We start from the raw sequence: 57,671 nt of genomic DNA on the forward strand, positions 1-57,671 counted from the left end.
CCGTGAGGAAGATCGTAAGCATCAGCCCGCGCAGGATCGACTCGGCGAAGAAGTACTTCCCGACGATATGCCACTTGAAGTTCGGGTTGGTCAGGACGGAGGAAAGGATCCCGATGCCGACCAGGATGCTGAAAATCCAGCCGGCGTACTCGGAACGGGTCCGAAGCCGCAGCCGTGGTTTCAAGGCCGGATCAATGCTGCCCATTCTTGATCTGCTTCCTTTGTTGAGAGTGGTGGCCATGAAAGGTCCCCGGCTAGTTCAGCTTGGCGTCGGTGATGGCCCCGGACTCCAGGCCCCAGGTCTCCAGCGACTCCTTGTACTCCGGAGTCTGCAGCACCGACTGGATCGCTGCCTGCATGGCCGGGGTCAGCTCGGAGCCCTTCTTCAGGCCGATCGCGGACAGGTCGCTGGAGCCGACGTTGACCCGGCCCAGGAGGGTGAAGGAATCCGGCTGCTGCTTCTGGGCCCAGCCCAGGGACGTGGTGTCATACAGGACGCCGTCGATCCGCTTGGAGTGCAGCTGGGTCAGGGCTTCCTGGACGTTGGGCAGCGTCACGGCGTTGATTTCCGGCTGTCCCTTGGAGGTGCAGGTCTGCTCGCTCAGGGCCGGGAGGCGCTTGAGCTGGCCGGTGGAGCCCTGGGTGACGGCGATGTTCTTCCCGCACAGGGTCTCCATCGTGAGGTTCAGTGGGTTCCCTGCCGGCACGGCCACCGAGTTGCCGGCCTTGAAGTAGTCGATCATGTCCAGGACCTGAAGCCGTTCTTCGGTCTTGGACATCGTGGTGGCGGTGAAGTCGTACCGGCCGCCGTCCAGGCCCGGGATGATCGTGTCGAACTTGGTGTCCACGAACTTCAGCTTCAGGTCAAGCTTCTTGGCAATCAGCCGGGCGACGTCCGGGTTCAACCCGATCGGCGTCTGATTGTCCTCCGCCAGGAACGTCGTGGGCGGGTAGTGCAGGTCCATCGCGACCGTGAGCTCACCCTTGTCCTTGAACGACTGCGGCACCAAAGCCACTGCCGCCGGGTCAGGCTGGACACCCTCAGAGATGTCCCGGGTGTTGTTGGTCAATGACGTTGCTTCCTCAGAAGCCCCGGTACCGGTGGCCGCGCCGCCACAAGCACTCAGGGCAAACAGGACAGCGAGCCCTGCCGCTGCAGTCTGTACTTTGTTGATGGTCTTCATTGTTGCTTCCCTTCGGGGGGTTTCAGCTGTGGGACTGTGGCGTCGCCACGGGGGATGAAAGTTGAATCGGCGCCTTGTTCCGTCGGCTCCGGGAGGACGGGCGGGGAGCGGCGCTTTCGGTGTCGGTTCAGGCTAAGTTGTGATCCGTATCTCTTCGGCCTCTACAGCAATGCAACCCCCTCGAGGGCCAATTGTCAACAATTCACAAAAGATTTTTTCCAAGATGCGCGGGGCCGGGCATGACGCCAAGCAGGCTGCAAAAACTGTTGACAATTTACAATTGCGCCGCCTACAGTCGAGTTATCGGGCAGGAGATCCTCCGGCTTGCGGCAGCACTTTCCCGGCCGCGCGGACCTCTTGGAACCTACCCTTCGCGGGGCGCCCGCCTCCACCTCCTGATCAAGAACGGAACAGAACATGGCAGAGACAAACTTCCGGCCGAAGTACATCTCCTTTGATGTCTACGGCACTCTCATCAACTTCGACATTGATCCCACCACGCGTCGTCTGCTTGATGGCCGCATCTCTGAAGAGCAGTGGCCCACCTTTAAGAAGCAGTTCCGTGGGTACCGGTTCGACGAGGTCCTTGGCGACTACAAGCCTTACGAGGCGATCCTTCAGGATTCCTTTGACCGGGTATGCAAGCGATGGGGCATTGGGCCGACCCCCGGTGCCGGTGCAGAGTTTGCTGAGGCTGTACGCGGCTGGGTCGCCCACGAGGACGTGCCGGCTCCGCTGAAGACCATGGGCGACAACTACCAGCTGGTGGCTCTGTCCAACGCGGACACCAGCTTCCTGGACATCAGCATTCCCAAACTCGGCGCTGATTTCCACGCCGTGTACACCGCTGAGCAGGCCCAGGCCTACAAGCCGCGCTACCAGGCCTTCGAGTACATGCTGGACACCCTGAACGCCAAGCCGGAGGACTTCCTGCACGTCTCCTCCCACACCCGGTACGACATGCATCCGATGCACGACATGGGCTTCCGGAACCTCGTGATGCTGGACCGTGGCTATGACCCCATTGGCCCGGGCTACGACCTCTTCACTGTTAAGTCCCTGGACGAGCTCAACAAGCACCTCGGTCTCTAAACCGAACTCTGAGACGAAAGGTCACCCCCGTGAAACTCATTCCTTACTGGCTGGACACCGCAGAGCCGTCCGGAGACTACCGGCGCACGCCGGTACCGGAGAACGTTGATGTCGCCATTATTGGTGCCGGATTCACCGGGCTGTCCGCGGCCCTGGAATTCGCAAAACAGGGCGCCAGTGTTGCTGTCTTTGAACGCCACACCGTCGGGTGGGGCGCCTCCGGCCGTAATGGGGGAATGGCTACCACCGGTTTGGCCATCGGTTTCAGCACCGCGGTCAAACGCTACGGGGGAGCCCGCGCCGTTGAGATGTTCAACGAGTACAACGACGCCATCGACAGCATCGAGAAGCTGGTGCAGGACAACGCCATCGACTGCGACTACAAGCGGTTCGGCAAGCTCTCGCTCGCATTCCACAAGTCGCACTACGACGGGTTCCTGAAATCCCAGGAGCTGCTGGCGAACCTTGCCGACCATCACGTCACGGTCATCCCCAAGTCCGAGATCCACAGCGAAATTGGCACCGACTTCTACCAGGGGGCCATGCTTGACCCGATGGGAGCAGGCCTGCATGTGGGCAAGTTTGTCCACGGCCTGGCCAAGGTCGCCGTTGCCGCCGGCGCGGACATCTGCGAGAACGCGGCCGTCACGGAACTGAAGAAGGTCTCCGGCACCGTGCACGACGTGCACACCACCCGGGGGATCACCCGGGCCAAACAGGTACTGGTGGCCACCAGCGGCTACACCGGGGGCATCACCCCGTGGATGCAGCGCCGGGTGATCCCCGTGGGCAGTTTCATCATCTGCACCGAACCGCTGCCCGAAGACGTGGTCAACCGCATCCTGCCGAACCGGCGCCAGGCCTCGGACAGCAAGATGCTCACCTACTACTTCAGGATCACCCCGGACAACCGGCTCCTCTTCGGCGGCCGCGCCCGCTTTGCCCTGTCCAGCCCGGACTCGGACGTCAAGAGCGCGGAAATCCTGCGCAAGGCCATGCTCGAACTCTTCCCGTACCTCTCCAACGCCAAGGTGGACTACATCTGGGGCGGCCTGGTGGACCTGTCCATGGACCAGATGGTCCACGCCGGCGTCCACGACGGACTCTACTACTCGCTGTGCTACAGCGGCCACGGGGTCCAGATGGCGGCGCACATGGGCAAGCGGATGGCCCACTACATGGCGGGCGACAAGAGCGCCAACGTCTGGGAGGACCTGAAGAACCCGCCTGTGCCCGGCCACTTCGGCCCGCCGTGGTTCCTGCCGTTTATCGGCGCCGCAGCCAAGGTCATCGACCGGGTCAAATAGACAACCTTCACAAGCTAGCCAACCTAAGGGTCCCAATGTCATCAACACCGGTCGCTGAAGCGCGTCCAAAAAACACCGAGGAAACTGCCTTCAAACGCGCACAGTTCGCCAGCCTCCCGGGTGGTGCCTTCTTCGAGGGAAAGTGGCAAAGCGCCGAAATGACGCTGGAGGTGCGGGATCCCGAGGACGGTGTCTTGCTGGGGCGGGTGTGCAGCTCCACGTCGCAGGACGTGGGGCGCGCCATCGCCCACATTGACCGCCATCTCCAGGTGGAGGACTGGCCGTTACGGGCCCGGCGGGAGGCGCTGGAGAAGGCGGTGCTGCTCCTTGGGGAGCAGGCGGAGCGGTTCGCGAACATCATCGCGGCGGAGAGCAGCAAGACCATCATCGAGGCGGAGCGCGAGGTGCGCCGTTGCGCCGAAACCTTGCGGCTTTCCGCCGCCGCCTCCGGGGAACTGGCGGGGGAGACGCTCGGTTTTGAGGACAGCATGGCCGGTGCGGGCAAAATCGGCTGGTACAGCCGCAAGCCCGTGGGCATCGTTGCGGCAATCACGCCCTTCAACGACCCGCTGAACCTGGTGGCACACAAGCTGGGCCCTGCCCTGATCGGAGGCAACGGCGTCGTACTCAAACCCTCGCAGCGGACACCGCTGACGGGCCTTGCCCTCGTGAAGCTGCTGCTGGAGGCCGGAGTCCCGTCGGGACGGATCGCCGCGATCGTGTCCGGTCCTGGCGTCTCCGAGGCCCTGGTGACTGATCCCCGGGTGGACCTGATTTCCTTCACGGGCGGTCCGGCGACGGCGGAGCGGATCGCTGCGGCGGCAGGAGGAAAGAAGATCCTCTCCGAGCTGGGCGGAAACAACGCCACGATTGTGTGCGCCGACGCGGATGCCGAGGCTGCGGCTGAGGCGATCGTGGCTGGGGCCTTCGGGGTGGCAGGCCAGAACTGCCTGTCGGTGCAGCGGGTGTACGTGCACACGTCGCTGTTCGACGCTGTGCTGGAGCTGGTCACGGCCCGCACCCTGGCCCTGAGGACCGGTCCGAAGCTGGACCGTGCCACTGACGTGGGACCCCTGATCTCCGAGGCGGAGGCCCGCCGCATCGAGGAATGGGTCGCAGAGGCTAAAGCTGCGGGCGCCACTGTCCACGCCGGCGGGCAGCGCCGCGGGGCCTACTACGAACCCACGGTGCTGGCTGACGTGCCTTCCGGGTGCCGGGTGATCCGCGATGAAGTCTTCGGCCCCGTGGTGTCCATCCTGCCGTTCATCGAAGTGCAGGACGCTGTTTTCGCTGCAAACAACACCGAGTACGGGCTGCAGGCAGGCGTCTTCACCGGCTCGATCGATCTTGCGCTGGCCATCGCCGAAAAACTGCACGTCGGCTCGGTGGTCATCAACGAAACCAGTGACGTGCGGATCGATTCAATGCCATTTGGCGGCTTCAAGAAATCAGGCGTGGGCCGGGAGGGCGTCCGGCATGCCGTGCGTGAGATGACCGAGCCGAAGAACACCATCATCAAACTCACCGGACCGGTCAAGCAGTGGCAGCAACTGACGGCCACCCCAGCACGGAGCGCATCATGACAGCACACAGGATCGCAGTGATTGCCGGCGACGGCATCGGCAAGGAAGTTGTTCCGGCGGCCATTGAATGCCTGCAGCGGATCGCGGAACTGCATTCCCTGGACCTGCAGTTCACGTACTTCGATTGGGGATCCGACTACTACGCCCGGCACGGCCGGATGATGCCCGTGGACGGGCTGGACCAGCTGGCGCAGCACGATGCGATCTTCCTGGGGGCAGTGGGTTCCCCGGACGTGCCGGACACGGAGACGCTGTGGGGGTTGCTGATCCCCATCCGCAGGGAGTTCCAGCAGTACATCAACCTCCGCCCCGTCAAAACGCTCGACGGCGTGAAGTCGCCGCTTGCATCAAAGAAACCGATCGACATCCTCATCGTGCGTGAAAACAACGAGGGTGAGTATTCCGAGGTCGGCGGCCGCGCCTACCGCGGGCAGCCGAACGAGACGGCCGTGCAGGAAACCATCTTCACCCGCCAGGGTGTATCGCGGGCCGCGAACTACGCGGCGTCGCTCGCCTCGGCCCGCGGGGGCCTGCTGACCTCGGCAACCAAGAGCAACGGCATCATCCACACCATGCCGTTCTGGGATGAAGTGGTGGAAGAAACGGCCCGGCTCTACCCGGACGTGACCCTGGTCAGCGAGCTGGTGGACGCGCTGGCCGCCCACCTGGTCCTGAAGCCCTGGACGCTGGACGTCATTGTTGCTTCGAACCTGCTGGGCGACATCCTCTCCGATCTGGGAAGTTCGGTCACGGGTTCCATCGGCCTGGCCCCGAGCGCCAACCTGAATCCCGAAGGCGACTTCCCGTCCCTCTTCGAACCGGTCCACGGTTCGGCGCCGGACATTGCGGGCAAAGGGCTGGCCAACCCGGTGGGCCAGATGTGGTCGGGCGCGATGATGCTCCAGCACCTCGGCCACCCGGAGGCTGCCGAGCACCTCCAGCTGGCATTCGAATCGGCGCTTCGGGAGGGACTCGGCACCCGGGACGTGGGGGGCCAATCCACCACCTCGGAATTCACCGCCGCGGTTCTCGCCGCCATTGACGTCCATCACGCGCTCCGCGGGATTGATGCGGTGGTTCCGGGACGGCCGGCGGCAACACCGGCGTCGGCCTCGTGACAGCGCTCAGCGGCCGCACACGGCCCGTCGTCGCAGTTCTGTACCGGGAGGCCCTGCCGCCCCGGCTGGAGGAAATCCAGGCCCTGGCCGAGGTCCGCCTGGCCAAGGCCGAGGGCCTGGCCGCGGCGATGGACGGCGCCGATGTGCTGTACCAGTGGCACTCATTCTCCCCGGCGCTGCGGGAGAACTGGGCTGCAGCATCGTCACTCCGGTGGGTCCACGTTTCCGCGGCGGGGGTGAGCCAGCTGATGTTCGACGAACTCGTCGAAAGCGACGTCACCTACACCAACTCGCGAGGTGTCCTCAGCCGCGCGATCGCGGAGTTCGCGCTCGGCTTTGTGCTGGATATGGCCAAGGACGCGCAGGGATCGTTCCGGCTGCAGCAGCAGCAGCGCTGGAAGCACCGGACCACCCGGAAAATCCAGGGCCAGCGTGCGCTGGTGGTGGGTACGGGTTCAATCGGCCGCGAAACCGCCTCACTGTTCCGTGCGGTAGGAATGCACGTGAGTGGGGCGGGCCGGAACAGCCGGCCGGGCGACGGAGATTTCGATGAGATCTACTCGTCCCAGGACCTGGCCCGGGTTGTCTCCGGTTTCGACTACGTTGTCCTCGCCGCACCGCTTACCGACCAGACGAGGGGGCTGGTGGACGCGGAGGTCCTGGCGGCCATGAAGCCCACTGCCTGCCTGATCAATGTGGGGCGGGGCGAACTCGTCCAGACCGGCGCGCTGGTCGATGCCCTGGCGGCCGGATCAATTGCCGGAGCCGCACTGGATGTTGTCCATCCCGAACCCCTCCCCGAGGGGCACCCGCTCTGGGACATGGAGAACGTGATCATCACGCCCCACATGAGCGGGGACACCGAGGACTACCTCGATGACCTCGGCGCCCTTTTCGTGGAGAACCTCAAACGGTACTGCGACGGCGACCCACTCGAAAACGTCGTGGACAAGACCCTCGGATTCGTCGCAATCTCCTGACCGCATGTCACATCTCCCTAAGGAAAACTCCGCCATGTCAACGACCACTCTCGCCAGGATCCCGCACTTCATCGCAGGTACGGAGACAACCGGCTCCGGTGACAAAATCCGCCAGGTGTTCAACCCGGCTACCGGGGAGGTGACCGGGGAGTTGCGGCTGGCCAACCGGGCGGACCTGGAGGCCACGGTTGCGGCCGCCCGGAAGGCTGCGGACAGCTGGGGTGACATTTCGCTGGCGAAGCGCACCGCGGTGCTGTTCAAGTTCCGCGAGCTCGTCGCGTCCCACGTGGATGACCTCGCTGCGTTGATCACGGCCGAGCACGGCAAGGTCCTTTCCGATGCCAAGGGTGAGATCGGCCGCGGCCTGGAGGTCATCGAGTACGCCTGCGGGATCCCGACGCTGCTCAAGGGCGACTATTCGGACCAGGTCTCCACCGGCATCGATGTGTTTTCCTTCCGTGAGCCGCTCGGCGTGGTGGCCGGCATCACGCCGTTCAACTTCCCGGTGATGGTGCCGTTGTGGATGGCGCCGATGGCGATCGCCACCGGGAACGCGTTCATCCTCAAGCCCTCCGAGCGTGACCCGTCAGCGTCGCTGTTGCTGGCCAAGCTCTGGAAGCAGGCCGGCCTGCCGGACGGGGTGTTCCAGGTCCTGCACGGCGACAAGGAAACCGTGGACGGGCTGCTGACCCACCCGGACGTGGACGGGATCTCCTTCGTCGGGTCCACCCCGATCGCCCGGTACGTGCACGAGACCGCCACCAGGCACGGCAAGCGGGTCCAGGCCTTGGGCGGGGCGAAGAACCACGCGATCGTGATGCCCGACGCGGACCTGGACAACGCCGCGGACCACCTCGCCGCCGCCGCCTTTGGTTCCGCCGGGGAACGCTGCATGGCCATCTCCGTCGCCGTCGCCGTCGGGGACGCCGCGGACCTTTTGGTCAAGAAGGTCGAAGAACGCGCCTTGGCCGTCAAGGTCAACAACGGCACCGCCCCCGACGCCGAAATGGGACCGGTCATCACCCCGGCCTCCAAGGAACGCATCGTCCGGATCGTCAGCGAAGCCGAGCAAGCGGGCGCGGCCATGGTGGTGGACGGCCGCGACCTCGTGGTCCCCGGCCACGAGGACGGGTTCTGGGTCGGCCCGACCGTGATCGACCACGTCACGACCGGAATGAGCGCCTACACCGAGGAGATCTTCGGACCCGTCCTGGTCGTGGTCCGCGTCGACACCCTCGAAGACGGCATCAACCTCATCAACGCCAACCCCTACGGCAACGGCACCGCCATCTTCACCTCCTCCGGCGCCCACGCCCGGAAGTTCCAGCGCTCCGTGACCGTGGGCATGATCGGGATCAACGTGCCCCTGCCCGTCCCGGTGGCCTACCACTCCTTCGGCGGCTGGAAAGCCTCCCTCTTCGGGGACAAGCACATCTACGGCCCCGAAGGCGTCTCCTTCTACACCCGCGGCAAAGTCATCACCTCCCGCTGGCCCGAACCCACCCAAGCCTCCGGCGCCTCCTACAACTTCCCCTCCAACTAGTCCCAGGAGAACGACACAACCACAATGACCACCATCGCCAGGGCCTATGTGGCAACGTCGCCAACGTCGGAGCTCCAACCCGGAACCGTGGAACGCCGGGCTCCGGGGGATCATGACGTCCGGATCGCCATCAGGTTCGTCGGCATCTGCCACTCTGACATCCACACGGCGCGGGGAGACTGGTCCGGCGTCAACTACCCGGTGGTGGTAGGCCACGAAATCGCCGGAGTGGTCGAAGCAGTGGGACCCAAGGTCACCCGGCATGCAGTGGGGGACCGCGTGGGCGTTGGCTGTTTCGTCGATTCCTGCCGCGAATGCACCAACTGCCGCAGCGGGGAGGAACAGTACTGCCTGCAGGGCTCCACCAGCACGTATAACTCCATTGGCCGGGACGGCCACCCCACCGCTGGCGGGTACAGCACCAGCATTGTGGTGGACGAGAACTACGTCCTGGGCATTCCTGCAGGGATCCGTCTCGAAGAGGCCGCCCCGCTGCTTTGCGCCGGCATCACCATGTACTCGCCGTTGCGCAACTGGGGTGCAGGACCCGGGAAACGGGTTGCCATTATCGGCATGGGGGGACTTGGCCACATGGGCGTCAAGATCGCAGCGGCGATGGGCGCTGAGGTCACCGTACTGAGCCGGTCACTCAGCAAGCAGGAAGACGCCCTCCGGCTCGGCGCGCACCAGCTCTGTGCCACATCAGATCCGGCTACCTTCGACAATCTCAAGGGCACTTTCGACCTGATCATCAACACCGCCGCCATGGATATCGACTTGGACGCGTACCTCTCCCTGCTCGCCTTGGACGGCACCATGGTCCTGGTGGGACTGCCGTCGAAACCACTGAGCCAGCGGGCCTGGTCCCTCGTTTCCTTCCGTCGCAACCTGACCGGTTCCAAAATGGGCGGGATCCGGAAAACCCAGGAAATGCTGGACTACTGTGCCGCCAATGGTCTGGGCGCAGAGGTGGAAGTCATCCCGGCCAGCCAGATCAACGAGGCCTACGATCGCGTCCTCGCCAGCGATGTGCGGTACCGCTTCGTGGTTGACGCAGAGACATTCTGACCTTGAGGCACTCGATGCCTTCCACCCAGTGGACTCAACCAGCTATGTTCGCGCCCTTCGCCGCGGTCTCCGCTGACTGCCCGCGCTCCTGAGCCTGCGGGCCGTTTGCTGGTTCCGCATGGGCCTTGCCGGCCTCGAGGTCCTCAAGCGACTTGCCCCTTGTATCGGGTGACAGGAGGGTAGCCAGCGCCGCCACGAGGCAGATGCCGAACGTGGTCAGCCCGATGACCACGGGAACGTTGGTGGAGCCCGGGGGAGCGACGGCCGTGAAGATGCTTGGGAAGAACGAAGCGATCATCAGGCCCAGGTTCTGTGCCACCGCGAACCCGGTGACGCGGATCCGCATGGGGAACTGCTCCTGGAAGAACGTGGCGAAAGTGGCATTCCACATCTGGAAGAAGATGCCTTGCACGACCACGACGCATACGAAGACAAGCACAAGGCTTCCCTGGTCAATGGCCCACAGGTATCCGCCCGCCAGCAGGCCGCCGCCGATGCCGCCGCCAACCATCAGCATCCGACGGCCGATCCTGTCGGACAGGGCGCCGAACAGCGGAATGGTCACGACGGCGGCGACGTTGGCCACGAGGGTTACCCACAGGAATTCGCTGCTGGAGAAGCCGTTGCCGTAGCCCTCCTGGGTGGCGTACGACACGCCGAAGATGAGCGTAGCCATGCCAATCACGTTGGTGAAGGTCATCAGGACGCACCGGACCAGGACCCATGGGTAGCTGCGCAGGAGGTCAATGAGGGGGAACCGCGGCTTGGCCTTGCCCTTTTCGGACTGCGCCATGTAGGCGGGCGGCTCCTGCACGCGGCGGCGGATAACGTAGCCGGCCAGGATCACGAAGGCGCTGAGCAGGAACGGGATGCGCCAGCCCCAGGCCTGGAACTGGTCGGCGGGGAGAATGGCGGCGAGCGGGAGCAGGACGGCGGTGGCCAGGATCGACCCGACCTGCGTGCCCTGGAGGCTGAAGCTGGCGAAGAAGCCGCGCCTGGCGTCGGGGGAGTGTTCCACGATCATCGCGCTGGCACCGCCGAGTTCACCTGCGACGGCGAAGCCTTGGACCAGGCGGAGGATCACCAGGAGGATCGGCGCCAGGATGCCTACCTGACCGTAGGTGGGCAGGAGCCCGACGGCGAAGGTGGCGAAGCCCATCAGGAGCATCGCGAAGACGAGCACCTGCTTGCGGCCGTGCCTGTCACCGTAGGCACCCAGGACAACCGCGCCGAGGGGACGGGAGACATAGCCCACCGCGTAGGTGGCGAGCGAGGCGATGATTGCCACGGTCGGGTTCTCGGTGGGGAAGAAGATGGCGGGGAAGATGAGCGTCGCGGCCAGTGAGTACAGCGCGAAGTCGTAGTACTCGAGTGCACTGCCGATCCAGCCGCTCATTGCGGCTTTCTTGGGGTCCCGCCGGCCGATGGCGGCCTCAGGGGCTGGACGTAATTCCCCGGGGGTGGTGCTCATGTGGCAAATCCTTCGTCGTCATTGGCAAGGAACGGGAAATGGTCTGTTTCCCGCGGTCTACTGACCGTGATGATCCTGCAGGGCTCGAAAAGCCCGTTTCTTTTGAATCGTTTCATCAATGCTAGTAGGTGACGCGGGTTACGTCAAAAGCGGGGGCGCGGCGGCCTGGACCGCAGCATTTCGAGGCGGTCCGGCCGCAGCGGCCCTTCAACCCTGCCCGCCGCCCAACCGGGAGCCCTATGAATCGGATTCACAGATGCGATTGCTCTGTTTTATGAGCTATGCAGATGCAGTGGGCCCGAGCGAGAATGAATTATTCGTCTACAGGAATGGGCCACAGCGCCAGCATTTCATCCCGGATTCACGGGGACTGAGCGGTGCACGCGACGTCATCATGTCGTGCCCGTCAATGAATGCTGTGGCAATTCGCCTAAATAGGAGATCACATGTCAAACCAAGAGGTCGAGGTCCTCGTCGTAGGCGCGGGTCAGGCCGGCATAGCAATGAGTGAGCATCTGAGCGAACGCGGGATATCGCACCTGGTCCTGGAACGGGACCGAATAGCCGAGCGATGGCGCTCAATGCGGTGGGACTCCCTGGTAGCGAATGGCCCGGCCTGGCATGACCGTTTCCCAGGCTTGGAATTCCCGGACGTGGAACCGGCAGAGTTTCCCTCGAAGGAACAGGTAGCGGATTACTTCGTCGCCTACGCCGAAAAGATTGCTGCTCCAATCCGCTGCGGCGTTGAGGTGACATCCGTTCGCAGGAACGTCGGCGCGCCTGGCTTCCACGTGCAGACAAGCGATGGGGAGTTCGACGCCCGCTACGTGGTTGCCGCAACCGGCCCGTTTCAAAAACCCGTCATCCCGGCCGTTGTTCCCGAAATAGCGGACCTCGTCCAAATCCACTCAAGCTCGTACCGAAACCCTGCCCAGCTTCCGGAGGGTGCCGTGCTCGTCGTAGGGGCCGGCTCCTCGGGCGTGCAGATCGCAGCCGAAATCCAGCGTTCGGGAAGGCAAGTCTTTCTCTCCGTCGGGCCGCATGACCGGCCGCCGCGCAGCTACCGCGGACGGGACTTTTGCTGGTGGCTCGGTGTGCTCGGCAAGTGGGACGCGTCCACGCCCGCGCTGGGCGCCGAGCATGTAACCATCGCCGTGAGCGGCGCGGACGGCGGCCACACGGTCGACTTCCGTGCGCTTGCCGAGAACGGCATCAAGCTCGTGGGAAGGACCACGGCATTCGACGACGGCACCATGCGCTTTGCCCCGGATCTTCGCGAAAACATCGCGCGCGGCGACGCCCACTACCTGGGGTTGCTCGACGAAGCCGACGCCTACGTCGAACGCAATGGCCTGAATCTCCCCGAAGAGCCAGAGGCCAGAATCCTGCGGCCCGACCCGGAGACCGTCACCAGCCCCATTCTCGAGCTTGACCTCGCCGGGGCCGGAGTTACCTCGATCGTTTGGGCCACCGGCTTCGCCGTCGATTACAGCTGGCTGCAGGTGGACTGCTTCGACGAGAAGGGCAAGCCCCGGCAGCAGCGGGGCGTTTCGACCGAACCGGGTATCTACTTCCTGGGATTGCCGTGGCAGTCGCGCCGGGGCTCCAGCTTCATCTGGGGCGTGTGGCATGACGCCAGGTACATTGCTGACCAGATTGCTATCCAGCGCGGCTACCTCGCCCACAACGAGCAGGACACCTTGGTGGCGAGCGGAGCGATCTGAGGCGCAGGCCACGAAAACTAATAAGTGAAGGGGACCATGCAAGGCATGGTCCCCTTTGCTGTATTGCCCCCAAGATAAGGCCCGACGGCGGCACTTCCGTGAGCGTCGCCGTCGGGCCTTATCGCGGGAAGCCTTAGCCGAGCCCCGCCAGGGAACGCGCTGAAAGGGCTGCCTCCATTTCCTGCTGGCCCAGCAGCCCCCGTGCCATGACGAGCTCAGCGATGCCCCGGTTTGTGGCCAGGGCCTCTTTGGCGAGTTCGGCCGCGGCGGAGTAGCCGATCAAGGGAGCCAGGCCGGTGACAACACTGATGGAATCAGCCATGCGTTGCCGCAGCATCCGGGTGTTCGCGGTGATGCCACCCACACAGTGGGTCCTAAGCTGGCGGCAAGCAACGGTGAGCCAGGCAATCGACTCCAGGAGGGAGTCAGCAATGACCGGCTCAAAGGCGTTGAGCTGGAGCTGGCCGGCCTCCACGGCCATGGTGACCGTCGCATCAGCGCCGACCACCCGGAAGGCCACTTGGTTGACCATTTCGGGAATGACCGGGTTGACCTTGCCGGGCATAATCGACGACCCCGCCTGCACTGCCGGCAGGAAGATCTCTCCAAAGCCTGTCTGCGGGCCGGAGGAGAGCAGCCGCAGGTCGTTGCAGATCTTGGAGAGCTTCACGGCCGCCCTCTTCAGCACCCCTGATACGAGCATGAACACGCCTGTATCGCTGGTGGCTTCCACGAGGTTACCAGCCGAGGTGAGCTCCAACCCCGTGACTACATTCAGTTCGCGGATGACGGCTTCCCGGTATCCCGAAGGTGCAGTTATTCCGGTGCCGATGGCCGTGGCCCCCAGGTTTGATTCCCGAAGGTGCGGCAGGAGCTCGAGGAGCCTGTCGCCGTCCTCACGCAGGGTCTCCGCGAAGGCTCCGAACTCCTGGCCCAGCGTCATGGGCACTGCGTCCTGGAGCTGGGTGCGACCCACCTTTATGATGCCGGCAAACTCCGCGGCCTTGGCATCGAATGCTTCCAAAAGCCTGCCGTGCTCTGCGCACAGCCCCGCAATTTCCCGCTGAAGTGCGATCTTGATGGCCGTCGGATACACGTCGTTGGTGGACTGGCTGCGGTTGACGTCGTCAATGGGGTGCAGGGTGGCGTAGTCGCCCTTCGCAGACCCCAGCAGTTCAAGGGCGCGGTTTGCGATGACCTCGTTGGCGTTCATGTTGGTGCTGGTTCCCGCGCCGCCCTGGATGGTGTCCACCACGAACTGTCCGTCCAGGAGACCATCCATAACCTCTTGCGAGGCCTTCTGGATGGCTGTGGATTTGCCGGGTTCAAGGAGGCCGAGGCTTTCATTGGCGCGGGCGGCCGAGTACTTCACAGCACCCAGCCCCCAGACCAGGGAACGCAGGGTGCCGATGGACCGTCCGCTGACGGGGAAGTTGTCTACCGCCCGCAGGGTGCTTATGCCCCAATAGGCTTCGGCGGGGACATCGCTGTCCCCGAGACTGTCATGCTCCCGCCGCAAAGGTGCGACGGGAGCCGAAGGTTGATCTGTCATGGTCCTGTTTCTGGTTGGGGACCTGCCCGGCTACTCTGCCAGGTAGTCCAATGCGGTGAGGGCCAGAGCGGCCGCGCCGTCGTGAATGGCACGATTCGCTGCTTCTCCGATGCAATGGGCGGCGAACTCGGGCTGGTGGTTTGCTGCGGGGAAGCAGCCGAGCCCAATGTAGGGGTGGATGGCCGGAACAACCTGTGACACGTTGCCCATGTCCGTTGATGCCCGGTTCATGGTGGCCTGCTCCGGCGGCGCGGTGAAGTCGCGGCCCAGGAACTCGGCATTCCGGACATACAGTTCCAGCGCCCGCCAGTCGGTGCGGAACTCCGAGTAGGGCTCCGACTCCGGCGTTATGGACAATTCGGAGCCCGATGCCAGCGCCCCCGCTTCGAAGCAGCGATGCACACGCTCTTCCAGCTTTTCCAGTTCTGCAAGTGATTCGGCGCGGACGTACCAGCGGCCCTCCGTCTTTTCGGGTATCGCATTGGGCGCTTCACCACCCCGGGTTTGGATGCCGTGGATGCGCGTACCTGCGGGCAACTGCTGCCGGAGCAAACCGAGGGCCACCTGAGCCACGATGAAGGCGTCGCTCGCGTTGACGCCTTGATGGGGGTAGGCGGCAGCATGTGCTGATTTACCCCTGTACTCCACATGGCTGTGTGCCACGGCATAGGGACGGGCTTCGGCCGAGTCGACCGGGCTGGGGTGCGCCATCATCGCCAGGTCCAAACCCAGGAAGGCACCCTTCTTGAGGAGCTCGATTTTTCCGCCGCCGCCCTCTTCCGCCGGGGTTCCGTACACCTCCACGGTCAGGTCACGCTCCGTTGCGAACTCTGCCAGCGCAAGGGCCGCCCCGCAGGCGATAGCGGTGATGATGTTGTGGCCGCACGCGTGGCCCAGGCCCGGCAGGGCGTCGTACTCGGCCATGAGCCCAATGCGGCGGGTGCCCGCCCCGAAGACTGCCCGGATGGCAGTAGGAAATCCCAGGTACCCCCGTTCAACCGCAAAGCCGTGCCGCTCAAGATAACCAGCAGTCCAGGCGGCTGCGCGATGTTCCTGCCAGCCCAGTTCCGGGTTGGCGTGGAGTGTCTCGGACAGCTGGACCAGATCGTGATGCTGCCCGGCTACGGACTCGAGCACCCTCGCGCGCTGAGCCGTCGGACTTACCAGGCGTGGCCGCTCAACGCGCATCGCCCGGCACCCCGTATCCCACGGAAGACGCGGGGTCCAGCCCGCGAACCACATAGTCCTGGCGTTGCGGAAGCCAGACCTCCAGCAGATGCCCAAGCTCGGCTATGGGGTCCTCGTGCCAGTCCACCCGCAGGTCAGTGTCCCGCCACCCATGGCCGGAAACCACCGAGATTCCCGCCGAGCGCACAGGGCCGGCCTCGCCGCCGGCCGCCTCCGCTGCGCGAAGGGCAGCCATGAGCCGCACTTCGAGTTCTCCTGCCGTTGCTGCGAATCCGTCGCACAGGGCCTGGGCTACGCCGGGATCTGCGAGCATGTTGCCCGCAGCTACACTGCATGCGCTGCGGCCCTCCCCAAAAACGCCCAGGGTGTGCGCACCGCTGAAAACGGCGGAACCTCCGTGTGCGTCCAGCACCACCAGTTGCCGGTAGTCCACCGCCGGTGATTCATGGACGACGGCGTCAATCGCCTCTTGCGCCGAATAGCCCGCTTGCAGACGGTCAAGGAGCGTGGCGCCCAGCCGAGGGTCGGTGATGTTTTGGGAACTGACGGCGCCGACGCCATCGCGCAAATGCGCGCACCGTGCCGCAACGGCCGCGGAGGACGAGGACACAGCGATGCCAAACCGGCCTTGCCCGTCCGTGGCAGCGATGCTGAACGTCACTGCTGTCCCTCCGTCGAGATCACTGCGGTGGCGTCGATTTCCACGAGCCACTCCGGGCGTGCCAGCGCCTGGACGACGATCCCGGTGGACACGGGGAAAACGCCCTTCAACCACCGGCCCATGGTGCGGTAGACAGTTTCGCGGTACCGCGGGTCGATGAGGTATACCGTCACCTTGACGATGTCTTCGAGGCTGCTGCCGGCTTCCTTGAGCAGCATGTCGATGTTGGCCATGGCCTTCTCCGTCTGGGCTTCAACGTCGCCGATGCCCACGGATTCCCGCGTTTCCAGGTCCTGCCCGATCTGGCCCCGCAGGTAGACCACGCCGTTGGCAACCACGGCCTGGCAGAGATCGTTGTCCAGATTCTGCTCGGGATACGTGTCCTTTGTATTGAACGTGCGGATGCGCTGGTGCTTCACTTGGCTGCTGCCTTTCGGTCGTGGTTCAAGCGGTTGCTCGTATCCTTCAGCTTCCGAGGCATCGGTGAATCTGTCCAACAGTTCTTTTAGAACGATTGCATCGGCGATTCTGATGAAGAGGTATTCTTTTCGCATGGATGTGACACTGACGCAGTTGCGCTATTTTGTGGAAGCGGCAGCCCAGCTGTCCATGACGGGCGCAGCCGCCCGCCTGAATGTGGCACAGTCCGCCGTCTCGGCAGCCATTGCGCAACTCGAGCGCCACGTCGGCACCCAGTTCTTCATCCGTCAGCGTTCCAAGGGGCTGGTGCTGACGCCGGCCGGCGAACTGTTCGTCCGCGATGCACAAGCCATCCTCGCGCAAGTAGAAGAGAGTATCGATCACGCACGTGGGGAGCACCAGAGTGTTGCAGGGCGGATTCGGATAGCGTGCTTCAGTACACTCGCCCCCTTCCTGTTGCCCGGAGTCCTAACCAGGTTGCGCGAGGACCACCCTGCCCTTGAGACGGAAGTTCTGGAAACTGACACCGCAGGCTGCATCGCTGCCTTGCTCAGCGGCCAGGCGGACCTCGCCCTTTGTTACGACCTGGACCTGCCGGACGTGATCGCGCGTTCCGTCGTTGATACCGTTCGGCCCTATGTGGCACTTCCGCCAGGGCATAAGTTCGCCGGGTCGAAGAAGGTGTCCCTCTCGGCGCTCAGCGGAGAGTCCTTCGTGCTGCTGGACCTGCCGCATACGAGGGACCTGATGCTCTCCATTGCCCGGCTGGGCGGCCAGGAACCTGACGTGAGGTTCCGCTCGGGAAGCTATGAGACCGTGCGGACTTTCGTGGCGCGGGGACTGGGCTATTCGATCCTTCACCAGCGCCCGCAGCACCAGTTGACCTACGACGGCGGCAAGCTCGCCAGCGTGGAGATCCGTGACGACGTGCCGGAACTAAAGACCGTCCTGGCCCACCTCAAGTCGCACCGTCCCACGGCCAGGGTGCGGGCCGTGGCCCAGGCGGTGAGGCACCAGATCGTCGCGGCCCATGCTGAGCGCGGCTAGGAAGGGCTGATCCGCATTCATCTGTTCCATAGATGCACTACGCGTTAAAAATCTATTAGACAGATTACTTTGCCCCGTTCGAAAATGGATACACCAGCAAATGGGCGTGATCCAAGTCACGTGTTCTGGTAGCGCGTCCCGGTCGGTCAACGTCGACCGCCACAGGCCCGCTCTCCCCATCCCCCATCGGATCTTTTCCTCCAGGAGGAACTGTGAACACCAGCAACATCGAGGGCAACATCAGCCGGAAAGGCTTGCGCACGAGCGTTGCCGCCGGTTCGATAGGCGTTTTTGTCCACTGGTTCGAGTGGGCCATCTACGCCTACCTTGCCTCCACCATCGCCGTCGTCTTCTTCCCCCAGCAGGACAGCACTGCAGCGCTCCTGTCGGTCTTCGCTGTCTTTGCGATCAGCTTCGGCGTCCGCCCCCTGGGCGCGCTGGTGTTTGGCACCCTGGGTGACAGGATCGGCCGCAAGAAAACACTCTCGCTCGTGATTCTCTCCATGAGCGGCGCCACACTGGTGGTTGGCCTCCTGCCAACCTACGATGCCATCGGGCTGTGGGCACCCATCCTGCTGATCGCTGCCCGGGTGGTGCAGGGGCTTGCGGCCGGCGGCGAATTCGGAAGCGCGGCGGCATTCCTCGCAGAATACTCGCCCAGGAAGCACCGCGGTTTCGGAGTCAGCTGGCTTGAGTTTGGAAGTCTCCTCGGATTCCTTGCAGCCTCGCTGGTGGTGTTCATCCTAAGCAGCGTCATGGATGCTCAGACCATCGCCGACGGCGGCTGGCGCATTCCGTTCCTGATTGCCGTTCCGATGGGCGTCATCGGCTTCTACATTCGTTCCAAGATCGAGGACACCCCCGAGTTCCGGTCCCTGGAGCAGCTCGACAACGTCCCGCAGAGCCCGGTGAAGGAGGTCTTCACCCGGCATTGGAAGCAGCTCCTTCAGATGGGCGGCCTGGAAATCATGATGCACGTGACGTTCTACGTGGTACTGGTCTACCTGCTGACATACCAGGAAAAGGTGCTGGGCTTCGACGCCGGAACCGCGGCACTGCTGTCCACCGCGGCGTCGGTCGCAGGCCTCATTCTGGTCCCGCTGGCGGGCGCCGCCTCGGACCGGATAGGTCGGCGCCCCGTCCTGATCACTGCCGCCCTGGCGCTGGTAGTCCTTGCCTATCCACTGTTCCTGATCATGCAGTCCGGAACGGCCTGGGCCGGTGCCGTCAGCACCGTCGGGCTGGGCGTCATCCTGGCCCTCATCCTTGGCGTCCATGCTGCCGCCGCTGCGGAACTCTTCCCCACCCGTACACGGCAGACGGGGCTCTCGGTCGCCTACAGCGTCACCGCGGCCATCTTCGCCGGCACGGTCCCGTACGTCCTCACGTGGCTCATTGCCCAAACAGGGAACCAGATGATGCCGGCGTTCTACCTGATCCTGGTGGGACTGATAGGCCTGGCCGCTGTCCTGAGTATGAAAGAAAGCAAGGGCACGGACCTCATGACTGTGGAAGACGTCAAGGATTCCCCGCAGACGTCCCCGGCAAGCTCTGAGGCGCCGAGCGTCCGCAACTGACTGTCCTCTAGACCGTAGCCTGGGCTCAGCAACTGAGCCCGGGCTACGGGCGTTTTTCTGCCGCCAGCCTCGCCAGTGCCCGCTCCACCAGGTGTCGCTGCCGGGAACCCGTGACAGCGTCCGGATCCAGCATCGACGTGACGTGCAGCCCCATCATGATGTTCAGCAGCTCATCGGCCGCCGCATCAGGGTCCGCTAACGGTTCGCACTCGCCGTCGTGCTCCGCCTGGGCGAGGAAGCCCATCATCAGTCCGCGCCAGTGCAGCAGGGCGTCGCGGCCAACGGCGCGCAGCGCATCCTCCGTCTGGGCGCGCTGCCAGAAGGAGACAGCCACCCGCGCTTCAACCACGGTGAGGGGATCGGCAGGGATGATTTCCAGGCAGAGGCTGCGCAGCGCAGCAAGGCCCCTGCGGCCAGCCGTGCCCGCCGCGATGCGTTCGTTGGTGCGTTCGCAGATCAGCTCGTAGGCGGCCAGCAGCAAGGCGTCCTTGTTGGGGAAGTAGTGGGCCAGCACGCCGGGGGCCGCGTAACCGCATTCCCTTGCAATGTCGCGCATGCTCGCGTTCTCGATGCCCTCCCCGGCGATCAGCCGCCACGTGGTCTCGATAATCGAACGGCGCCGTTCCTGGTGGTCTACCAAACGGGGCATGCGGCTCCTTCGGATGCGGACGGTTGATGGCTCGGACCGCACCCTATCACCGCGGGAACGCGGCTGCGCGCCCCCGCGGTGTGGAGTTGTCAGTGTCCGCAGTGACCCGTTGCAGAATGCCCGACGGCGGAGCCTCCGGCGTTTGGGCCTTCCGTCGGGCAGTGGCCGGCGGCGGAGGGCGGCACGTTCAACGTGGGGTTCTCATCAAAGAAACCGTGCGGTTTGAGGGTGAATCCGGTTGTGTCTACAGGCATGATGGGCCAATCTTCCGGCCGGGGGAAGTGCGTCAGGCCGAACGAGTGCCAGACCACCAGGTCCTGGCCGTTGATGTCGCGGTCCTGTGCGACATAAGCGGGAAGCCCTGCACCGCCCGGATGCTGGTTCACGAAATCTCCGGCCGCATAAAGCTCTTCGTCATGGTGCCGCGTGACCCAGAGGTGGTGCCGTGCGAAGGCAGCCCGGGAGGCGATCGAGGAGTCATCCGCCATGGCCAGGGTGGGGTTGCCCTCCGGATAGAGCGTGTAACCGACCGGGTGGCCGAGCTGGTTCAGGGAATCCGGGTTGCTGATATGCCAGACGCGGCCCTTGGAGCCATCGGCGTCCCGGACTGCCTCGGACTCCCGGGCCAATACGGTGCGCTGCTGCGTGAAGGCGTTGCCGTGCGGGTTTCCGGGACCCTTTGGGAGACGCACGAGGTCCAGTTCCTCCACACGGTTCGTGTCGCCGTCGACCATCATGTCCAGCCTGGCGCTGAAGAGGTGCTGGTGGAACGGAGCGCCGAGGCCGGGCGCGATTTCCGAGGCATAGGAGTATGCCTTGTCCGGGAGTGCGGCCGTGAACACGATGCCCGTGGCCTTCGCTTCGAATTCGATGGTGCCGTCCAGGTAAAGGTACCAGTAGAAGCCGTAGTCGTAGTTGCCCACGGTGGTGAAGAAGGAGACCACCAGGCGGCGGTTGCGGCGGACCTCGTTGGAGCCGGCCCACTCATCCGTGTGCTTCCACAGGATTCCTGCGTCTTCCTCGTGGATGCAGATGCCGTTCTCGATGGTGCGCGGGTTTCCGAAGTCATCGGCAACCACGGGGGACATGTACGTGATGTCGCCCAGGCAGTCGCAGCCGAGCTTGAGGGAATTCGCGTCCCGGCCCACAAGGTACTCGCCGGAATCGAAGTAGTTCTGCCAGCTCCGGTACGGGGAGGGGTCGCCGTAGGGGACCACCATTTCGGAGATCGACGCGCGGTGGACAACCGGGCGCCGGCGATCCTTGTGCGTGTAGTGGAGTTGGTGGAGGACGAGTCCTTCCCGGGCATCGAAGCCGACGCGCAAGTCCCAGCCCGCCCAGGAAAGGTGGTTGCCCTCGAGGGTGAAGCTGGGCCCTTCTGGCTGGGTGATCTCGATCGGCTTCAGGTCCGTGCGTAGCTCGCCATGGATCGCCGGGTCGGTGTAGTTGCCGTTGACCTCCGGAACGGGGACAGGGCCGTCGTCGATCAGGTGGTCCACCCGCCGGTTTTCCACGTCAACGAAGGCAACCAACCCGTCTATCGGGTGTGCCCACGGGTGGTCGGCGGGGTGGTCCTGGCGGAAACCGAGGCCACGCAGCAGCCTTTTGCCCTCCTCGTTTTCGTACTCGAAGACGCCTGCCGACAGCGGAGCAACCCGCACCTGCTGCGGGGCCAGGCCGCGGCGTGCCAGGGATTCCTTCCACTGCGGGTCTCCGCCGAGGATTTCCTCAATGATCCCGAACTCCTCCAGGAGGACGGGCAGCTGGCCGTCGATGGCGGGATCCAGTTCACGCTGCTCCGTCACCAGCCCCGCGGCCAGGGAGAGGCGGACGTCAAGGGACCGGGACAGGGCGGCGTCCCACAGCATGGCCCGGACCTGGCGGTCGGCTCTGGTGGGATTCCCCTGTAACGCGGATTTTGGCGGTTCGATCAGTCCGAGGTAGGCGAAGCGGGTGGTGTCAGACACGAGTCCCGCCTCGGCGAGGATCCGGCGGGCTTCATGGATTTCGTCGGCGGTGAGCTGTGCGAGGGGATGCTGCACGTGCGGGGCCTGCGTCTTTGCGGCCTGCGCCTGTTTCTCTGGGGCCAAATGGGCGGTCTGAAGGGTCATGGCACTTCCTGATGTCAGATTTTGATGGTACAACTGTTCAACCAACGCTTTGATGTTACCCACCTCACAAGCCCGGCGTAAAGTCCTCGACTCCCAACACGCCGGGGTAGCCAGGAGAACCATGGACCAGCGAACAGCCCTCCGGCCGGAGCGCCTCCCGCACGCCCGCATCCCCGCCGCCCTCGTGGGATTGGCGGCAGCAGGCAGCGCGGCGGCACATCTGATCGCGGCGGCCAGCGGGCCGTCGGGTTCGATGGCCTGGTGGATGGCGGCGATGGCAGTTGTTTGCCTGGCCTGCGCCTCGCCGATGCTGGCCGGGCGAATCTGCGCCGGACGGGCCGCCGGACACCTCCTGGCAATGAGCGCCGCGATGGTCCTCATCCATCTGGTCTTGCTGGTAACGCCTGGAGCCGGGAGCCATCACGAGGCGATCGCGGCCGCAGGGGCTGCCGGACACGGGCGGTTCGCCAACGAATCCACCAGCCATGACGGCGCGATGCTCGCACTCATCGGAGTCGAACTGCTGTGCCTTTTGGGCTCCGCGACCGCCCTCCGCCTGACGCGTTACGGGCAGGGCCGGGGCCAGCTGGCCCCGGCCCAAAAGCCCGCATCCATCGGCGCCGCGGTCCGCGCCGCCGTCGAGCAGTAACCACTACGCACTGAACCACCGAAAACCGAAACCAGGAGCCACGATGAACACCACCTCCACCTTGACTTCCGTCGACTGGAACGGCCGGGCGGACGCCCTGGCGATCGACGGCCGGGCATTCATAGGCGGCCGCCGCACCAGCGCGGGCGGGCGGAAGGTCCGGCCAACCAGCAGCCCCGTTGATGGACGCGTCCTGGCCGACCTGGCCGCATGCGATGCCGGGGATGTTGACGCCGCCGTGGCCGTCGCGCGGCGGGCCTTCCCGGCGTGGTCCCGCCTGGGAGCGGAAAAGCGCAAGGGCTTGCTGCTGGCACTTGCAGCGCTGATGGAGCAGAATGCCGACGAGCTGGCGCTGCTCGAAACCCTGGACAGCGGCAAACCAATCCTGCAGACCACCACCGTGGACGTACCCGGAGCCATCTCTACCCTGCGCTGGTATGCCGAAGCGGCGGACAAGCAGGGCGGTGAGCTTCCCGCCGTTCCAGCGGGGGCGACAGCGTTGGTGACCCGTGAGCCCTTGGGAGTGGTGGCCGCTATCGTGCCGTGGAACTTTCCGCTCGAGATCGCAGTGTGGAAGCTGGCCCCGGCGCTCGCCGCCGGAAATACGGTATGCCTCAAGCCGGCCGAGCAGACGTCGCTGAGCGTCTTGCGGCTCGCCGAGCTGGCTTCCGAGGCCGGGCTTCCCGACGGCGTACTGAACATTGTCACGGGGACTGGCCGCGAAGTGGGTGCCGCGTTGGCGCACCATATGGACGTCGATGCCTTGGCGTTTACAGGGTCCACCGCGGTGTCCCGCACCTTGCTCGAGGCCTCCGGCCGGAGCAATCTCAAGCGGCTGAGCCTGGAGGCCGGCGGAAAGAGCTCCAACATTGTCTTCGCAGATACGGGTGATCTCGCCGCGGCGGCTGCCAAGGCAGCTTTCGGGGCCTTCTACAACCAGGGGCAAGTTTGTTCAGCCAACTCCCGCATCCTGGTCCAACGGGAGATCCACGACGAGTTTGGCGCCCTGCTTGTCGATGCTGCGGCCGGGTATCGGCCTGCGGACCCGCTCGCGGGGTTGGGGGGCAACGGCGCCCTGATAAGCAGCGCCCACACGGACGACGTCGAAGGCTGGGTGAAGCGCGGGCGGGCGGAAGGCGAAGTACTTTTCGGCGGTGAGCGGCGTGAAATCCGCGGCTCGGACGCGTATCTGGAACCGACGCTGCTGGGCGGGCTGGGGGCGGAACATGATGTTCACCGGGAGGAGATCTTTGGGCCTGTGGCCGTGCTGCATGCCTTCGCCACGGAGGACGAAGCGGTGCGGCTGGCAAACGCTACGGACTATGGACTGGCGGCGTCTGTGTGGACCTCGGACCTGGCCCGGGCGCATCGTGTGGCGGGGGAGTTGCTCGCCGGAACCGTATCCGTGAACACGGTGGACGCGCTGGGCAACACCACTCCGTTTGGCGGCTTCAAGCAGTCCGGGTTTGGCCGCGACCTGTCACTGCATGCCTTCGATAACTACACGGCGCCAAAGACCACCTGGATCCAGTTCGGCTGACCGGCTTCATCGGAAATCTTGATGTTCTTCATCTCCATCCCTTGTTTTACGTGATGCACTTCACAAGCCTACTCTGATCTCCACAGCGGACCGGACCCGGACATTTAGCACTGCACGAAGCCGGCCCCGTCCCTCTTTTCGCCGCCGTATGGCACACCCTCCCTACCCACCCTTCTTGCGCAGTAGCAAACTTAAGCAGTAGCAAAGGACCGATCATGGATCAGCCAATAGCCTCAACACACCTTGCCCAGGAGCAAAGCAAGCATCTGCAGAAATCACTCGGCCGCTTCGACATCCTGTTGCTGGTGGTCGCGGCCGTCATCTCGGTGGAAGTCCTGGGTCAGGTCTCCGGATTCGGCGGGGAGACCTTTACCTGGACCCTCATCCTGGCGGTCACGTTCATGGTGCCCTACGGCCTCATCTTCGCCGAGACTGGTGGGGCCTTCACCGAAGAGGGCGGCGTCTACGTCTGGACGAAGATGGCCTTCGGCCGGGTGGTCGCCGCCATCACGTCCCTCTTCACATGGGTGACGCAGCCAGTCTGGGTAGGCGGCGCTATGGCGTTCGTCGCCGTGGAAACCTGGTCCGAGTACGTGGGCCACGTGGAAGCCGGGAGCGCTGGCGACTACATCTTCAAACTGGTCTTCATCTGGATCACCGTGACCTCGGCCATTGTCAGCCTGAAACACGGCAAATGGCTGCCTTCGCTCGGCGCCATCCTCAAGGTCCTGTTCCTGACCTTCTTCATCGTCGTCACCTTGATCTATGGGCTGCAGCACGGCTTCAACGGACTGGACCTCGGCTTCTTCTCACCCACCCTGGCCGGCTTCCTTGGCGTCACGCCTCTGCTGCTCTTTTCCTTCCTCGGCTTCGAGTCCGGCAACAGCGCGGCAGGGGAGATGAAGAATCCGGCCAAGGACGTCCCTATCTCTATTGCCCGCTCCTCAATGATCGCGGCCGCAAGTTACCTGCTTCCGATCCTGGCCATCCTGCTGGTGGTACCTCTGGACCAGATCACGGGCATTGGTGGGCTTTTCGGCGCAGTGGCAACGGTCTACTCAGTCTTCGGCCCGGCCGCGGAGGCCATGCTTGCCGTTTCAGCGGTGGTCTTCTGCTTCATCCTGGTTTCCCAAGGGGCCGCATGGATGATCATCAGCGACCGCATGCAGGCCATGGCTGCCGCCGACGGATCGTTCTTCGGCGGGTTCTTCGGCCGCTTCCACCCCAAACTGGGGACACCGATCCGCGTGAACACGCTCTCGGGAGTGGTAGCTACACTGTTCATGCTCGCGGCAATGCAGCTCAGCGGCACCAGCAGCGCACTGTTCGGTGTGGTCCTGTCCATCGCCATCTCGACGTTCCTGCTCAGCTACCTCCTGGCAATCCCGGCAGCGGTGCGGCTCCGGAGCAAGTACCCGCTCACTGACCGGCCCTTCAAGGTTCCCGTCTCCGACGCAGGTTTCCGCGTCCTCGGGTACATCTGCTTCGCCTGGATCCTGATCGGCTCCTGGGTGGCCATCTTCCCGGGAACCCTGGACATGCTCTTCGGCCTGGAATACGACTTCGAGGAGATTTGGGGAGTCTCGCAATTCACCTTCGAAGCCTTCGCGCTTGGCACCCTGGGCTGCATCCTTGCCCTGGGAATTGTCGGATATGTGCGGGGCAGGAAAGTACGTGAAGCTGCCTCACCCATTGAGACGTCCAAGGACGCCGCAGTCCTCCTGCCTGAAGGCTGACGAGCCGGAGCAGGGATCCTCCCCGCACGGATGCAGGCGAGCTGCCCATGCCAACTCCGCAGCCAATAACGAAAGAACACCTATGAGTAACCCCTTCCTCCTTGAGGTAGCAGTCACAGAACCAGCTGAGAGGGACCAGAAGCTTGACGACGCTGTGCGGCTCGCAATGAAACATGCAATAGAAAGAGGTCAAGGGATCCTTGTGACACAGCACAGCTACCGTCAGTACGCGGTGTCGGTCAGCCCTGACGTTCCGTTCGGGCAAACACGTGAGCGGCGGGAACCACGTCGGCCTTAATTGCGAGAGAGGGAATGGTTCCACGTTGCCATGGCGTCCTAGCTGGTGTCAGGAAGCTAACGCCATTGCCGATTCGCTCTCGTTTTTCTCACCCAAACGGGCACTTGATACCTACCGGAAAGGCTGGGGGCCGATGAGGGCCCCCAGCCTTTTGTTTAGTAGAACCAGGGGAGTTCTTCGTGTCCGAAGTCCTTAAAGGAACCAAACTTTCCAGCGCTGAACGCAAGCCCCTGTCCCTCGCGTTCACGGCAACCGGTTACCTGGCCGAAAAAGACCTGGTGATCACCTACGTCGTACTGGTGGACCACGGTGCAGTCCGCCTGCGCCAGTGCATCCTTCACCACTGGGAGCCCGGACTCGGTGAAATCAAACTCGCCACCGTCGAAGTGTTCAGCACCGCGCGCGGCGAACCGGCGCGCTATCGATTCCTGTTTTGCCCCAAGAATCGAAATGGCAAACTTTCCGCTCTGCAGCAACGTATCCCCTGTGCGGGTGTTGAAGTTCAGCGAGATCATCAGAATGGGCGGAGTCAGGCTGATGGACGTCAGGGAATTAATGGTCATGCCGTGCAGCTCATCACCTGCTTTGGTGGTAATCACTGCAACACCGGTAAGAAACCTTCCCATGGTGCGGCGCATATGGAGCGCATCGGGTTCGGCGAAGCTGAGTGTGCGGTTCATTTCAATTGTCACTGTCCTGGTAATAGCGGACTTCAAACATTTTGGCTCCGGTTTCGGAGACCCACGGCCCGTGTTCCATGCCCGGGGGACGGGTCGCCCAGTCGCCGGCCTTGAACGTGCGGTTCAGGCGCTGGTCGACGAAGGATCCTTCGAAGATGAACACTTCTTCCCAGAAGTCGTGGGTGAGAACGCCGTTCGGCGACGTGTCGGTTCCCGGCTCGAATTTGAGGATGCGTGTGACGCTGTCGTTCTTGTCATCGCGGGCCAGGATCGCTTCAGAGAGCCCGTCGATGTGGGGGGTGCAGGGAGTGAAGTCAACGGAAGCCGTTGGAGTGAACTCGAATTCAGGTTTGGCCATGATTACTTCGCCTCGGCACTTTCGTTGATTCCGTATCCGCCCAGGAATTCGTCGAGTTCAGTAACGAGGGCGTCGTATCCGTAGTTACGGTACGTATAAGCGCCTTTGACGACGAAGGGTGCACCGGCGTAGAACATCTCGTATTGCTGGTGCCGGCCTGCGAATTCCGAGCCGATGATGTCCCAGGCAAGCTTGAACAACTTCACACGCTCTTCACTGGGGACTCCCGGGGACTGGACGTAACGGTCCATGTCGGGGCGGCTCACTTCGCTGGTCATGTCAGCGATGCTTGATGGCAACTGAAGAACGCCGCCACCCACGAGGTCCCGAAGAATCCCGATGACCCGAGGGTAGGTTTCGGACTGAAGGCCCATGGCCCCGTACAGCGCACGCTTTCCTGGAACCATCATTCCGTTCGCGTCGGCGGTCGCCGTGTATTCGGCGGCAAGAACTGCTGATTCAACCGAGGATACGATGGCAGCGAGTTCCCCGAGCTTCTCCTGGACGCCGGGGATCTTGTCGGTGCCGTTGACCTGGGTGACCTTCCGGGCAACGGAGGCGATGAATTTCAGCTTGGTGGCGAACCGGATCTGTGCCTGCCAGTTGCCCAGGGCGTGGGCGCCGGTGTCGAAGAACTGCTTGCGCAGCATGTCGACGTTGCGGTCGATGAACACCCGGTCCCACGGGACGAGGACATCATCGAACACGACAAGGGCGTCAGGTTCGTCGTACCTGGTGGTCAGAGGGTAGTCGAATTCACTTGTAGCTGCGGGAGCGAACGGGCGCCGGCAGTACAGCTTGAGGCCCTTGGTTGCTGCGGGCAGGGCGAAGCTGATGGCAAAGTCGACATCGTCCGGGCCGAGTGGCTTGATGCAGGTCACAAAGACTTCGTCTGCGATGGCGCCGCCCGTAGCCAGCATCTGGGAACCGCGGACAATCATGCCTTCTTCGGTTTCCCTGACGACGCCAACCTGGAGGAAGTCGCCTTCCCAGCCTGACGCGTTGGTGGCCCGGGATATCTGGGGCGGGATGATGGCGTAGGACACGTAGAGGTTCTCGGCAAGGATGCGCTTGTAGTAGTTGCTGATATTCGCTGAAAAGTCGTGCTGTTCGTCCTTGAAGACGTCCGGGTGCGAGCCGAATGCGGCAAAGAAGGTTCCCACGTGGTCCGGGCTGCGGCCTACCCAGCCATGGGTGTGCTTTGCCCACTTCTCGATGGCGTGGCGGCGGAGGACCAGTTCCTCCTGCGACCGGGGTGCGGCAAAGACCCTGTTGGCCGGACCGTTGATCTCATCAGAGTGGAACTGCATGCCGTTTTCAGGATCTGCGGCGATGTCGTACAGCTCAGCCATGGTTTGGGCAATGTGGCTGAATGCCGGGTGCTCCAGGACGTTTTCCACAACCTGGCCGTCGACAATGACGGTACGCCCGTCATTGAGGCTCTTCAGGTATTCTTCTCCGGTTCGCATCAGTTCAAACCTTTCGTCATTTTGTAGGTGTGTTCGAGTTTCGTGCCGTCTGGAAACAGCAATTCCAGCCTCCAGACGGTGCCTTTGGTGAATTTTCCGCCGAGCAGGGGAAGGGTGCCGCCGAGGCAGAGGAAATCGTCGTCCCCGACATCAGTACGGTCCAGGAGCAGCCGGACGACCTCGGCAGGCTTGCGGATTCCGTCAAGCGTTCCTTCCTGGTAGAGCGCACCGTCCACCCAGGAACGGGCGGTGCACTCATCCAGGGACAGTGACTCCAGGTCATCGATTCGGATGACCTGTGACGAAACCGGCTTAGGGCATGCCCGCTTGGAGTCGCCGATGTCCTGGATTTCCAAGTCCCTGTCCGTGTGGTCGGAGCCGATTCCCAGGTAAAAAGTGCCTTTGTGGCGGATGTAGAGAGGCTCCACTTCTCCTGATGTCAGGCTGTCCGAGCCCTCATGCTCAGCCGAAGTGGCGAAGAGTTCTTCGGGAACCTGGTAGAACATTGGCACTTCGGGGGGCGGGGCAACACCGATTGCTGCCAGTTCGTCGATGTGGTGCTGGACAGCGGTCATGTCCCTGCCGGTATAGCCGGCGACGATGCCGCGAAAACCGTCCAGGGTGATGGTTCCGCCTCCAACAACCTCGAAGGTCAGGGGTGCGTTTTCAGCGTTTTGCATTGTCATCTCCTTATTTCGCCAGGTTGCTGTATTGGGCGAGCCGGTCACCGATGACCGGGAATTCCTTCCTCACCCTCGAGACCTGCTCAGGGTCAATTTCCACCAGCAGGACTTCTTCGGCGGAACCGCATTCAGCCAGGACGACGCCGGATGGGTCCACCACCCTGCTATGCCCACCGACCTCGACTCCTTCCTGTTCGCCTGTCGCGTTGGTTGCGATGATGAACATCTGATGCTCAACCGCACGGGCGGAGGTGAGCAGGCGCCAGTGTTCCCGTCGGGCTGCCGGCCAGGCAGCAGGGACAATTACAATCTCCGCTCCCCTTTGGCTGAGCTCGGACCACAGGCCGGGAAAGCGCAGGTCGTAGCAGGTGACGCCTGCGGTGTGCCCGAATGCTGCATCTGCAACGGGCAATGAGTTACCCGGAGTCAGCAGGCTGGACTCCAGTGACTTGTAGCCGAATACATGGATCTTGCTGTACTTGTGAACGATGCGCCCGGCGGGGTCCAGCAGGATGGAAGTGTTCTTAAGGTGTCCTTCTTCGTCCCTCTCGACGATGCTTCCGGCGTGAACGTAGGCGCCCAAATCGGCAGCGACGCGGGAGCACATCGACAGCGTGGGCCCTTCAACCGTCTCGGCCAGGGCGTCGTACTGATCGAAGTGAAAGTAGCCGGCGCTCCAAAGCTCGGGCAGGACGACCAGGTCCGCGCCTTCGATGTTTCGGAGGAGTCCTTCCACCCGTACGATCCGCTCGTCACGGCTTTCGTGGTCCGGGCTGGCCACCTGGACGAGTGCTACTTTCATGAGAATTCCTTGCTTTATGTCGAACTGGAGGTGTTGTTCACAAAACGCCGTGCTCGCGGTGCTTTGAGGGCCATCAGGGTTGATGCCAGATGCTCACGGACTGCCTCAACTGCCGTATCGGCGTTCCCGCTTTGGATTGCCTTTACGATGGCGCGGTGTTCGTCGAGGACATGGTCGCTCCTGCCCTCGCTGTCCTGCACGGCTTTGACTCCGATACGAAGTTGCTTGAAACGCAGGGAGTCGTACACGTCCTCCAGGACAGGGTTATCCGCTGCGGCCACGATGTACTTGTGGAACCGAATGTCGCAGGCGATAAAGGCGACGGGATCTGCGAGTTTTTGTGACTGTTCTTCCAGGAGCTGATCGAGGTCTCCTGTGGACTTCAGGGAGGCCACAGTCTTGCGCACAGCCCATTCTTCGATGATCTGCCGGGCCTCCATCATTCCTTCAATGTCCTTCGACGTCATGGCCGGCACATAAGCCCCCTTGTTGGGTACCCGTCGGATCAGGCCGTCGGTTTCCAGCCGGAGCAAAGCCTCCCGAACGGGTGTGCGTGAGGTTCCCGTGGCTTCCGCTACCGCGTTTTCGCTGAGAAAGGCCTCTTCGTCCCACGGCAACTCGCTGATCGCGTCCCGAAGCCACCTGTAGGCGATCTCGGGGGCGGAGATGTGGCTGGGCTTGTGAAGGCGGTTCATCGAAAGCTCCTCGAGCGGTTGTATACGGGATGTACTCACAGTATCGCGCAGGAGGCTTTGCTGTCGGCTAGGTGTTACTTCGCTGCAGGGGCGCCCGTTTGCACCTGTACATCGAGGTCACTAAGGCGGATGTTTTTGGTTTCCTTGGCGAACAGGACCGAGACCAAGGAGACGAGACCCATGAATGCCAGGTACACCCCGATGGCGTAGCCGGTACCGAACTGGCGGTACAGGAGCAGGGCAATGATCGGTGATAGTGAACCAGCGACCAACGATGCAAGGTTGTAGGCAACGGATGTTCCGCTGTACCGCACGTCCGTGGGGAAGAGTTCAGAGAAGAAGGCGCCGATGACCGAGCTGTAAGCGGCAAAGATCAGCAGGCCGCCGACAGCTGCGACGATGGTTCCCCACAGTTGCCCTGTGTTCAGGAAGAAGAAGAACGCGAAGGCCCAAATCATCGTGGCAATTGAGGCGCCGATCATCATGGGCTTGCGGCCAGTCTTGTCCGCGTAGACAGCCAGCAGTGGGATGGCCACGCATGCGGCGCCCTGGCCGATCATCACAGCCGTGAGGCCGTCCTGACGGTCCTGGCCCAGGATTTCGGTGACATAGGTAATGATGAACAGCGAGTAGATATAGAAACCCGCATTTTCGCCCATGCGGCTTCCGGCGGCAATGAGGATTTGACGCCAGTTCCGACGGAACAGGACGCCCAAAGGCATGCGAACCTTCTTTGTCTCTTCTGCTTCACGCTTCCGCTGTGCCTCCTTGAACAGCGGAGTTTCCTGCACGTAGAGGCGCAAAACGAGCCCGATGACCACGAGCAGAGCCGACAGCCCGAAGGCGATGCGCCAGCCCCAGGCGAGAAATTCGCTCGCCGGCATTACAGCGGCGAGAAGTGCCAGGACGCCGGCGGCCATGAGGTTTCCCAGTGGCGGGCCCACGTTGGGCCAGGAGGCCCAGAAGGCCCGCCGGGTGCTTTCATTGCTGTGTTCAGAAACCAGCAGGACGGCGCCACCCCACTCGCCACCCAAGGCGAATCCCTGGACGAGACGCAGGAAGAGGAGGATCAGCGGCGCTGCTACACCAATTGCTGCGTACGGGGGAATGAAGGCGATCAAGGCAGTTGCTACGCCCATCAGGAGGAGACTGGCGACCAGGGTGGTGCGGCGCCCGTGTTTGTCTCCAATGTGGCCCAGGACAACGGCGCCAAGAGGTCGTGCTATAAAGCCGGCCGCAAATGTTCCCAGTGCCAGCATGGTACCGACGAGCGGATCATCCGTCGGGAAAAACAGCTTGTTGAACACCAAGGCGGCCGCGGTGCCGTAGAGGAAGAAGTCGTACCACTCCACGGCAGTGCCGGCCAGGCTTGAGGCAGCAACGGTCGGCAGGTTTGTATGCTTCTGCCGCCGGAGCTCTGCCTTCGTCATTTGTGTCATTCGATCATCCTTTGGGGAGGGGGCCTTGGATACGGCCTCGGCTGGCTCAGCCGCAACACTGCGGCGGGCCGGGTTACTCGGAGGTGATGAACAGGGCGTGAAGTGAATCACTGAAACCACTGTAGGCCACATGTATACAACTTGTCTACCACTCATAAACAAGCGAAAAGTTTGTGTAGACAAGATGTATACAACGACCCTATATTTTTAGGCGTGCGCACCAAAGGAGCTGCGCAGACTCTTCCGGTCTTCTTGGAGGTTAAATCCATGGCCCTGATTCAAAAGTCCGAGATCCTGCTTGAGGTGGACGGTGATGACGCCGAGACAATTCAGGCGGACCTAGGAACAGCGGTAGCCATTGCTGAGTCAGCATCGCTGAGTTGCGGCGGTGGCGTGCTGGTAACGCAGCATGACTACTGGTCCTTCACGGTTGCCGTGAGTAGAGAGGTGCCCCTCGGCCACACAGTTCAACAGCGGGCCTGGCGCTTGGCATGCTGGTGACGGAGACCGCTCCAGCAGGTTCCAAGCCTTCAGGCGCAAGCCAGCCTGCTGTCCATGTATCTGATCCATGGGGCATGCACCGGGGGGTGGAAACCCCGCCTGGTGATTGGGCTCTGAACTGGTGGCTACTGCCGGACGCGTCCGTCAGATAGTCGTACAATCCCCGTCAAACTGATACTGCCCTTTGGGCAGCCTTTAAAGTTCCCCCGCAACGGGTCCCGTTGTTCTGGGCCGCCGGGGTTCCGGGCAGTCTGGCTATCGGAGCTACCTTGTGGCTGAGGATGCCTTCATTCACCGGCGGCTGCCACCGCAGTCATCGGTACCATGGCGACCACTGGGCAGGTCGCTTTTGTGGTGTGCTCCGGTATTGCGGCATGCATCCTCGTCGGGTTTGGAATTCTAGGGTCCCGGCTCCGCAGAGCCACATACCCAACCTATTGGACCTAACAGGATTGGTAGCTGTCAGAGCCTCACCGCGGACAGCGTAGCCGGCAGACCGAGTGGCCCGGGCGGCTACGCTGTCCCAGAAACAGCTCAATCGTCCGCGCGGTTATCGAGGTGTCCTTCGCGTAAAGGCTGACGGGGTGTCACCCGAACACCACCACGCACGCACTCAGGCCACCGAGCTTGAATCCATGAACTTCCACCTTGCTTGTTGTTGGGGAGGCGACCGCGCTCTTGACGCGGAGTGTGACTCAGGTCAACAATAAGCGAATGGCATTCACTAAACAAGCGGCGGCAAAGAAGCCTTCCGCAGACTCCGTCCCCGTGGCCGGACTGAAAAAGAACGCAATCGGAACCCGCGACATCGTGTTCATGTTGGTGTCGGCGGCAGCACCGTTGACCATCGTGGTTGGAATCGCCCCGCTCGCCCTTGCGGTGGGCGGCGTCGGCGCCCCGGTCATCTATATCGTTGCCGGTTTGGGCCTGGCACTCTTCGCCATCGGCTTCATGGCGCTTACGCGCCACGTCCAGTCCTACAGCGGCTTTTACGGCTATATCGCCAAATCCCTGGGGCGGGTGGTCGGACTCGGCTCGGGACTCACAGCCTGGATGAGCTACAACGGCATCCAAATTGGTCTCTACGGACTACTGGGAATCCAGGCCGATCTGGCGGTGAAATCCCTCACGGGGGTTGAACTGCCGTGGTGGGCCTACGCCGTTGTGGCGATTGGCGCCGTCTGGTACCTGGGCTGGCGGGGGATCGACGTCGGCGCCAAGGTCCTCGCCGTCCTGCTCACTTTGGAAACCGCCATCGTCGCCATCGTCGCCGCCTATGTCCTGGTCCAGGGAGGCGCGCAAGGCATCAGCTTCGAATCCTTCAGCCCTGAGGCCATCTTCTCTCCACAGTTCGCCGCTGTCATAGCCCTTGGCTTCTCAGCTTTCATGGGTTTCGAATCCGGCGCGCTCTACCGCGAAGAAGCCCGCGACCCGGACCGGAGTGTCCCACGGGCAACCTACATTTCCATAGCCTTCATCGGTGCCTTCTACGCGTTTGCCGTCTGGGTCATCGTCCAGGCCTTCGGGCCAAAAGCCATCCAGGAGTTCGCGGCCGGACACCTTGACTCTGGCGACACCGCCTACATCATGGCCGGCACGTTTGCCGGGGAATGGTGCGTCAACCTCATGAGCGTGCTGATCGTGACCAGCATCTTCGCGTCCCAATTGTCCTTCCACAACACCATCAACCGGTACACACTTTCATTGAGCCGCGAAGGCATCTTCCCCAGGCGGTCCGGCAGGATCAGCCCCCGGCACGGCACGCCGTCCGTTGCCGGCTTTGAACAGACGCTGCTTTCCCTGGCCCTCGTGGCGGGCGCAGCCCTGCTCCAACTTGACCCGTTCACGCAGTTCCTCATTTGGGCGAATACCCCGGGCGTTGTGGGGATCCTGCTCCTGCAGGCGCTCACCGGCGTCGGCGTGGTGGTCTTCTTTGCACGGCGCAGGGACCACGGGTTGCGCTGGTACGTGATCCCCTCCGCTGTGGTTGCCAGCCTGATCATGTGTGTGGTGGCTTACCTGATGCTGGACAACGCGGAGTTGATCACCGGCCTGCCTGACGGTGACCCCATCAACACCATCCTTCTTGTCACCACCCCGCTGGTCTGCGTTGCCGGAATGACCCTGGCGTTGGTGTTGCGGCGCGTCAATCCGGCCGCCTATCACCGGATCGGCCACGCAGATTGTTGAGCATAGTCTTGAGGGATGCAGACTCCGGAGAAAACCAGCCGAATGGGGCGGCCGCTCAGCCCCAGGCTTTCGCGCAAGGCAATTGGACGTGCAGCGCTGGAGATGTTCGAGAAGGAGGAAGGACTCTCAATTCCGCGCCTCGCAGAGCGGCTCGGCGTCCGGCAGTCCTCGTTCTACAAACACGTCACCGGCCGCCAGGAAATCATCGAACTTGCCCGGGGATCTTTGGTGGAGAAAGTCCGGATTCCCGATCCGCCGGCCGGCGACCTGGACGCCGCTGTCCGCCAGATTTTCGAGGCGCTCAGGATTGCCTACAGCCAGGTACCTGCGCTTCTCCCACAACTGCTCGCCCAGCCGGTCTCGCATCCGGCGGCACTCGCCCTCTACAACCGGTTTGCAGAGACATTCATCCGTGCAGGCGTGCCGGACCACCTTGTTGTCCCCACCATCGAGACCCTGGACAGCGCAGCCATCGGCGCGAGCCTCGACGCCCTCGCCATGGAGTCCGCCTGGAGCATCGCGGAGGAAGACCGCTCGACGTACCCCCATCTTTCCGCGGCGCAGCAAGCCGTGGCAACAAACCAAGTGGACCGCTTCGCGTTCCTCGCCGACGTCCTGTCGGCCGGACTGCGGGCGGCCATCGACCGCGACTCCTGAGTTTTCCAGGGGTCGCAGAATCCAGCCAACCCCACAGGAGCCAGTCTTGAACCCCCCTCATCCCATCGACGCCGTCATCCTTTCGTCCAGCATCCTGTATGGCAAAAAGCTCCAGGAAGTGAGCGGATTCGTGGCCATCGCGGAAGGGCGGATCGCCGCCGTCGGACCTACCTGGGACGCCCCGGACTGGATCGCGCGCGCCGGGCGCGTGATCGATGTCGGGGAGGCCACCGTCACCCCGGGGCTGGTCGACGCGCACATTCACCCTGTCCTGGGTGCCAGCGTGGCCCGGGGCCTTGACCTAAGCGGCGTCACGGATCTGGAAGCCGTCCGTGGTGCGCTGGCGGACTACGCCGCAGCAACACCGCACATCGCCGGAAAGGACTGGCTGTTTGCCTGGGGGCTCGATCCTGTTGTCTTCCGCGACGGCGACTCCAGCAACAGCCTTTTCCGGGGCATCCTGGATCAGGAGCTGGTGTTCATCACCCTGTTCGACGCGCACGCCGCGTTGGTTTCCGACGCGGGGATCCAGCTCGCCGGTGTGACGGGGCAGGAGCGGCTGGACAGTTCCGGGTACGTCGGGGTGGACTCAGACGGCAAACCTAACGGCATGCTGTACGAAATGGCTGCCATGGACCTGGTTCGTGCCATCCTCCCGGAGCTGTCCTTCGAACAGCGCGTGGAGGAGTTGGACCGGCTCCTGCGCTCCATGGCCGAATCCGGCCTGGTGGCAGGGCAGATGCTTGATTTCGCCCATGCCGATTCCCTAGACCTGCTCGAGGCGCTGGAAGAACGGGGTGAGCTCGCCATCCGGCTGCGGGTCTCGCCGTGGATCATGCCCGGAGCCACCCAACAGGACCTTGACGCCATGCTGGCACTGCAGGGCCGGAGGGGGCGGCGGTGGCATGTTCACGGCATCAAGCTCATGATGGACGGCACCATCGACAATGGCACGGCGTGGCTGTTCGACGCCGACACCCACGGCGAGTCCCTGGATCCGCTGTGGCGGCGGCCCGGTGACCTTGCTGCAGTCATGCGGTTCTTCCATGAAAACGGCATCCCCACGGCGACACATGCCATCGGGGACAAGGCTGTTGCCTTCGTTGCCCAGGCCATCGGAGCACTGGTTCCGAACGGCACGGTGCACCGGATCGAGCACGTCGAATCCATTCCCGACTCCGTCCTTAAAGAGATTGTCGACGCCGGAGCCACCACAAGCCTGCAACCCACCCACTGCACGTTGTACAGCCGCGCGGACCACAGCGACAACTGGTCGCGCAGGCTGGGTACGGAACGCGCCAACCTTGCCTGGCGGACCCGCGACCTCCGCGACGCCGGAGCCGTGGTTGCCCTCGGTTCGGACTGGCCCATCGCGCCGTTTGATCCCCGCGGGATCATTGCCGCCGCGCAGACCCGGCGGCCGGCAGGCCGGCCCGACGTCGAACCCGTCCAGCCGCAGCAGGCACTCTCCGCCCGGGCTGCCCTGGAAGGCTACACAAGCCAGTACTGGCAGTCGGTGGGCGAGGATGGAGGCGAGCTGGCCGTGGGCGCCCGGGCCGATCTGACTGTTTTTGGCAGCAACCCGCTGACAACCGCGCCGGACGAGTTTGCACACGCCCCCGTCGTCCTCACCATGGTGGACGGTGAAGTGGTGGTGGACATGCAGGTGGCTGCGGCCGGAGCAGGTTCCGCAGCCTGACTGGGCTCTGCACCCGGCGGGCGGCCTCGTGCTGCCTCCCGGGTGTCAGGTGAGAGCTGTGCTGATAGCCTCGAACATCGCTGCTGCCGCGGGACCCGCGAACGGATCAACAGGCAGCGGCGTCGAGGAGAACTTAACCCCCACCACTCCCGATCTCCGGCTGATATAGACCATTTGCCCATGGATCCCCAGACAGTAGGCCGTGTCCCAGTCATTGGAGAGGAACCAGAACTGGCTGCGGTACTTCCCGCCCGGCATAGCTCCTGATTCCTTGGCAGCCGCGAATGCCTCTGCGGAGTCCGGCCCGCCGGCGAATATGTCGTCAACCCACGCGGCTTCCAGGATTCGTTGGCCACCCAGCGAGACTCCGCCATCACGAATCATCGCTCCGAAACGAGCCATGTCTTCCAGCGTGGCGCAGATACCGCCGTCGAACATTCCGGTGCCCGTGGCGTCGACAGTGATGTAGGCCCCATAGCGGGCGCCGAGCCGTGACCAGAGGAGATCCGAGGCAAGATCGGCAAAAGTCCGGCCGCTGGCTGCCTCGCACAGCCAACCCAGGACATCGGTTTCGCAACTACGGTAGGCAAAAGCACCGCCGTGTTCACGTTCCTGCTGCAAGCCCACAAGGAACTGCTTCAGCGTGGCCGCATCGCCGGGTGCGCGGGGTGCCCAGCCCACAGCCCTATCCAGCTGCCGCACTTCGGACGCCTGGTCCAGATACTCCTCGGAGAACCTGATGCCGCTGCGCATATCCAGTACGTCCCGGATAGTCGCACCCCGGTAACCGCTGGCCGCCAGTTCGGGGATGTAATGATCCAGCCGCTCGGAAGTATCCACCTTTCCCTGTCCCGCCAGGACACCGACCACCGTGGATATCACCGACTTGCTCACCGACATCAGCAGGTGTCTCGTGCCGGGGCTCATCCCACCGAAATACTCCTGGGCGAGAACCTCGTTGCCACGCAGGACCATCCACGCATCGGTACTGGTGGTGGCCAGGACCTCTGCAACGGTGCTGACCGAGCCATCCGGGAGGTCCACCTTCAAACCACGGAAATCTCTAGGGTTTTCCAGCAGCTCAGAAGCGGGGGAGCCCGTGGCCTCGATGGGGGCAATCGGAAACAGATCGTCCATGTGCTGGAACGACCACCGCAGACTGTCCGGCTCCTGCCAGTTCCGGGCAGTGACACCACTCTGCTTGGAGATTCTCTTTCCCATGCTTGTCCTTCAATAGTTCGGGCGATGTAGTTCAGGCCGCAACGACGTCGGCGCGGTGCGAACCAGGGGACTATCTAGAAAGCGAATGCCATTCACTTAAAGAATATGCGCACGAGCTTCCTTGTGTCATTAGTTAGACGCCCAGATCCAAACTCCCAGTCACCGGACGTAAACTGACCTTCGCATCACGTCCTATGAGCCTTCGGGCCAGTGTCCTGGACCAGGAGCCGCGCATGCTCTGGAAACTGCTAGTTGAATACCTTCGGCCGCACCGGAAGCTGCTGGCCGCCGTCGTGGTTTTCCAGCTGGCGCAGTCCATCGCGTCCCTGTACCTGCCCACCCTGAACGCGGACATCATCGACGAGGGCGTGGCCAAGGCGAACATCGGCTACATCCTGAGCCTGGGCGGGGTGATGCTGGCGATCACCCTGCTGCAGATCGTGTGCGCGGTGATCGCGGTCTACTTCGCGGCGAAGGCGGCCATGGGCGTGGGCCGGGACCTCAGGGCAGCCGTGTTCAAAAGGGTGGGGGAGTTCTCAGAGCAGGAGGTCACCAGGTTCGGTGCGCCCAGCCTCATCACCAGGTCCACCAACGACGTCCAGCAGGTCCAACAGCTGGTCCTCATGTCCGCCACCATGCTGGTCACCGCGCCCATGCTCAGCATCGGCGGGGTGGTCATGGCCGTGCGGCAGGACGTGCAGCTGTCCTGGCTGATCGCCGTCGCCGTCCCGGTGCTGCTGATCGCCGTCGGCCTGATCACCGTCCGGATGGTGCCGCTGTTCCGGAAGATGCAGAAGCGGATCGACACCGTGAACCGCGTCCTCCGCGAACAGCTCACCGGCATCCGCGTGGTCCGCGCCTTCGTCCGCGAGGACATCGAAACGGAACGCTTCGCCCGTGCCAACGAGGACGTCACGGACACAGCCCTCCGCGCCGGCCGGCTGATGGCGCTCGCCTTCCCGATGGTGATGCTCGTGCTGAACGTCTCCAGCGTGGCCGTCATCTGGTTCGGCTCGTTCCGGATCCAGGACGGCTCCATGCAGGTAGGCACGCTCATCGCGTTCCTGAGCTACCTGCTGCAGATCCTGATGTCCGTCATGATGGCCACGTTCATGGCGGTGATGATCCCGCGCGCCGCCGTGTCCGGGGACCGGATCGGGGAGGTGCTGCGGACGGAGTCAAGCGTCCGGCCGCCAAGGAGGCCCGTGAGCAGTGCTATGTCTCCCAACGGGCGGCGCCGCGGCGAGCTGGAAATGCGCGACGTCGGATTCGCCTACCCGGGTGCAGACCAGCCCGTCCTCTCCGAGATCAGCTTCACCGCCAGGGCAGGGCAGACGACGGCGATCATCGGCAGCACCGGCGCCGGCAAAACCACCCTGGTGAACCTCATGCCCCGGCTGTTCGACGCGACCACCGGCTCGGTGCGGATGGACGGCGTGGACGTCCGCGAGCTGCACCCGGACCTGCTCTGGGGGCACATCGGCCTGGTCCCGCAGCGCCCCTACCTGTTCAGCGGCACCGTGCGCAGCAACCTGCTCTACGGCAAGCCGGACGCCACGGAGGACGAGCTCTGGGAAGCGCTCCGCATCGCCCAGGCCCGGGACTTCGTGGAGCGGATGGAGGAAGGCCTGGACGCGCCCATCAGCCAGGGCGGCACCAACGTCTCCGGCGGGCAGCGGCAACGGCTGGCCATCGCCCGGGCCCTGGTGAAACGGCCCGAGCTGTACATCTTCGACGACTCGTTCTCCTCGCTGGACACCGGCACCGACGCCCGGCTCCGCCAGGCGCTCAAGCGCAGCACCGCCGGCGCCACGCTGGTGATCATCGCCCAGCGCGTCTCCAGCATCGTAGACGCGGACCAGATTTTAGTGCTCGACGACGGCAGGATCGTGGGGCGCGGAACGCACAGTGAGCTGCTGGAGACGTCCGAGACGTACCGCGAAATCGTCTCCTCCCAGCTGGCGGCGGAGGAGACGGTATGAGCCCGCGCCCCTCATCTGGAACCAGCGCCGGAACCGCACCGGCCGCCAAAACCGGAAGCGCCGACGTCGTACGCATTCCCCGTCCGGCAGGCGGACCGGGGAGGGGCGGACCCTTCGCGGGGATGAACGTCCCGGCGGAGAAGGCGATGAACTTCTGGCCGTCCGCCAAACGGCTGCTGGGGAAGCTGCGGCCGGAGCGGGCGTGGCTGCTGCTGGTGTTCGTGACGGCGGTGGCCGGGGTGGCGCTCTCGGTGATCGGGCCGCGGCTGCTGGGGGAGGGCACCAACCTGATTTTCGCCGGGGTGGTGTCCCGGGACCTGCCGGCCGGGACCACCAAGGAGCAGGTGATTGCGCAGCTGCGGGCGGCGGGGGAGAACCAGCAGGCGGACATGCTGACGCCCATGGCGCTGACGCCGGGGCAGGGGATCGACTTCGCCGCGCTGGGGAACGTGCTGACGTGGGCGCTGGTGCTGTATGTGCTGTCGTCGGCGTTTATGTGGGTGCAGGCGTATGTGCTGAACGGCGTGGTGCAGCGGACCGTGTTCGGGCTGCGCGCGGAGATCGAGGCGAAGATCCACCGGCTGCCGCTGCGGTATTTCGACTCCATCCAGCGCGGTGAACTGCTGAGCCGGGTAACCAACGACGTGGACAACATCTCCCAAAGCCTGCAGCAGACCATCAGCCAGGCGGTCACGTCGGTGCTGACGGTGCTGGGCGTGCTGGTGATGATGTTCATCCTCTCGCCCACGCTGGCGCTGATCGCGCTGGTGACCATTCCGCTGACGCTGGGGATCACGGCGCTGATTGCCAAGCGCTCGCAGAAGCTGTTTGTGGCGCAGTGGAAGAACACGGGAGAGCTGAACGGGCAGATCGAGGAGACCTACACCGGGCATGCGCTGGTGAAGGTGTTCGGCCGGCAGCGCGAGGTGGAGGAGCGGTTCCGGCAGAAGAACGCGGAGCTGTATGAGGCGAGCTTCGGGGCGCAGTTCATTTCCGGGCTCATCATGCCGGCCATGACGTTCATCGGGAACCTGGTGTACGTGGGGATCGCCGTGGTGGGCGGGGTGCAGGTGGCGTCCGGAACCATGCAGCTGGGCGACGTGCAGGCGTTCATCCAGTACTCGCGGCAGTTCACCATGCCGCTGGCGCAGCTGGGGTCCATGGCCAACGTGCTGCAGTCCGGGGTGGCGTCCGCCGAGCGGGTGTTCTCGTTGCTGGATGAGGAGGAGGAGTCTGTTGAACCGGCGCCTTCAACTGGTCCGGTGTTTGGGCGGGGGCGGCTGGTGTTCGAGGACGTTTCCTTCTCCTACTCACCGGACAAGCCGCTGATCTCCGGGCTTTCACTGGTGGCGGAGCCGGGGCAGACGGTCGCGATTGTGGGGCCCACCGGGGCTGGCAAGACGACGCTGGTGAACCTGATGATGCGGTTCTACGAGCTGGACGCGGGGCGGATCACGCTCGACGGCGTTGACGTCACCTCGGTGCCGCGGCGCGAGCTGCGCTCGCGGCTGGGGATGGTGCTGCAGGATACGTGGCTGTTCGGCGGGACGATCAGGGACAACATTGCGTACGGGCGGCCTTCTGCTTCGGAAGACGAGATCCTGGAGGCGGCGCGGGCGACGTATGTGGACCGGTTCGTGCGGTCGCTGCCTGACGGGTACGACACGGTGCTGGACGACGAGGGCGCCAACGTGTCCATGGGGGAGAAGCAGTTGCTGACGATTGCGCGGGCTTTCCTGGCCCGGCCTTCGGTACTGATCCTGGATGAGGCGACGTCTTCAGTGGATACCCGGACCGAGGTGCTGGTGCAGAAGGCGATGAGCGCGCTGCGGTCCGACCGGACTTCTTTCGTGATCGCGCACCGGCTGTCCACGATCCGCGACGCCGACCTCATCCTGGTGATGGAGGCCGGCCAGATCGTGGAGCAGGGGACGCACGCGTCGCTGTTGGCCGCGGGCGGGGCTTACGCGCGGCTGTATGAAGCCCAGTTCGCTGCGCCGGTGGCGGAAGTCTGACCTGTTAACCAGGCCGTGTGTTACATCCTGTCAAAAGAACGTTAAGTTGAAATCTAAGACCTTCGCGAAGATGCGCCCAGAAATCGCCGTTTTGATCCTATTCTGACGGCGCTGCGGGGGACGACTGACGTCAGGTTGGGGTGTACCTCAATTCACAGGTTCCTCGGGGTCTACCAAGGCCCGGTTCGAATGGTTAGGGCTGTCCCTATGGCTATTGGGAGTTGTTCGCGTTCACGCGGTCAGGCAGGACGCGCCGCCGAGCAGGCAGCCCGGCGGCGTTTCTTCCCGTTTGTAGACAGCGTTACATGTCAGCAGAACACTGCAACGGGTGCGCCGAAGAGGGTTTCGTCTGGCTCGATGCCAAGTCCGGGACCTTGCGGGAGACGGATGTGGCCGTCTTCGACGGTGATGCCGCCGCGTGGGTCGTAGTGGCCTTCGATGTAGGGCTGTGCAATCCAGGTGCCCTCGTTGAGTGCTGGGCGCACGGTGGATCCGAGGTGCGCGCAGGCTGCGGCGATGATGTCTCCGCCCCACGAGTCGTCGGTGGTGTGCGGTGTGGAGTAGGCGTCGCATACATCGCGAACGACTGACATGGGGTGCAGGCCGCCGAGACGTGTAATTTTCAGTCCAAGTCCGTCGCAATCGCGCTTCGCGACCGCTCCGACCGTTTTGACGAGGTCCGTGGTGATCTCGTCGAAGTAGATTGCGTGGTTCACGCGCTCACGCACCGCGAGTACCTCTTCCAGTGTGTTGCAGGGCTGTTCGATGATGAAGGGGATGTCAGGGCACTCCCGGCTGAGCCGCAACGTGTCGCGCACCGTGAGGGCGCGATTCGCGTCCGCGGCAAGGCTGACTCCGCGATTCCCCACACGTTCCCAGACCTTGCGGATCGTCTCGATGTCGAGGTCGACGGGGCGGCCCCCTACTTTGAGCTGCAGTCGAGGGTAGCCCTCGGCTACTCTTTCGGCGGCGCGGTGTGCGACGACGTTTGGTTCGTCGACGGCCAGCGCGTAGTAGGACGGGATTCGTTCGGTTTCCGCGCCGCCGAGCAGGTCGGCGACACGCACGCCGTAGTGCTTGCCGGTCACGTCGTGCGCTGCGATGTCGATCGCGGCCTTGGCGTAGCGGTGCCCGTTGAGCAGTTCGTCCATGCGGCGGTGGAGGCGGACGATGTTCGTCGGATCCTGGCCGATGAGTCCTTGCGCCATCTCGGAAAGTGCGGCGCGGTTCCCCGCAGCGTGGTGCTGCTCGTATACCGAGCCCACGGGGCAAGCCTCGCCCCACCCGGCCAAGCCGGTGTCGGTGGTCATACGGACCAGGGTGGTGTCGAGCGAGAAGATCTCGCCGTGCGACATGCGGTATGGGCCGTTGCGCACCGGAAGGTCATGGGCGTAGATCGCGATCTCTGTGATTTTCATGTGGGTCCTGACTTCTTGGTCTTCATTTCTTTCTTGTGGCGGGCTTCTAAAACTCGACGGGCGGTGGCACGAGCACGAGCTTGCCGGGGAATTTCTTGACGATGAAGTGGCGCGGTGTATTTCGGCCAGCGGGTAGGTTTGCGAAACGAGGGGCTGGATCTGACCGTTGTTGATGTAGCGCACGAGGTTCTCGAAGACTTCGTCCTCTTGGAAGGTGCAGCCGAACAGCGAGAGATCGTGGAGGTAGATGGTCGCAGGTCGATTTCCGAGAGCGCACCGCAGATGGCGGCCGTGGAGGTGACACGGGGCGCGGCTGCCTGCCGCTCCCTGGGGTTTGCCTCCTGCCGGTCAGAGGTCGACGAACCGTCAGTTGGCGTCTGCGAACCAGCTGTCGGCGGCCTTGCGGTTGTCGGGGTTCTCGAGCCACTTCTTGGCCCCGTCCACCGGGTTGTTTGGGGTCTGGCTGACGTCCGCCATTAGAGTCGAGAACTGTTCGTCAGTTAATTTCATGTTGGACATCCACTTCACGACTTGCGGGTTTTTTGAAGCGAACTTCTTTGAGAACGTGACGTATGAACTGTCCGGCTTTGGCCAAGCGCCAAGATCATCCTCAAGAACCTTGATTGGCATTGAGGCGAAGGCCCAATGCGGTTGCCATAAGGTGGCTACGACCGGCTTGCCTGTCGCTGCTGCATCCTTGAGGACTGCCAGGGTTGCGGGAGTGCTTCCCGCGACAATCTTGAGCTTGTCCGTCGCTTCATACTTCTTGAGCACGTCGGGGAGAATTCTCATCTCGCCTGAACCAGCTTCGATGCCAACCACCTTCGAGCCGTACTTCGCAGCGTTGTTCACGACTTCGCTGATCGTGTTCTCCGGCATCGATTTCGGGGCGACAAGGACGAGGCGGTCGTTGTCATAGAAGGGCTTTTCCGGGATGACGAGCTTGTCTTTGTACTTGTCCACATACGTGCCGTGGGCTGAGGGCAGCCACGCGTCAACAAAACCGTCGATGTCTCCGCGGGCAACGCCGGCGTATCCGACGGCCAGGTCTGCCTGCTTGGTCTGGAGCGTGTAGCCGTGCTCCGCGAGCAGTTCCTGCCAGAGTCCGTTGAGTGCCACGACGTCGTCGTAACCGGGCACCGTGAACAAAGTGACGGTCTTGTCACTGGACTCGGAATTGGTCGCCGGGGTGGTGGCTCCGGAGCAGGCGCTGACGCCGGCAACGAGAACGGCGCAGGCCAAGAAGGCGCCAATCTTCTTCTTAATCAAGGGCAGTGTCCAATTGTCTAGGGCTTGGGGCTGGGAAGGCGGTGGCGCAACTGGCTGCGGCGTGCACCTTTGGCGCCTAACCAGCTGTTCCTTTTTTGAACGATGCGTTCGAAGCTATGTCATAGATCACATGAAGTCAAGCAAACGGTTTACCGTTGACAGAAACGCCGCGAGGTCATAGTTTGAACCTCGCGTTCATTATTGAGCATTCGCGGCGGTTCCTCCGCCAACACCGCAAGTAGGAGCAAAGGAGTTCCGTGAGCACTAAGACGGAAGCAGGCGTGGGCCCTATGGCGGCCGACAAGGATTCACTGCCCGAGACGATGGCGGCTGTGCTGCTTACCGGGCACGGCGGCCTGGAGAAGCTCGATTACCGCACAGACGTCCCCGTCCCCGCCCCTGGTGAGGGCGAGGTTCTCATCCAGATCGCTGCGGCCGGGATCAACAACACCGACATCAACACCCGGATTGGCTGGTATTCGAAAGCTGTCGAGTCAGGAACCGCCGACGGTGGGACTGCTGGTTTCGCTGACATCACCGATTCCGACGCCGCTTGGTCGGGTGAGGCCCTGACCTTCCCCCGGATCCAGGGCGCCGACGTGGCCGGGCGCATTGTCGCCGTCGGCGACGGTGTCTCCCAGGAGCGGATCGGCGAGCGGGTGCTGGTGCGGAACATGCTGCGGTCTTACGTCGGTTACCGCCCTTACGAGTGCTGGACGTTTGGCAGTGAGTGCGACGGCGGATTCGCCCAGTTCGCTGTCGCCCCATCCCGCGAAACCTACGGGGTGAATTCGGACTGGAACGATACGGATCTTGCTGCCATCCCCTGCGCCTACTCCACCGCGGAAAACATGCTCCACCGCGCAGGTGTTGGTGCCGAACGCGTTCTGGTCACAGGAGCATCCGGCGGAGTAGGACTCGCCGCTGTCCAACTGGCCAAGCGCCGCGGCGCCACCGTGACCGCTGTCTGCTCCCCATCCAAAGCCGACCAGGTCCGGGCCGAAGGCGCCGACCGCACCATTGACCGCGGAACAGACCTCGTGGCTGAGCTGGGAAGAAACTCCTTCGACGTCGTCGTCGACATTGTCGGCGGCCCCCAGGCCGGTCAATTACTCGAGCTGCTGCGACCGGGCGGCCGGTATGCAATCGCCGGCGCGATCTCCGGCCCCTTGGCCCAGATCGACCTGCGCACCATCTACCTCAAAGACCTGAGCCTGCTTGGCTGCACCTTCCAGGACGACGAGGTCTTCGAGAATCTCATCAGCTACATCGAGGCCAACGAGATCCGCCCAGTGGTCTCCAAGACCTATCCCTTGGCCGACATCGCCCAGGCCCAGGAAGACTTCCTGTCCAAGAAACACACGGGCAAGCTCGTCCTCATCTCACCGGCCGCTACCTTCGCGAACCCGGCAAACCACAAGAAGACGGAAATCTGACCATGAAAATCGAGCGCATTGAACTTTTCCAGGTAGACCTGCCCTACTCGGGAGGCACCTATCACCTGTCCGGAGGCCGTACCTACGAATCCTTCGACGCCTCCATCGTCAAGATCACGACCGACGACGGAACAACAGGCTGGGGCGAAAGCACACCGTTCGGTGCCACCTACATCGCTGCCCACGCGCTGGGCACACGGGCGGGCATCACAGAGCTCGCACCCGCCCTCTTGGGACGCGATCCCCGCCGGGTGGACCGGAACTTTGACCTGATGGACGCCACGCTGGTTGGCCACAACCACGCAAAAACACCGCTGGACATCGCCTGCTGGGACATCTTCGGCAAGTCGGTCAGCCTGCCCGTTTACGAACTGCTGGGCGGCGGAACGGGAACGCCCATGGCCGTGATCTCCTCCATCCATGCCGGGGATTCCGAAGAGATGCGCCAGAGAGTGGCTGCTCACCGCGCCCGTGGCTACCGCGGCCACTCCATCAAGATCGGCACGCCTGACAGCGAAGGCGGACCGGCCCTCGACGCCGAGCGCATCACCGCCTGCCTCGCTGACCGGCAGCCGGGGGAGTTCTTCCTCGTTGACGCCAACGGGGGCATGACGCCCGAATCCGCCATGCGGATGGTGGCACTGCTGCCCTCCGGACTCGACTTCGTTATCGAAGCGCCTTGCGCCACCTGGCGCGAAACCATGTCTCTGCGGCAGCGTTGCCCTTACCCGATTATCCTCGACGAACTCGCGCAGCAGGACAGCGACCTCGCATGGGCCATCGCCCACGATGTCGCAGACGGGTTCGGGCTGAAAATCTCCAAGGCTGGCGGACTCACTCCGGGAAGGCGCCAGCGCGACATCGCGCGAGCGGCCGGGCTGACCGTCAGTGTCCAGGACACCGTCGGATCGGCCATCGCGTTCGCGGCCATCACCCAGCTGGGTGCCACCGTTCCCGAAAAGCTGCTCCGCTGCGTCCTCAACTGCGACGACATGGTCACCCTCAAGACCGCGAAATTTGATGCCATCCACCGCGACGGGGGAATCCTCCCCCCGGAGGCCCCGGGACTCGGCATCGAAGTCGACGAAGCCGTGCTCGGCGACCCTGTCGCGGTGTGGGGGAACTGAGCGAACCAACCTGTCCAGGGCCGTTTCCCGCTTCCGCCCGGAAGAGGGAAACGGCCCTGACATTCAACACCGTCAAAAATGCGACACAACAGGGGGGAGACCAGATGGCTGTACTGGCTGACATGAGCGGATGGATTGGAGCACTGACCGTATTGGCCGGTTACGCAGCCTTCTCACTGGGCTGGATCACCAATGGACCGCTATTCCATATATCGAACCTGATTGGATCAGCCGGCCTCATCATTAACGGGTACCACAACGAAGCCTGGCCCTTCGTCGTCCTCAACACGGTGTGGCCCGCTATCGCCATCACTGTACTGATGCGCCTGTTGCGATCCAAGCTTGCTGCACCGAAGGCAGTCAGCGGTACCCGGCTAAACTGAGGTGATTTCAGGAGAGGTGGAAATAATGGTTGTGGCGCGACGCATCGCCAGGGCGGAAGCGCTGAGCAAACAGGTTGTGGCCGCACTGAGGGCGGACATCCTGACAGGTGACCTTCCTCCCGGAGCTCTGCTGGTAGAAGCCACGCTTGCGGAGTCCTTCGAAGTAAGCCGCGGCCCCGTCCGGGATGCTCTGCGCACGTTATCCAGTGAAGGCCTTATCGAGTCCTCCGGCCGGAGCTACCGGGTTGTTGGGCTGGACGAGAAAGACCTCCACGACCTCTTTGAGCTACGTGAATTGCTTGAGGTAGCAGCCGCACAGCAATGCGCTGTAACCGACCCCGGTAGTTTCCGGCAGGCAGCGGAAGGGGCGTTGGCAGATATGCGGAACGCCGCAGAAACTGGCGACACTGATGCCTTCGCACGTGCTGATGTCGCTTTTCACTCAGCCTTCTTCGCCTCATGCGGCAACCGTCGCCTCTTGGCGGTCTGGGAACAGCATGTCCCTACTTTCGCAGAATTATTCCGCCTCACCACAGCATTGGACGATCCCCTGACGCGGTCCGTGGAATGGCATCAGCAAATGCTCAACATCGTCCTTTCGGGGGATCCAGATGCCATCGCAGCCGAAGTCCACAAGCTTGTAGTGGGCGGCGAGCAACAAATTGTTGCCGCCCAGCGGCAGCTAGTGGAACAACGAAGAGCCTGACACGTACCACGAACAATAAGCGATGGGTCTCTAGCCCGCCTCACGTGCGAAAACACGATCGCATAGCAGCCAAGCACAAGACCGTTCCTGTCTGACCTGCCGAAATGCCGAGTTCCGCCATGCACAGGAGTTCTCCTGACGGACACTCTGCCTCTGCCGGGCAAACCCGTACTTGCTGCTCACGCGGCTCGGAACTCGCGGTAACTTTGATCCGTCCATGGCGGGGGTCAATTCGGGTTGTCCACGGCTGGGATCGGGAGCCGTTGGGGTAGCTCCCTGGTAGCAGTAGCGGTGGATAACCTATGCGAATTGTCCCCGGCGGTGGTCGGGCGGACCTTCTCGTTGTTCCGAGCGCCAGGCAAGAAGTCGTGTGTCAGTTTTAGGTGTGCTACAACTGGAATTCCCCGCCCGGGTGCGAGATTCTCTCGACTTTCTGACTCGCGTCCGGCTAAACAGGCCGTGTTCGACCTCGCATATTTTGACCAGGCCTGGTCCAACGGCGGCGTTTAGTCAGTAGGCACGAATAGTTCGAAATCGTTCGGCGCAGGAAGCTTAGTCTTCGAGTTGCAAGGCCAACCAGTGCGTCGAGAATGGAAGCGTCACGCTGGTTCCGGTGCCGATGGTGGGGTGGTGGCAAGGTTGTAAAGAATGGAAACCACCACGGGTTGGACGGTTTTGCAGGGCGAGGTCGAAGGCGCGGTGGGCGACCACCGTGGCGTTGCCGGGTCCGGCTAGCAAGTAAGGACTCCGACCGCTTCCGCGGCTTTGGCCCGGTCCATGTCGAAGGGCCGAAGGCCCGTGGACGGAGCGTCGCCCACCACCAGGACCAACGGAATGCGGGCCATGCGTGCTTCAGCGATTATGGCGTAGGCGTTGGTGAAACCGGCGGGCTTCCGCAGCATCTAAAAATACTTTGTCATTGCTTACAGTCCGGCCTGCTTGATCATTTCTGTGAGCCAGGGACGGTGTTCACGATGGAAAGTTAAGGCCTCGGGCAGCCCCTGCACGGAGGGTTCGGATGCCTTGATATCGATGGTGATCCGGCCTCCGGCCATTGGCGCGTTGGTGATGTGGAGGTCACCGTAAGATTCCGGGAGTGCCGGATCCATCCAGAAGCCGCCGCGGGAAATATGGGCGTCGTACTGCATCAGGCTCGTTATGAGCATGATCGGTGTGGTCGCTGCCCAGGCCTGTGGGGAGCAGGCGGTGGGATACGGTACGGGCTCGGGGACCTGGTCACGGCTGAAGCCACAGAATAGTTCCGGGAGGCGGCCGTCAGTGTAGTCGGCCGCCTCAAACAGGGCGGTGGCGATCCGCTGTGCCTCATCCACGAAGCCGTAGCGCATCAGGCCGGCCGCGATGATGGCGTTGTCGTGCGGCCAGACTGAGCCGTTATGGTAGCTGGCCGGGTTGTAGGCCCCCATGTCGCTGGCGAGGGTCCGTACGCCCCAGCCGCTGAACATCTCGGGGGACATCAGCCGTTCTGCTACCTGCGGTACCTTGTCCTCGTCCACAATGCCATGCCACAGGCACTGCCCCATGTTGGACGCGCACGCGTCGACCTGCCGTTTGTCCCCGTCGAGCGCGATGGCGAAGTAGCCGCGGTCAGGCATCCAGAACTCTTGGTTGAACCTCTCCTTCAACTGTGCTGCTTCTCCGGTGAGCTGGGCCGCCAAAGCCTCGTCACCGGCGTCGTACGCCATCCATGCCCGGGACACAAAAGCGGTGTAGGCCAGCGCCTGAGCTTCGCAGAGTGCGATAGGGGGCTGGGCAAGCCGGCCGTCTGCGAAGTTGATGCCGTCCCAGGAGTCCTTCCAACCTTGGTTGATGAGACCAGAATCGTTGAGGCGCTTGTATTCTACGAACCCGTCGCCGTCCTTGTCCCCGTATTTCCGGATCCAGTCCAGTGCACGGTCGGCGTGGGGCAGCAGCGCGGCGATGATGTCCTTGGCAAAGCCCCAGCGGCTGACTGAGGCCACGGCCATCACAAATTGTGGCGTGGCGTCTACGCTGCCGTAGTAAGCGGATTTTCCGCCCAGGGCTAGGCCGCCGGAGACGCCTAGCCTGACCTCGTGCAGGATTTTTCCCGGCTCCTCTTCGCTCATCGGATCCACCACGCTCCCTTGGCGGTCGGCCAGGGTCTGCAACGTGCCAAGTGCCAAGGAAGGGTCAACGGGCAGTGCCATTTCCGATGCCCACAGCGCGTCCCGGCCGAAAAGGGTCATGAACCAGGGCGCCCCGGCAGCCACCACGATCCGTTCCGGATGGGCAGGATCCTCGATACGAAGCGCGCCCAAGTCATCGTAGCTGCGCCGCAGGGTCCGTTCGATGGAAGGGTTCCCGATGTGCAGTTTGGGAATTTTTGCTACCCATTCCTGGCGTCGGCGGTCGCTGGGTGATAGCTCACCCCGCGCCGGACGGACGAACGACGCCGGTCCCGCGCCGTCGGTGGTCGGCACCACGGTCAGAAGGGTGGTCCACTCTCCATGCGGTGGGATGACCACCCGGTACGTCAGGCCCTCGGTAGTTATGTCGGCACCGCCGGCGTTGACGACGACGCCCTTCCGGAAGTCCTGCCAGACACCCCTGATGGACAGGGAGTCGCCCTCCGGGTGGCGGGATTGTGCCCAGTGCCGCTCGACCCGCGCCTCTTTCACTTCAAAAAGATCAGCGAAGTCCGATTCAACGCTGAGTGAGACCCTGCATGCAGCCGGGACCGAGGAGTAGTTCCGGATGGTGATCTCCTCACGGATCCCGGCACTCACCTCCCGCAGGCGTTCAACGATCATGGGGCTGTCCGCGTAGCCGTCGGAACGGGAAACACGGCCAATGAACAAGGCCCGGTAGGGTTCCTGCGTCGATGCAGTCAACGGCTCTAGGACCTGCCCGTTGACTGCCAGGTTCCAGCGGGACAGGATGCGGGTGTCCTCGTGGAAAACACCGTGCGGGTGTTCCGGATGAATGTCTCCATTCGCCGAGGAAATGCAAAAGGACGGCCCCTCCACCAAAGTGACCGTGCCAATCCCCACCGGCCCGGCAGCCGTGTCGGCATTCCATCCAGCCATCGCCGTCTCCTCCCGTGAAAGGTTCAATGCGGGGCGACGCTACATGCCTCTGAATCCAACGTCGATCGCAGCCTTACCCCGTGGAAAGACGCTACGCCTGTAGACCCTTGGACGGTAGGCGCTTCAGTTCGGCTGCTCGGGCTCCCATGTCAGCCAGTGGTTGGGCGAAGGTGGTGATGCCCGCGCAAGATGTTGAACCAGTCGCGGTCGCCGACGACGCCGTCGACCCGGCGGGCTGCCATCTCCTGCAGTGCTTCCTGCTCAGGCCCGGATGGCTGCCGGTAGTAGCGACGAAGAGGTGGTGACCTGCGGCGCGGAGTACGTCATACCGGGGACGATGAGCGACGCTCCTGGTCCAGCATTCGGGCAGTGCGCGGCGGTGGCGTCAGTGATGTAGCCAAAGGAGCGTGCTGCTTCAAGGACGCGGGTGCTTGCGTCACCGCCACGGCGCCTTCAAAGGCTATCCCGGTGCTGCCGGTTGTTTCCTGGGCGCGAGTTCAAATTTGCTCCAGAGTTCCGCGCCGCTTCCCTGCCTGGATGCCAACTAAGGTAACGCCGAGATTATTCAAACCTTGATCTTCGCTTTCAACTGCGGGACCTTTGGCGCGTTGCCCGTCAGGCGCTATGCAACCAAGTCGGGAATTTACTCTCCGTACATTAATGCGGTGAGGAAACTCCCAAGCCCTGGGCCAGAGGGAGATGGCACGTCTTCTCCCTCGGCTTTCGCCGGGTTAGGGTACTTAGCGCTGACATTTGTGGATGAATGCAGCCAACCCTCCCGTTGAACAGGCGTGGCTGTTGCGGACATTGCCCCGATATTCCAAGACATAGGGATAGAGGCGTGTAGTGGGCTGTCAGTGTCAGATGCGCCGGCCATGGTGCTGTGTGTTGTGCTCATCGCTACTTCTTTGCGCTGGTGACCGTCGAAGCTATTTTCCGGACAGTATCTGGGCAAGAACTCGATCCAGTTCTTCATCCAGGGGGGACGCGGCTTCATTGTCAGAAGACCATGATTGTCCCTGATCGAGGTAGATGCCTTCCCAGGGGGAGCACGTAATTTGCCCGGAAAAGCCAAGGTCGTGCGCTGGCGGGGACTGATGCAGCGAGCTTTCCCCAGCCTGCTTTCGATGGGTCCGAGTAATGGCGCTTGTCAGGGAGCGGTAGGTCAGAGACATCGTGTCTTCCTTTCGGGATTTGGCTCGGACAGCATCGTCGCGGCTTCCAATTTGTTCAGTATCTGAATGAGTTGTTCATTGAGTGAACAACACTAGTATGACATGCCTCACGTACGGAATCAAGGGGGATGCGCTCGGCATGGAGACCTCAACGACAGGGTCATCCTGATTGAAAACGGGCCGAAACGCAGGCAGCCGATTACTCTTGGCGGGGAGCGGGACGTGAGGCCGGAACTTGGCTTCTCGAGGCCGAAGTTCATGAAAGTGACGAGCCAAAATTTGACGATGTGGGCCGGACCACTCTACCTTGGTGTTCAAGTTATAAATGCATTGTTCATCATGTGAACGACCGGCAAACTGGAATGACTAAAGAGAATGTGTGTTCGACGTCCCCCTCGAGGCGTCCCCATGCCGCCAAGTCCCGTCGCGTCTCCTTGTTCCTCAAGCCAGCAAGGTCAGATCGTTCGCTTTGAAGACGCGGCAGGAATCTCGCGATCGTTTTGGTCCCTGAGTATCTGGCGGGAGTTGACATCGTGTTCGGTTGCAGGTGCAGAACCACTCGCGATGTCGATGTACGCTACCCGCCCAATAAGAAAGACGAAGATGTCCGATTACCCAAGTACACAACTCCCAGAGATGTCCGGAAGCACCCGCCGCCTGCGGACGGAAGACTGCATCATCGTCGACAAACGCGAGCTGCGTAAAGCGCAGATCGGCGCCGGCGTCGGCAACTTCATCGAGTGGTACGACATCGGGATCTACGGATACCTGACGCTTACCATGACCAGTGTCTTTACGGAGGGCATGGACCAAAGCACTGGTCTGCTGGTAACGCTCCTGGGGTTCGCGGTGTCGTTCATCGTTCGTCCATTGGGCGGCATGATTCTGGGACCTCTGGGTGACAGGATTGGTCGGCGCAAGGTTCTGTTCTTCACCATGGCACTCATGGCGTCGGCAACAACTCTCATCGGCCTGCTGCCAACCGCTGGGCAAGTAGGTTTGTGGGTGATTGTTCCGCTGTACCTCCTCAAAATGCTCCAGGGCTTCTCCACGGGCGGGGAGTACTCCGGCGCCGCGACGTACGTCGCTGAATTTTCCCCGGACCGCCATCGAGGCTTCTGGACGGCCCTGTTGAACACTGGCGCGCAGCTGGGCTTCGCAGCCGGGGCCGCCGTGGTTGCGGCCACCACGATCATCACTACCTCGCTATGGGGCGAGTCCGCGATGCTCGAGGGCGGTTGGCGCATCCCGTTCCTGCTCGCACTGCCCTTGGGCCTCGTTGCCATATCCCTGCGGAAACGTATCCCCGAGTCGCCCAGCTTTGAGGTGGCGCAGGAGAAGACGGAAACGAAAGACGTCAACTCGATCTTTGTCCGGCAGAACCTGCCGAAGATCATCAAACTGTACTGGCCTCAGATCCTGATCGGCATTGCCCTGATCGCCGCGGATGGAACGTCCTCTTACACCGTAACCAGTTACATGCCGACCTACCTGGAGTCACAGATTGGGATGGCCTCCGTCACGACCGCAATAGCGACAGTGGTGATCCTCCTCCTTCAGGCGCTCATAGTGCCGTTCGTGGCCAGGTGGTCGGACCGCATCGGACGCAAGCCCATATACCTGATAGCGACGCTTGGAAACCTCGTCCTGCTCGTGCCGGCGTTTGCGCTGATGCATCTCGGCGAAATGTGGTCGCTGTATCTCGCCCTGTTCATGGTTTCACTGCCCAGTGCGTTCTTCCTGGCCCTCACGGGTGCCGTTATGTCGGAGCTGTTCCCCACTGCCTCCCGCTACGGAAGTGTAGGTCTCACCCACAATGTGGCAATTTCCCTATTCGGTGGCACCACTCCCTTGGTGAGCCAGCTTCTCGTACAAGTCACCGGTAATTCCTACGCGCCGGCCTTCTACGTGATGTTCTTCTCCGCAGTGGCCCTCTTTGCCCTAACGAAGATGCGTGAATCGGCCTCGCGCCCCCTCCTGGGGTCGGTGCCGGTCGTTTCAACCAGGGAGGAAGCAGCCGCGCTGGTCAAGGACCAGGACACCAGCGATCACATCGACACCTCCACCATGCTTTTGGTTTCCGTTCCCGCAGTCAAGGAACCGTCCCATTCCAACTAGGCATCACCAGTTGGAATGGAAAGCCCAATTCACAAAGAGGTATTAACGGTCGATTCTCCCGGAACAGCAGGCGTGGAAGCCCGTGTTCCGGGAGAATTCGCGAGCCCCTGCAATAAGGGGAACATGCCCACACAAGCGGACGGCAGTTTTGTTGGACCGGCCGACTTGTTTCTAAGCCTGGGATTGACGGGGCAGCTTCTTGGACACACCCCCGGAATAAAATGAACACTGTGTTCGGAGCCACCAGCAGGGTGGCTCTTTTAGAAAGGAAAACGAGTCCGGCATGGTAGGCGCGAGCAGCTTGAGGGGCTCTCATCCGATGGCAGCGCGGCGTTGAATTCACAGACATCGCTTCCGGTGTGGGCAATGCAGCGCGTGGCGACAGTTCTCGAATTGGAGCACCGAAACCGGACACTCCGAATTGACGCCGTGGACTTGGCGAGGCGGACCGGTTTAAGCAAGAGCCTTGCTCGCCGATGCCTTAGGCAGCTGGAGAAGCAGAAGATGGCCTCTGATCGCTGATATCTCTCGGAGCGAACCGCAAAGGTGGGCGTCCCAGGTTAGGCCAGAACTTTGGCAACCTCTTCTGCCCCTTGCCTCAGCTCACGCTCAAAGTCAGGCAGTCGTTCGGTTTTCAGTCGCTGGACTGGTCCATTGATGACGAAAACGCCAATGAGGGTCCCTGCCGTGTCGCGCACGGCGCGGCCCATAGCGAATAGGCCTACTTCCAGTTCCTCATCAGTGACTGCGTAACCCTGTTCGCGGACGCTGCGAAGTTCCTTAAGGAGTGCTCCCCGGCCGGTAATCGTGTTGGCGGTAAACGACTCCAGCTTTTCAGGGAGTGTGGTCTTGATTTCATCATCATCGTGTTCGGCAAGGATGAGTTTTCCCGTGGCGCTGGCGTGAAGTGGGTACGTTCCACCCAGGTATGTCTGGGTGGCCAGGTAACGTGAGCCGGAGGCCTCGGCGATTACCTCGTGGTCCCAATCTCCGCGCATGATGACGAAGCTGAACGTCTCGTTGAGCCGGCCGGCATATTCGTCCAGAACGGGTTGAACCCTGGCTACTGCTCCGGCATACGGATCAGCCAGCCTGCCCAAATGCGCCAGTTGCCATCCGAGCTTGTAGCGGTTGTCCTCGCGTTCCACAAAGCCCGTCTGTTCAAGGCTCAGGAGGAGTCGGAATGCGGTTGGGCGCGACATCTTCACGCTCTGTGCCAGTTCGGTGACGTTAATGCCGCCGCGGTGGCGTCCGAGCTCGCGGAGAAGCACTGTCGCCTTCACCACGGACTTATTGATGAGGTCGAAAGGCTCGGGCGTGGTCTCCGCCCCTGAGTCCTCCGGCAGTGCTTTCTGTTCCGTTGCCATTTCGGCTCCCATTCCGCCTCCGCTTGGCCCCTAGGGCCTGACTCCGATTGCTTCATCCATCCTAGGGCCTAATCACTTCTCGAACCGTTCGTTCAAACCAGAAGAGCCGACCTGTCGGGGGGGGTGGCGAATCCGGAACAGTTCCCTCTTGACAGTGAGCCACGCAACATCGTAAATTGAACACATTGTTCAATTTTGAACGCTGAAGTAAGTTACGCGCCGTGAGGCACAGTCCAAGGAAGTACCGTTGCCATGAAAAATGAACCCCTGAGCCTCTTTGCCTTCGACGTTTTCGCTCCTGCCCACCTGACGTCGGGATCCTGGCGGAACGAGGCGGACCAAGGCCACCGCTACACTGACCTCCAGTACTGGACGGGCGTGGCGAAGATGCTTGAGGACGCGGGCTTCGACGGGATCTTTTTTGCCGACAACGTCGGTTACCACGACGTCTACGCGGGCTCCGGTGATGAGGCCCTTCGCGATGCGGCCCAGTTCCCCATCAACGACCCCACCGTGCTGATCAGCGGCATGGCCGCCGTGACGAAGCACCTGAGCTTCGGCGTTACCTGCTCGGCAACGTATGAGCCGCCTTACCTGCTGGCCCGCCGCTTCAGCACCCTGGATCACCTCACGTCCGGCCGCGTCGGCTGGAATATCGTTACCTCCTACTCGGAAGCTGCCGCCCGGAACCTTGGCAAGCAGCAGCAGCTCAGCCCCG

At 62.9% G+C, this 57,671-nt stretch carries 47 protein-coding genes and 1 pseudogene (1 of these 48 running past the window's edge); 26 read left to right on the top strand and 22 right to left on the bottom strand.

Features of this window, described 5'->3' with window-relative positions:
* Together AC5RUU_RS16550 and AC5RUU_RS16555 are read right to left on the bottom strand one after the other, a co-directional pair.
* Positions 1–205: pseudogene (locus AC5RUU_RS16550) on the bottom strand (amino acid ABC transporter permease); the annotation flags it as partial.
* A gap of 49 nt (positions 206–254) precedes the next feature.
* Entirely contained in the window at positions 255–1,184 is a 930-nt protein-coding gene (locus AC5RUU_RS16555) for an ABC transporter substrate-binding protein (protein WP_493976297.1), read from the bottom strand.
* A gap of 417 nt (positions 1,185–1,601) precedes the next feature.
* On the opposite strand from AC5RUU_RS16555, the gene AC5RUU_RS16560 reads away from it, so the two are divergent.
* From AC5RUU_RS16560 to AC5RUU_RS16590, 7 genes are read left to right on the top strand one after another with little or no spacing between them, the layout of a single operon-like run.
* Positions 1,602–2,276, top strand: a complete 675-nt coding sequence (locus AC5RUU_RS16560) for a haloacid dehalogenase type II (protein ID WP_493976298.1) — start codon at positions 1,602–1,604, stop codon at positions 2,274–2,276.
* A 29-nt stretch (positions 2,277–2,305) separates the two neighbouring features.
* Positions 2,306–3,583: an NAD(P)/FAD-dependent oxidoreductase gene (locus tag AC5RUU_RS16565; protein ID WP_493976299.1), complete on the top strand. Its 1,278-nt coding sequence runs from the start codon at positions 2,306–2,308 to the stop codon at positions 3,581–3,583.
* Between the two features lie 35 nt (positions 3,584–3,618).
* Positions 3,619–5,166, top strand: coding sequence for an aldehyde dehydrogenase family protein (locus tag AC5RUU_RS16570; protein WP_493976300.1), 1,548 nt, complete (start codon positions 3,619–3,621; stop codon positions 5,164–5,166).
* Entirely contained in the window at positions 5,163–6,284 is a 1,122-nt protein-coding gene (locus tag AC5RUU_RS16575; protein ID WP_493976301.1) for a tartrate dehydrogenase, read from the top strand. The genes AC5RUU_RS16570 and AC5RUU_RS16575 overlap by 4 nt, the downstream gene beginning before the upstream one ends.
* Complete coding sequence (locus tag AC5RUU_RS16580; protein ID WP_493976302.1) at positions 6,281–7,264, top strand: D-2-hydroxyacid dehydrogenase; 984 nt, start codon at positions 6,281–6,283, stop codon at positions 7,262–7,264. Before AC5RUU_RS16575 ends, AC5RUU_RS16580 begins: the two co-directional genes overlap by 4 nt.
* Positions 7,265–7,298: 34 nt before the next feature.
* Positions 7,299–8,807 (top strand): CoA-acylating methylmalonate-semialdehyde dehydrogenase, encoded by a 1,509-nt coding sequence (locus AC5RUU_RS16585; RefSeq protein WP_493976303.1) that lies wholly within the window; start codon positions 7,299–7,301, stop codon positions 8,805–8,807.
* Between the two features lie 24 nt (positions 8,808–8,831).
* Entirely contained in the window at positions 8,832–9,875 is a 1,044-nt protein-coding gene (locus AC5RUU_RS16590; RefSeq protein WP_493976304.1) for an NAD(P)-dependent alcohol dehydrogenase, read from the top strand.
* A gap of 34 nt (positions 9,876–9,909) precedes the next feature.
* Here AC5RUU_RS16590 and AC5RUU_RS16595 read toward each other — a convergent pair whose 3' ends face one another.
* Positions 9,910–11,346, bottom strand: a complete 1,437-nt coding sequence (locus AC5RUU_RS16595; protein ID WP_493976305.1) for an MFS transporter — start codon at positions 11,344–11,346, stop codon at positions 9,910–9,912.
* Between the two features lie 446 nt (positions 11,347–11,792).
* Here AC5RUU_RS16595 and AC5RUU_RS16600 point away from each other — a divergent pair, with 446 nt between their 5' ends.
* Complete coding sequence (locus AC5RUU_RS16600) at positions 11,793–13,070, top strand: flavin-containing monooxygenase (RefSeq protein ID WP_493976306.1); 1,278 nt, start codon at positions 11,793–11,795, stop codon at positions 13,068–13,070.
* 133 nt (positions 13,071–13,203) lie between these two features.
* Here AC5RUU_RS16600 and AC5RUU_RS16605 read toward each other — a convergent pair whose 3' ends face one another.
* Genes AC5RUU_RS16605 through AC5RUU_RS16620 form a run of 4 tightly spaced genes read right to left on the bottom strand, consistent with a single transcriptional unit; the run spans position 13,204 to position 16,890 of the window.
* Positions 13,204–14,622, bottom strand: coding sequence for an aspartate ammonia-lyase (locus AC5RUU_RS16605; protein ID WP_493976307.1), 1,419 nt, complete (start codon positions 14,620–14,622; stop codon positions 13,204–13,206).
* A gap of 30 nt (positions 14,623–14,652) precedes the next feature.
* Positions 14,653–15,810, bottom strand: coding sequence for a M20 family metallopeptidase (locus tag AC5RUU_RS16610; RefSeq protein ID WP_493976308.1), 1,158 nt, complete (start codon positions 15,808–15,810; stop codon positions 14,653–14,655).
* Positions 15,800–16,471, bottom strand: coding sequence for a DUF1028 domain-containing protein (locus AC5RUU_RS16615; protein WP_493976309.1), 672 nt, complete (start codon positions 16,469–16,471; stop codon positions 15,800–15,802). Before AC5RUU_RS16615 ends, AC5RUU_RS16610 begins: the two co-directional genes overlap by 11 nt.
* The gene (locus AC5RUU_RS16620; protein ID WP_493976310.1) at positions 16,468–16,890 is read right to left on the bottom strand and encodes a RidA family protein; all 423 of its coding nucleotides are present in this window, start codon (positions 16,888–16,890) and stop codon (positions 16,468–16,470) included. Before AC5RUU_RS16620 ends, AC5RUU_RS16615 begins: the two co-directional genes overlap by 4 nt.
* Positions 16,891–17,023: 133 nt before the next feature.
* On the opposite strand from AC5RUU_RS16620, the gene AC5RUU_RS16625 reads away from it, so the two are divergent.
* Together AC5RUU_RS16625 and AC5RUU_RS16630 are read left to right on the top strand one after the other, a co-directional pair.
* On the top strand, positions 17,024–17,938 hold the full coding sequence (locus tag AC5RUU_RS16625; protein WP_493976311.1) for a LysR substrate-binding domain-containing protein: 915 nt from the start codon (positions 17,024–17,026) through the stop codon (positions 17,936–17,938).
* 212 nt (positions 17,939–18,150) lie between these two features.
* The gene (locus AC5RUU_RS16630; RefSeq protein WP_493976312.1) at positions 18,151–19,515 is read left to right on the top strand and encodes an MFS transporter; all 1,365 of its coding nucleotides are present in this window, start codon (positions 18,151–18,153) and stop codon (positions 19,513–19,515) included.
* Positions 19,516–19,558: 43 nt separating this feature from the next.
* On the opposite strand, the gene AC5RUU_RS16635 is transcribed toward AC5RUU_RS16630, so the two are convergent.
* Complete coding sequence (locus AC5RUU_RS16635) at positions 19,559–20,164, bottom strand: TetR/AcrR family transcriptional regulator (RefSeq protein WP_493976313.1); 606 nt, start codon at positions 20,162–20,164, stop codon at positions 19,559–19,561.
* Between the two features lie 89 nt (positions 20,165–20,253).
* A complete protein-coding gene (locus AC5RUU_RS16640; protein ID WP_493976314.1) occupies positions 20,254–22,275 on the bottom strand; it encodes a primary-amine oxidase in 2,022 nt (673 codons plus the stop codon).
* Between the two features lie 121 nt (positions 22,276–22,396).
* On the opposite strand from AC5RUU_RS16640, the gene AC5RUU_RS16645 reads away from it, so the two are divergent.
* From AC5RUU_RS16645 to AC5RUU_RS16655, 3 genes are all read left to right on the top strand, one after another.
* A complete protein-coding gene (locus tag AC5RUU_RS16645) occupies positions 22,397–22,924 on the top strand; it encodes a hypothetical protein (RefSeq protein ID WP_493976315.1) in 528 nt (175 codons plus the stop codon).
* Positions 22,925–22,967: 43 nt separating this feature from the next.
* The gene (locus AC5RUU_RS16650) at positions 22,968–24,464 is read left to right on the top strand and encodes an aldehyde dehydrogenase family protein (protein ID WP_493976316.1); all 1,497 of its coding nucleotides are present in this window, start codon (positions 22,968–22,970) and stop codon (positions 24,462–24,464) included.
* Positions 24,465–24,679: 215 nt separating this feature from the next.
* Entirely contained in the window at positions 24,680–26,200 is a 1,521-nt protein-coding gene (locus AC5RUU_RS16655; RefSeq protein ID WP_493976317.1) for an APC family permease, read from the top strand.
* Positions 26,201–26,653: 453 nt separating this feature from the next.
* Here AC5RUU_RS16655 and AC5RUU_RS16660 read toward each other — a convergent pair whose 3' ends face one another.
* The 7 genes from AC5RUU_RS16660 to AC5RUU_RS16690 all read right to left on the bottom strand — a co-directional run bounded on the left by AC5RUU_RS16660 (position 26,654) and on the right by AC5RUU_RS16690 (position 32,624).
* On the bottom strand, positions 26,654–27,178 hold the full coding sequence (locus AC5RUU_RS16660; RefSeq protein ID WP_493976318.1) for a flavin reductase family protein: 525 nt from the start codon (positions 27,176–27,178) through the stop codon (positions 26,654–26,656).
* Position 27,179: 1 nt separating this feature from the next.
* Entirely contained in the window at positions 27,180–27,536 is a 357-nt protein-coding gene (locus AC5RUU_RS16665) for a cupin domain-containing protein (protein WP_493976319.1), read from the bottom strand.
* Between the two features lie 2 nt (positions 27,537–27,538).
* Complete coding sequence (locus tag AC5RUU_RS16670) at positions 27,539–29,005, bottom strand: 4-hydroxyphenylacetate 3-hydroxylase family protein (protein ID WP_493976320.1); 1,467 nt, start codon at positions 29,003–29,005, stop codon at positions 27,539–27,541.
* On the bottom strand, positions 29,005–29,685 hold the full coding sequence (locus tag AC5RUU_RS16675) for a DUF2848 family protein (RefSeq protein ID WP_493976321.1): 681 nt from the start codon (positions 29,683–29,685) through the stop codon (positions 29,005–29,007). Before AC5RUU_RS16675 ends, AC5RUU_RS16670 begins: the two co-directional genes overlap by 1 nt.
* Positions 29,686–29,695: 10 nt before the next feature.
* Entirely contained in the window at positions 29,696–30,490 is a 795-nt protein-coding gene (locus tag AC5RUU_RS16680; protein WP_493976322.1) for a carbon-nitrogen family hydrolase, read from the bottom strand.
* A gap of 14 nt (positions 30,491–30,504) precedes the next feature.
* Entirely contained in the window at positions 30,505–31,185 is a 681-nt protein-coding gene (locus AC5RUU_RS16685; RefSeq protein ID WP_493976323.1) for a GntR family transcriptional regulator, read from the bottom strand.
* A gap of 74 nt (positions 31,186–31,259) precedes the next feature.
* Entirely contained in the window at positions 31,260–32,624 is a 1,365-nt protein-coding gene (locus tag AC5RUU_RS16690) for an MFS transporter (protein WP_493976324.1), read from the bottom strand.
* Positions 32,625–32,891: 267 nt separating this feature from the next.
* On the opposite strand from AC5RUU_RS16690, the gene AC5RUU_RS16695 reads away from it, so the two are divergent.
* The 4 genes from AC5RUU_RS16695 to AC5RUU_RS16710 all read left to right on the top strand — a co-directional run bounded on the left by AC5RUU_RS16695 (position 32,892) and on the right by AC5RUU_RS16710 (position 37,671).
* Complete coding sequence (locus tag AC5RUU_RS16695) at positions 32,892–33,125, top strand: hypothetical protein (RefSeq protein ID WP_493976325.1); 234 nt, start codon at positions 32,892–32,894, stop codon at positions 33,123–33,125.
* 714 nt (positions 33,126–33,839) lie between these two features.
* Positions 33,840–35,315, top strand: a complete 1,476-nt coding sequence (locus AC5RUU_RS16700) for an APC family permease (RefSeq protein ID WP_493976326.1) — start codon at positions 33,840–33,842, stop codon at positions 35,313–35,315.
* Positions 35,316–35,330: 15 nt separating this feature from the next.
* Complete coding sequence (locus AC5RUU_RS16705; RefSeq protein WP_493976327.1) at positions 35,331–35,972, top strand: TetR/AcrR family transcriptional regulator; 642 nt, start codon at positions 35,331–35,333, stop codon at positions 35,970–35,972.
* A gap of 46 nt (positions 35,973–36,018) precedes the next feature.
* On the top strand, positions 36,019–37,671 hold the full coding sequence (locus AC5RUU_RS16710; protein WP_493976328.1) for an amidohydrolase: 1,653 nt from the start codon (positions 36,019–36,021) through the stop codon (positions 37,669–37,671).
* Positions 37,672–37,716: 45 nt separating this feature from the next.
* Here AC5RUU_RS16710 and AC5RUU_RS16715 read toward each other — a convergent pair whose 3' ends face one another.
* The gene (locus tag AC5RUU_RS16715; RefSeq protein WP_493976329.1) at positions 37,717–38,892 is read right to left on the bottom strand and encodes a serine hydrolase domain-containing protein; all 1,176 of its coding nucleotides are present in this window, start codon (positions 38,890–38,892) and stop codon (positions 37,717–37,719) included.
* A 233-nt stretch (positions 38,893–39,125) separates the two neighbouring features.
* Between AC5RUU_RS16715 and AC5RUU_RS16720 the strand changes: the two genes are divergently transcribed.
* Both AC5RUU_RS16720 and AC5RUU_RS16725 read left to right on the top strand, forming a co-directional pair.
* Complete coding sequence (locus AC5RUU_RS16720) at positions 39,126–40,874, top strand: ABC transporter ATP-binding protein (RefSeq protein WP_493976330.1); 1,749 nt, start codon at positions 39,126–39,128, stop codon at positions 40,872–40,874.
* Positions 40,871–42,889 (top strand): ABC transporter ATP-binding protein, encoded by a 2,019-nt coding sequence (locus tag AC5RUU_RS16725; RefSeq protein ID WP_493976331.1) that lies wholly within the window; start codon positions 40,871–40,873, stop codon positions 42,887–42,889. Before AC5RUU_RS16720 ends, AC5RUU_RS16725 begins: the two co-directional genes overlap by 4 nt.
* A gap of 308 nt (positions 42,890–43,197) precedes the next feature.
* On the opposite strand, the gene AC5RUU_RS16730 is transcribed toward AC5RUU_RS16725, so the two are convergent.
* Both AC5RUU_RS16730 and AC5RUU_RS16735 read right to left on the bottom strand, forming a co-directional pair.
* A complete protein-coding gene (locus AC5RUU_RS16730) occupies positions 43,198–44,307 on the bottom strand; it encodes a mandelate racemase/muconate lactonizing enzyme family protein (protein ID WP_493976332.1) in 1,110 nt (369 codons plus the stop codon).
* 366 nt (positions 44,308–44,673) lie between these two features.
* A complete protein-coding gene (locus AC5RUU_RS16735) occupies positions 44,674–45,576 on the bottom strand; it encodes a glycine betaine ABC transporter substrate-binding protein (RefSeq protein ID WP_493976333.1) in 903 nt (300 codons plus the stop codon).
* Between the two features lie 257 nt (positions 45,577–45,833).
* Here AC5RUU_RS16735 and AC5RUU_RS16740 point away from each other — a divergent pair, with 257 nt between their 5' ends.
* The 4 genes from AC5RUU_RS16740 (at position 45,834) to AC5RUU_RS16755 (ending at position 49,228) form a co-directional block, all read left to right on the top strand.
* Positions 45,834–47,012 carry an alcohol dehydrogenase family protein gene (locus AC5RUU_RS16740; protein ID WP_493976334.1) on the top strand — a complete coding sequence of 393 codons (1,179 nt, stop codon included), beginning with the start codon at positions 45,834–45,836 and terminating at the stop codon, positions 47,010–47,012.
* A gap of 2 nt (positions 47,013–47,014) precedes the next feature.
* Positions 47,015–48,139, top strand: a complete 1,125-nt coding sequence (locus AC5RUU_RS16745; protein WP_493976335.1) for a mandelate racemase/muconate lactonizing enzyme family protein — start codon at positions 47,015–47,017, stop codon at positions 48,137–48,139.
* A gap of 122 nt (positions 48,140–48,261) precedes the next feature.
* Complete coding sequence (locus tag AC5RUU_RS16750) at positions 48,262–48,522, top strand: CBU_0592 family membrane protein (RefSeq protein ID WP_493976336.1); 261 nt, start codon at positions 48,262–48,264, stop codon at positions 48,520–48,522.
* Between the two features lies 1 nt (position 48,523).
* Positions 48,524–49,228, top strand: a complete 705-nt coding sequence (locus tag AC5RUU_RS16755; RefSeq protein WP_493976337.1) for a GntR family transcriptional regulator — start codon at positions 48,524–48,526, stop codon at positions 49,226–49,228.
* Between the two features lie 731 nt (positions 49,229–49,959).
* Here the strand turns inward: AC5RUU_RS16755 and AC5RUU_RS16760 are convergent.
* Positions 49,960–50,130 (bottom strand): hypothetical protein, encoded by a 171-nt coding sequence (locus tag AC5RUU_RS16760; RefSeq protein ID WP_493976338.1) that lies wholly within the window; start codon positions 50,128–50,130, stop codon positions 49,960–49,962.
* A 21-nt stretch (positions 50,131–50,151) separates the two neighbouring features.
* Positions 50,152–52,293, bottom strand: coding sequence for an amylo-alpha-1,6-glucosidase (locus tag AC5RUU_RS16765; RefSeq protein WP_493976339.1), 2,142 nt, complete (start codon positions 52,291–52,293; stop codon positions 50,152–50,154).
* 1,811 nt (positions 52,294–54,104) lie between these two features.
* On the opposite strand from AC5RUU_RS16765, the gene AC5RUU_RS16770 reads away from it, so the two are divergent.
* Both AC5RUU_RS16770 and AC5RUU_RS16775 read left to right on the top strand, forming a co-directional pair.
* On the top strand, positions 54,105–55,586 hold the full coding sequence (locus AC5RUU_RS16770; RefSeq protein WP_493976340.1) for an MFS transporter: 1,482 nt from the start codon (positions 54,105–54,107) through the stop codon (positions 55,584–55,586).
* A gap of 366 nt (positions 55,587–55,952) precedes the next feature.
* Positions 55,953–56,108 carry a helix-turn-helix domain-containing protein gene (locus AC5RUU_RS16775; protein WP_493976422.1) on the top strand — a complete coding sequence of 52 codons (156 nt, stop codon included), beginning with the start codon at positions 55,953–55,955 and terminating at the stop codon, positions 56,106–56,108.
* A gap of 38 nt (positions 56,109–56,146) precedes the next feature.
* On the opposite strand, the gene AC5RUU_RS16780 is transcribed toward AC5RUU_RS16775, so the two are convergent.
* Positions 56,147–56,953 carry an IclR family transcriptional regulator gene (locus tag AC5RUU_RS16780; RefSeq protein ID WP_493976341.1) on the bottom strand — a complete coding sequence of 269 codons (807 nt, stop codon included), beginning with the start codon at positions 56,951–56,953 and terminating at the stop codon, positions 56,147–56,149.
* 252 nt (positions 56,954–57,205) lie between these two features.
* Here AC5RUU_RS16780 and AC5RUU_RS16785 point away from each other — a divergent pair, with 252 nt between their 5' ends.
* A protein-coding gene (locus tag AC5RUU_RS16785) for an LLM class flavin-dependent oxidoreductase (protein WP_493976342.1) crosses the window boundary here: on the top strand, positions 57,206–57,671 show its beginning. 935 nt of this gene lie beyond the right edge of the window; 466 of the gene's 1,401 nt are visible here — the first part of the coding sequence; the start codon lies at positions 57,206–57,208; its stop codon lies beyond the right edge, outside the window.

Source organism: Arthrobacter sp. K4-10C (assembly GCF_059090085.1).

Bases quoted from the DNA above. Each gene is read 5' to 3' on its own strand.
- AC5RUU_RS16555 (WP_493976297.1), bottom strand. From the start codon at position 1,184: ATGAAGACCATCAACAAAGTACAGACTGCAGCGGCAGGGCTCGCTGTC.
- AC5RUU_RS16560 (WP_493976298.1), top strand. From the start codon at position 1,602: ATGGCAGAGACAAACTTCCGGCCGAAGTACATCTCCTTTGATGTCTAC.
- AC5RUU_RS16570 (WP_493976300.1), top strand. From the start codon at position 3,619: ATGTCATCAACACCGGTCGCTGAAGCGCGTCCAAAAAACACCGAGGAA.
- AC5RUU_RS16575 (WP_493976301.1), top strand. From the start codon at position 5,163: ATGACAGCACACAGGATCGCAGTGATTGCCGGCGACGGCATCGGCAAG.
- AC5RUU_RS16585 (WP_493976303.1), top strand. From the start codon at position 7,299: ATGTCAACGACCACTCTCGCCAGGATCCCGCACTTCATCGCAGGTACG.
- AC5RUU_RS16590 (WP_493976304.1), top strand. From the start codon at position 8,832: ATGACCACCATCGCCAGGGCCTATGTGGCAACGTCGCCAACGTCGGAG.
- AC5RUU_RS16595 (WP_493976305.1), bottom strand. From the start codon at position 11,346: ATGAGCACCACCCCCGGGGAATTACGTCCAGCCCCTGAGGCCGCCATC.
- AC5RUU_RS16600 (WP_493976306.1), top strand. From the start codon at position 11,793: ATGTCAAACCAAGAGGTCGAGGTCCTCGTCGTAGGCGCGGGTCAGGCC.
- AC5RUU_RS16605 (WP_493976307.1), bottom strand. From the start codon at position 14,622: ATGACAGATCAACCTTCGGCTCCCGTCGCACCTTTGCGGCGGGAGCAT.
- AC5RUU_RS16610 (WP_493976308.1), bottom strand. From the start codon at position 15,810: ATGCGCGTTGAGCGGCCACGCCTGGTAAGTCCGACGGCTCAGCGCGCG.
- AC5RUU_RS16625 (WP_493976311.1), top strand. From the start codon at position 17,024: ATGGATGTGACACTGACGCAGTTGCGCTATTTTGTGGAAGCGGCAGCC.
- AC5RUU_RS16635 (WP_493976313.1), bottom strand. From the start codon at position 20,164: ATGCCCCGTTTGGTAGACCACCAGGAACGGCGCCGTTCGATTATCGAG.
- AC5RUU_RS16640 (WP_493976314.1), bottom strand. From the start codon at position 22,275: ATGACCCTTCAGACCGCCCATTTGGCCCCAGAGAAACAGGCGCAGGCC.
- AC5RUU_RS16645 (WP_493976315.1), top strand. From the start codon at position 22,397: ATGGACCAGCGAACAGCCCTCCGGCCGGAGCGCCTCCCGCACGCCCGC.
- AC5RUU_RS16650 (WP_493976316.1), top strand. From the start codon at position 22,968: ATGAACACCACCTCCACCTTGACTTCCGTCGACTGGAACGGCCGGGCG.
- AC5RUU_RS16655 (WP_493976317.1), top strand. From the start codon at position 24,680: ATGGATCAGCCAATAGCCTCAACACACCTTGCCCAGGAGCAAAGCAAG.
- AC5RUU_RS16660 (WP_493976318.1), bottom strand. From the start codon at position 27,178: ATGAACCGCACACTCAGCTTCGCCGAACCCGATGCGCTCCATATGCGC.
- AC5RUU_RS16665 (WP_493976319.1), bottom strand. From the start codon at position 27,536: ATGGCCAAACCTGAATTCGAGTTCACTCCAACGGCTTCCGTTGACTTC.
- AC5RUU_RS16670 (WP_493976320.1), bottom strand. From the start codon at position 29,005: ATGCGAACCGGAGAAGAATACCTGAAGAGCCTCAATGACGGGCGTACC.
- AC5RUU_RS16675 (WP_493976321.1), bottom strand. From the start codon at position 29,685: ATGCAAAACGCTGAAAACGCACCCCTGACCTTCGAGGTTGTTGGAGGC.
- AC5RUU_RS16680 (WP_493976322.1), bottom strand. From the start codon at position 30,490: ATGAAAGTAGCACTCGTCCAGGTGGCCAGCCCGGACCACGAAAGCCGT.
- AC5RUU_RS16685 (WP_493976323.1), bottom strand. From the start codon at position 31,185: ATGAACCGCCTTCACAAGCCCAGCCACATCTCCGCCCCCGAGATCGCC.
- AC5RUU_RS16690 (WP_493976324.1), bottom strand. From the start codon at position 32,624: ATGACACAAATGACGAAGGCAGAGCTCCGGCGGCAGAAGCATACAAAC.
- AC5RUU_RS16695 (WP_493976325.1), top strand. From the start codon at position 32,892: ATGGCCCTGATTCAAAAGTCCGAGATCCTGCTTGAGGTGGACGGTGAT.
- AC5RUU_RS16700 (WP_493976326.1), top strand. From the start codon at position 33,840: ATGGCATTCACTAAACAAGCGGCGGCAAAGAAGCCTTCCGCAGACTCC.
- AC5RUU_RS16705 (WP_493976327.1), top strand. From the start codon at position 35,331: ATGCAGACTCCGGAGAAAACCAGCCGAATGGGGCGGCCGCTCAGCCCC.
- AC5RUU_RS16715 (WP_493976329.1), bottom strand. From the start codon at position 38,892: ATGGGAAAGAGAATCTCCAAGCAGAGTGGTGTCACTGCCCGGAACTGG.
- AC5RUU_RS16720 (WP_493976330.1), top strand. From the start codon at position 39,126: ATGCTCTGGAAACTGCTAGTTGAATACCTTCGGCCGCACCGGAAGCTG.
- AC5RUU_RS16725 (WP_493976331.1), top strand. From the start codon at position 40,871: ATGAGCCCGCGCCCCTCATCTGGAACCAGCGCCGGAACCGCACCGGCC.
- AC5RUU_RS16730 (WP_493976332.1), bottom strand. From the start codon at position 44,307: ATGAAAATCACAGAGATCGCGATCTACGCCCATGACCTTCCGGTGCGC.
- AC5RUU_RS16745 (WP_493976335.1), top strand. From the start codon at position 47,015: ATGAAAATCGAGCGCATTGAACTTTTCCAGGTAGACCTGCCCTACTCG.
- AC5RUU_RS16750 (WP_493976336.1), top strand. From the start codon at position 48,262: ATGAGCGGATGGATTGGAGCACTGACCGTATTGGCCGGTTACGCAGCC.
- AC5RUU_RS16760 (WP_493976338.1), bottom strand. From the start codon at position 50,130: ATGCTGCGGAAGCCCGCCGGTTTCACCAACGCCTACGCCATAATCGCT.
- AC5RUU_RS16765 (WP_493976339.1), bottom strand. From the start codon at position 52,293: ATGGCTGGATGGAATGCCGACACGGCTGCCGGGCCGGTGGGGATTGGC.
- AC5RUU_RS16770 (WP_493976340.1), top strand. From the start codon at position 54,105: ATGTCCGGAAGCACCCGCCGCCTGCGGACGGAAGACTGCATCATCGTC.
- AC5RUU_RS16775 (WP_493976422.1), top strand. From the start codon at position 55,953: ATGCAGCGCGTGGCGACAGTTCTCGAATTGGAGCACCGAAACCGGACA.
- AC5RUU_RS16780 (WP_493976341.1), bottom strand. From the start codon at position 56,953: ATGGCAACGGAACAGAAAGCACTGCCGGAGGACTCAGGGGCGGAGACC.